The organism is Nocardioides sp., assembly GCA_037045645.1.
Lineage (GTDB): Bacteria > Actinomycetota > Actinomycetes > Propionibacteriales > Nocardioidaceae > Nocardioides.
On the sequence record JBAOIH010000006.1, the window covers coordinates 57,672 to 105,124 of the forward strand.

General features: G+C 68.3%; 45 protein-coding genes and 2 pseudogenes (1 of these 47 only partly in view). 35 read left to right on the top strand and 12 right to left on the bottom strand.

Annotation, left to right across the window (positions count from 1 at the left end):
- Positions 1-73, top strand: partial view of a ferritin-like fold-containing protein gene (locus V9G04_16430; protein ID MEI2714828.1) — the final stretch only. Its footprint begins 641 nt before the window's first position; only the last 73 of its 714 coding nucleotides appear in the window; its start codon lies beyond the left edge, outside the window; the stop codon is at positions 71-73.
- A 113-nt stretch (positions 74-186) separates the two neighbouring features.
- On the opposite strand, the gene V9G04_16435 is transcribed toward V9G04_16430, so the two are convergent.
- From V9G04_16435 to V9G04_16445, 3 genes are all read right to left on the bottom strand, one after another.
- The gene (locus V9G04_16435) at positions 187-462 is read right to left on the bottom strand and encodes a GlsB/YeaQ/YmgE family stress response membrane protein (GenBank protein MEI2714829.1); all 276 of its coding nucleotides are present in this window, start codon (positions 460-462) and stop codon (positions 187-189) included.
- 142 nt (positions 463-604) lie between these two features.
- Positions 605-829 (bottom strand): DUF3107 domain-containing protein, encoded by a 225-nt coding sequence (locus V9G04_16440; protein ID MEI2714830.1) that lies wholly within the window; start codon positions 827-829, stop codon positions 605-607.
- 9 nt (positions 830-838) lie between these two features.
- Positions 839-1,462: a TetR/AcrR family transcriptional regulator gene (locus V9G04_16445; GenBank protein ID MEI2714831.1), complete on the bottom strand. Its 624-nt coding sequence runs from the start codon at positions 1,460-1,462 to the stop codon at positions 839-841.
- Positions 1,463-1,634: 172 nt separating this feature from the next.
- Between V9G04_16445 and moeZ the strand changes: the two genes are divergently transcribed.
- Complete coding sequence (gene moeZ / locus V9G04_16450; protein ID MEI2714832.1) at positions 1,635-2,834, top strand: adenylyltransferase/sulfurtransferase MoeZ; 1,200 nt, start codon at positions 1,635-1,637, stop codon at positions 2,832-2,834.
- Here moeZ and V9G04_16455 read toward each other — a convergent pair.
- The 4 genes from V9G04_16455 to V9G04_16470 are packed head-to-tail and all read right to left on the bottom strand — an operon-like array spanning position 2,828 to position 6,426.
- The gene (locus tag V9G04_16455) at positions 2,828-3,331 is read right to left on the bottom strand and encodes a DUF1116 domain-containing protein (GenBank protein MEI2714833.1); all 504 of its coding nucleotides are present in this window, start codon (positions 3,329-3,331) and stop codon (positions 2,828-2,830) included. The genes moeZ and V9G04_16455 overlap by 7 nt on opposite strands.
- On the bottom strand, positions 3,219-4,208 hold the full coding sequence (locus V9G04_16460) for a DUF1116 domain-containing protein (GenBank protein MEI2714834.1): 990 nt from the start codon (positions 4,206-4,208) through the stop codon (positions 3,219-3,221). Before V9G04_16460 ends, V9G04_16455 begins: the two co-directional genes overlap by 113 nt.
- Positions 4,205-5,686, bottom strand: a complete 1,482-nt coding sequence (locus tag V9G04_16465) for an FdrA family protein (GenBank protein MEI2714835.1) — start codon at positions 5,684-5,686, stop codon at positions 4,205-4,207. The genes V9G04_16460 and V9G04_16465 overlap by 4 nt, the downstream gene beginning before the upstream one ends.
- Positions 5,683-6,426: a DUF2877 domain-containing protein gene (locus V9G04_16470; protein ID MEI2714836.1), complete on the bottom strand. Its 744-nt coding sequence runs from the start codon at positions 6,424-6,426 to the stop codon at positions 5,683-5,685. The genes V9G04_16465 and V9G04_16470 overlap by 4 nt, the downstream gene beginning before the upstream one ends.
- A 77-nt stretch (positions 6,427-6,503) precedes the next feature.
- Between V9G04_16470 and V9G04_16475 the strand changes: the two genes are divergently transcribed.
- The 15 genes from V9G04_16475 (at position 6,504) to V9G04_16545 (ending at position 26,923) form a co-directional block, all read left to right on the top strand.
- The gene (locus V9G04_16475; protein MEI2714837.1) at positions 6,504-7,766 is read left to right on the top strand and encodes a helix-turn-helix domain-containing protein; all 1,263 of its coding nucleotides are present in this window, start codon (positions 6,504-6,506) and stop codon (positions 7,764-7,766) included.
- Between the two features lie 153 nt (positions 7,767-7,919).
- Positions 7,920-9,377, top strand: a complete 1,458-nt coding sequence (locus V9G04_16480; GenBank protein ID MEI2714838.1) for a solute carrier family 23 protein — start codon at positions 7,920-7,922, stop codon at positions 9,375-9,377.
- On the top strand, positions 9,374-10,216 hold the full coding sequence (locus V9G04_16485; protein ID MEI2714839.1) for an FAD binding domain-containing protein: 843 nt from the start codon (positions 9,374-9,376) through the stop codon (positions 10,214-10,216). Before V9G04_16480 ends, V9G04_16485 begins: the two co-directional genes overlap by 4 nt.
- Complete coding sequence (locus V9G04_16490; protein MEI2714840.1) at positions 10,213-10,701, top strand: (2Fe-2S)-binding protein; 489 nt, start codon at positions 10,213-10,215, stop codon at positions 10,699-10,701. The genes V9G04_16485 and V9G04_16490 overlap by 4 nt, the downstream gene beginning before the upstream one ends.
- Positions 10,698-13,088: an aerobic carbon-monoxide dehydrogenase large subunit gene (gene cutA, locus V9G04_16495; protein ID MEI2714841.1), complete on the top strand. Its 2,391-nt coding sequence runs from the start codon at positions 10,698-10,700 to the stop codon at positions 13,086-13,088. Before V9G04_16490 ends, cutA begins: the two co-directional genes overlap by 4 nt.
- Positions 13,088-13,702 (top strand): carbon monoxide dehydrogenase subunit G, encoded by a 615-nt coding sequence (locus V9G04_16500; GenBank protein MEI2714842.1) that lies wholly within the window; start codon positions 13,088-13,090, stop codon positions 13,700-13,702. Before cutA ends, V9G04_16500 begins: the two co-directional genes overlap by 1 nt.
- A gap of 1 nt (position 13,703) precedes the next feature.
- Positions 13,704-15,116 (top strand): amidase, encoded by a 1,413-nt coding sequence (locus V9G04_16505; GenBank protein MEI2714843.1) that lies wholly within the window; start codon positions 13,704-13,706, stop codon positions 15,114-15,116.
- 476 nt (positions 15,117-15,592) lie between these two features.
- On the top strand, positions 15,593-16,276 hold the full coding sequence (locus V9G04_16510) for a lysophospholipid acyltransferase family protein (protein MEI2714844.1): 684 nt from the start codon (positions 15,593-15,595) through the stop codon (positions 16,274-16,276).
- 7 nt (positions 16,277-16,283) lie between these two features.
- Positions 16,284-16,616, top strand: a complete 333-nt coding sequence (locus V9G04_16515; protein ID MEI2714845.1) for a hypothetical protein — start codon at positions 16,284-16,286, stop codon at positions 16,614-16,616.
- 81 nt (positions 16,617-16,697) lie between these two features.
- A complete protein-coding gene (locus V9G04_16520; protein MEI2714846.1) occupies positions 16,698-18,788 on the top strand; it encodes a hydantoinase/oxoprolinase family protein in 2,091 nt (696 codons plus the stop codon).
- The gene (locus V9G04_16525; GenBank protein ID MEI2714847.1) at positions 18,785-20,701 is read left to right on the top strand and encodes a hydantoinase B/oxoprolinase family protein; all 1,917 of its coding nucleotides are present in this window, start codon (positions 18,785-18,787) and stop codon (positions 20,699-20,701) included. The genes V9G04_16520 and V9G04_16525 overlap by 4 nt, the downstream gene beginning before the upstream one ends.
- Positions 20,702-20,867: 166 nt before the next feature.
- On the top strand, positions 20,868-23,978 hold the full coding sequence (locus V9G04_16530; GenBank protein ID MEI2714848.1) for a M14 family zinc carboxypeptidase: 3,111 nt from the start codon (positions 20,868-20,870) through the stop codon (positions 23,976-23,978).
- Between the two features lie 128 nt (positions 23,979-24,106).
- Entirely contained in the window at positions 24,107-25,039 is a 933-nt protein-coding gene (gene arcC, locus V9G04_16535) for a carbamate kinase (GenBank protein ID MEI2714849.1), read from the top strand.
- Between the two features lie 14 nt (positions 25,040-25,053).
- Entirely contained in the window at positions 25,054-26,160 is a 1,107-nt protein-coding gene (locus V9G04_16540) for a ring-opening amidohydrolase (protein MEI2714850.1), read from the top strand.
- 97 nt (positions 26,161-26,257) lie between these two features.
- On the top strand, positions 26,258-26,923 hold the full coding sequence (locus V9G04_16545) for an Ig-like domain-containing protein (protein MEI2714851.1): 666 nt from the start codon (positions 26,258-26,260) through the stop codon (positions 26,921-26,923).
- A 51-nt stretch (positions 26,924-26,974) separates the two neighbouring features.
- Here the strand turns inward: V9G04_16545 and V9G04_16550 are convergent, their stop codons facing one another.
- The gene (locus V9G04_16550) at positions 26,975-28,156 is read right to left on the bottom strand and encodes a CoA transferase (GenBank protein MEI2714852.1); all 1,182 of its coding nucleotides are present in this window, start codon (positions 28,154-28,156) and stop codon (positions 26,975-26,977) included.
- A gap of 65 nt (positions 28,157-28,221) precedes the next feature.
- Here V9G04_16550 and V9G04_16555 point away from each other — a divergent pair, with 65 nt between their 5' ends.
- From V9G04_16555 to V9G04_16605, 11 genes and pseudogenes are all read left to right on the top strand, one after another.
- Positions 28,222-29,013 (top strand): DUF4129 domain-containing protein, encoded by a 792-nt coding sequence (locus V9G04_16555; protein ID MEI2714853.1) that lies wholly within the window; start codon positions 28,222-28,224, stop codon positions 29,011-29,013.
- On the top strand, positions 29,000-29,479 hold the full coding sequence (locus V9G04_16560) for a hypothetical protein (protein ID MEI2714854.1): 480 nt from the start codon (positions 29,000-29,002) through the stop codon (positions 29,477-29,479). The genes V9G04_16555 and V9G04_16560 overlap by 14 nt, the downstream gene beginning before the upstream one ends.
- Positions 29,476-30,456, top strand: coding sequence for a MoxR family ATPase (locus tag V9G04_16565; protein MEI2714855.1), 981 nt, complete (start codon positions 29,476-29,478; stop codon positions 30,454-30,456). Before V9G04_16560 ends, V9G04_16565 begins: the two co-directional genes overlap by 4 nt.
- A 421-nt stretch (positions 30,457-30,877) precedes the next feature.
- Positions 30,878-31,783 (top strand): DUF58 domain-containing protein, encoded by a 906-nt coding sequence (locus tag V9G04_16570; GenBank protein ID MEI2714856.1) that lies wholly within the window; start codon positions 30,878-30,880, stop codon positions 31,781-31,783.
- Positions 31,780-32,349: a hypothetical protein gene (locus V9G04_16575; protein MEI2714857.1), complete on the top strand. Its 570-nt coding sequence runs from the start codon at positions 31,780-31,782 to the stop codon at positions 32,347-32,349. Before V9G04_16570 ends, V9G04_16575 begins: the two co-directional genes overlap by 4 nt.
- 147 nt (positions 32,350-32,496) lie before the next feature.
- Positions 32,497-32,970 (top strand): helix-turn-helix transcriptional regulator, encoded by a 474-nt coding sequence (locus tag V9G04_16580; GenBank protein MEI2714858.1) that lies wholly within the window; start codon positions 32,497-32,499, stop codon positions 32,968-32,970.
- The gene (locus V9G04_16585) at positions 32,909-33,400 is read left to right on the top strand and encodes a hypothetical protein (protein MEI2714859.1); all 492 of its coding nucleotides are present in this window, start codon (positions 32,909-32,911) and stop codon (positions 33,398-33,400) included. The genes V9G04_16580 and V9G04_16585 overlap by 62 nt, the downstream gene beginning before the upstream one ends.
- Before the next feature lie 67 nt (positions 33,401-33,467).
- Positions 33,468-36,587, top strand: a complete 3,120-nt coding sequence (locus tag V9G04_16590) for an ATP-dependent DNA helicase (GenBank protein MEI2714860.1) — start codon at positions 33,468-33,470, stop codon at positions 36,585-36,587.
- Positions 36,553-36,738, top strand: a complete 186-nt coding sequence (locus tag V9G04_16595) for a PD-(D/E)XK nuclease family protein (GenBank protein MEI2714861.1) — start codon at positions 36,553-36,555, stop codon at positions 36,736-36,738. Before V9G04_16590 ends, V9G04_16595 begins: the two co-directional genes overlap by 35 nt.
- A 41-nt stretch (positions 36,739-36,779) precedes the next feature.
- Positions 36,780-37,124, top strand: a pseudogene (locus V9G04_16600) (UvrD-helicase domain-containing protein).
- Positions 37,125-37,476: 352 nt separating this feature from the next.
- Positions 37,477-39,936, top strand: a complete 2,460-nt coding sequence (locus V9G04_16605) for an ATP-dependent DNA helicase (protein MEI2714862.1) — start codon at positions 37,477-37,479, stop codon at positions 39,934-39,936.
- Between the two features lie 7 nt (positions 39,937-39,943).
- On the opposite strand, the gene deoD is transcribed toward V9G04_16605, so the two are convergent.
- Positions 39,944-40,657 (bottom strand): purine-nucleoside phosphorylase, encoded by a 714-nt coding sequence (gene deoD, locus V9G04_16610; protein ID MEI2714863.1) that lies wholly within the window; start codon positions 40,655-40,657, stop codon positions 39,944-39,946.
- Positions 40,658-40,696: 39 nt separating this feature from the next.
- On the opposite strand from deoD, the gene nudC reads away from it, so the two are divergent.
- Entirely contained in the window at positions 40,697-41,608 is a 912-nt protein-coding gene (gene nudC, locus V9G04_16615; protein ID MEI2714864.1) for an NAD(+) diphosphatase, read from the top strand.
- A 19-nt stretch (positions 41,609-41,627) separates the two neighbouring features.
- Here nudC and V9G04_16620 read toward each other — a convergent pair whose 3' ends face one another.
- Positions 41,628-41,870 (bottom strand): mycoredoxin, encoded by a 243-nt coding sequence (locus V9G04_16620; GenBank protein ID MEI2714865.1) that lies wholly within the window; start codon positions 41,868-41,870, stop codon positions 41,628-41,630.
- Between the two features lie 60 nt (positions 41,871-41,930).
- Here V9G04_16620 and V9G04_16625 point away from each other — a divergent pair, with 60 nt between their 5' ends.
- From V9G04_16625 to V9G04_16645, 5 genes are all read left to right on the top strand, one after another.
- The gene (locus V9G04_16625; protein MEI2714866.1) at positions 41,931-43,991 is read left to right on the top strand and encodes an ATP-dependent DNA helicase UvrD2; all 2,061 of its coding nucleotides are present in this window, start codon (positions 41,931-41,933) and stop codon (positions 43,989-43,991) included.
- 124 nt (positions 43,992-44,115) lie between these two features.
- Positions 44,116-44,268, top strand: coding sequence for a hypothetical protein (locus tag V9G04_16630; protein MEI2714867.1), 153 nt, complete (start codon positions 44,116-44,118; stop codon positions 44,266-44,268).
- Positions 44,269-44,376: 108 nt separating this feature from the next.
- Positions 44,377-44,715, top strand: coding sequence for a WhiB family transcriptional regulator (locus V9G04_16635; protein MEI2714868.1), 339 nt, complete (start codon positions 44,377-44,379; stop codon positions 44,713-44,715).
- Positions 44,716-44,779: 64 nt separating this feature from the next.
- On the top strand, positions 44,780-44,944 hold the full coding sequence (locus V9G04_16640) for a hypothetical protein (GenBank protein ID MEI2714869.1): 165 nt from the start codon (positions 44,780-44,782) through the stop codon (positions 44,942-44,944).
- 91 nt (positions 44,945-45,035) lie between these two features.
- Positions 45,036-45,194, top strand: coding sequence for a hypothetical protein (locus V9G04_16645; GenBank protein ID MEI2714870.1), 159 nt, complete (start codon positions 45,036-45,038; stop codon positions 45,192-45,194).
- A gap of 5 nt (positions 45,195-45,199) precedes the next feature.
- On the opposite strand, the gene V9G04_16650 is transcribed toward V9G04_16645, so the two are convergent.
- Both V9G04_16650 and V9G04_16655 read right to left on the bottom strand, forming a co-directional pair.
- The gene (locus V9G04_16650) at positions 45,200-46,081 is read right to left on the bottom strand and encodes a hypothetical protein (GenBank protein MEI2714871.1); all 882 of its coding nucleotides are present in this window, start codon (positions 46,079-46,081) and stop codon (positions 45,200-45,202) included.
- 144 nt (positions 46,082-46,225) lie between these two features.
- A pseudogene (locus V9G04_16655) lies at positions 46,226-46,385 on the bottom strand (DUF5679 domain-containing protein).
- Positions 46,386-46,893: 508 nt separating this feature from the next.
- Between V9G04_16655 and V9G04_16660 the strand changes: the two are divergent.
- Positions 46,894-47,453: PHP domain-containing protein (locus V9G04_16660; GenBank protein MEI2714872.1), on the top strand; the 560-nt coding region annotated here is incomplete at its 3' end.

Genomic DNA, 47,453 nt, shown 5'->3' on the forward strand with positions numbered 1-47,453 from the left:
GATCGGACGGATGTTCACCCGGCTCACCGAGGCGCACACCGACCGGATGGGTCGCCTCGGCCTAGACGCATGAGGACTGGGATGTCTGGGGACTGGGACGCCTAGAGACTGGGACGCCCAAAGAGAACAGCGCCCGCCCCTCGAAAGGGACGGGCGCTGAGTGCCCCATGATTCAGACGGTGGTGATCAAGCGTTGGTCTTCGCTCGGCCGGTCACAGTAGCGGCGATCATCACCAGCACCGCGGCAACCGCGATCTGCCACACGTGGCGCCACCAGTCGATTCCGTTGGTGTCGGGGTCGAAGAACTGCGAATAGAGGAACGTGCCGATCAGCACGCCGCCGATGCCGCAGATGATCGTGAGCCACAACGGGATGGAGTCGCGGTGACCAGGGGCCACGAACTTGCCGAGGAGGCCGATGATCGTGCCGCCGATGAGCGCCCACAGGATTGCACTAAGCATGGGGTTGGTCTTCCTTTCAGTGGTTGACCGGAGATCTCCCCGGTCAGCCTGGCGACGCACGCCGCCGGGCGAGATTCCAGTCTCCCACTGCTCACCGGAATGAAACCACCCGAGAGCAGGGGATTTGGCAAGCGCGTCGCGCTCAGCTGCGGAAACCGACGTGACCGGAGACCCCGCCGCCGATCTCGACGTACGCGATCTTGTCACCGGGCACGATCACGGTGCGCCCGCGGACATCCTGGAGCACCAACAACGAGCCGGGCTCGCTGACCGCCTTGGCAACCTGGTCCTCGAGGGAGTCGGGCTTGTCGTTCGAGTCCAGGACCAACTCGCGTGGGCCGTGCTGGACTCCGATCTTGATCTCCATGGGTTCCTTTCAGTGCTCGTCCGTGCGCGGATAGCCACGGATGCCTCGCCACGCTAGCCCGGCCACCAACGCGGCTGCGTCGGCCTGCGACAACTTGCCGCCGGACGAGAGCCAGAACCGCGCGGACACCTGCGCCATTCCGACCAACGACACCGCCAGCAGGCGCGAGGCCTCGGCAGGCAGTCCGGTGTCCTCGGCGATCACCTCGGCGATCAGCGCCGAGCACTCGGTGGTGACGCGCTCGATCTGGTCGCGTACGGCGGGTTCGTTGGTCAGGTCGGACTCGAAGACCAGGCGGAACGCACCCGCGTCGTGGGCGACATAGGAGAAGAACGCCTCGACGGTCGCGCCCACGCGTTGCTTGTTGTCCTGTGTCGACTCCAGCGCCATGCGGCAGTTGTCGATGATCGTGTCGCACGAGGTCTCCAGCAGCGCGAGGTACAACTCGAACTTGCCCGGGAAGTGCTGATACAGCACCGGCTTCGACACCGCGGCGGCCTCGGCGATCCCGTCCATCGCGGCTGCGTGGTAGCCCTGGGCTACGAAGACCTCGAGCGCAGCCTCGAGAAGCTGTGCCCTGCGTTGCTGGCGCGGCAGTCGTACGCCTCGCGGGCGGTCGTCGCTGATGCTCACGACCGCGCAGCCTACGTGACTCGCGAGTCACATCGTCTGCGACTCCCGCTGTCCGGATGCCGGTCGTGGCGGGGGTGATCGACATGGGCAGGAGACGATGGGAAGAACCACGACGTGTGCGTGGTTGGGCCAAGACCGTCCAAACCCACCACAACTTTTCAGAGGAGCCCTCGTGTCCTTCGCGCCGCTCGTGGAGCCCGCCGACTCGCTTTCCATCGAGGAGGTCCGCCGCTACAGCCGGCACCTGATCATTCCCGACGTCGGGATGACGGGACAGAAGCGGCTCAAGAACGCCAAGGTGCTCGTCATCGGCGCTGGCGGCCTCGGCTCGCCCGCGCTGCTCTACCTGGCCGCGGCAGGCGTGGGCACGCTGGGCATCGCGGAGTTCGACGAGGTGGACGAGTCCAACCTTCAGCGCCAGGTGATCCACGGCCAGTCCGACATCGGCAAGTCCAAGGCAGTCTCGGCCAAGGAGTCGATCCTCGAGGTCAACCCGCTCGTCAACGTGGTCTTGCACGAGGGGCGCCTGGAGAACGACAACGTCAAGCAGGTCTTCGAGGGCTATGACCTGATCATCGACGGCACCGACAACTTCGCCACGCGCTACATGGTCAACGACGCGGCGTACTTCCTGGGCATCCCCTATGTCTGGGGCTCGATCTATCGCTTCGACGGCCAGGCCAGCGTCTTCGCGCCGATGCTCGGTGAGGACCTCCCGTGCTATCGCTGCCTCTACCCCGAGCCGCCCCCGCCGGGCATGGTGCCGTCGTGCGCCGAGGGCGGCGTACTCGGCGTCCTGTGCGCCGCGATCGGCGCGATCCAGGTCAACGAGGGCATCAAGTTGCTGACCGGCATCGGTGAGCCGATCGCCGGCAAGCTGATGATCTACGACGCGCTGGAGATGGAATACCGCAAGCTGCGCGTACGCAAGGACCCCAACTGCGCGCTGTGCGGCGAGCACCCCACGGTGACCGACCTGATCGACTACGAGACCTTCTGCGGTGCCGTCTCCGACGAGGCCGCCGAGGCCGCGGTCGGCTCCACGATCTCGGTCACCCAGCTCGAGTCGATGCTCAAGGAGCGCGAGGAGGGTACGCGCGACTTCGTCCTGATCGACGTACGCGAGCCCAACGAGTTCGAGATCAACCAGATCCCCGGTGCGGTGCTGATCCCCAAGGGAGAGTTCCTCAACGGCAACGCCCTGGAGCAGTTGCCGCAGGACAAGCAGGTCGTGCTGCACTGCAAGAGCGGCGTACGGTCGGCCGAGTGCCTGGCGATTGTGAAGGGCGCCGGCTACGCCGACGCCGTCCACGTCGGCGGCGGGGTCGTGGCCTGGGTCAACCAGATCGACCCGAGCCAACCCTCCTACTGAGCAGCTGACAGTTCGGCGAGCCGGGCCAACGCCTTCGAGAAGATCTCCGCGGGCGGGGTGACGAGTCCGGCGCCGACCTGTCCGACGCCCGCGATCCGACCGGCCATGCCGGTATTGATCTGCGGCAGGATGCCGGTGCGGCAGACCAGTGACACGTCGATCCCCGTCGGCGTGCCCTGGAACTCCAACACCGGCACCGACCAGCGCGGGTTCTCGGCCAGGGTGATCTCGTGCATCCGCCGGGTGGTCGCGAGCGCATCCGGCACACTGCCGCCGACGAAACGTACGATCGCCGGCGCCGTCGCCATCGCGAACCCGCCGATGCCTGCGGTCTCGGTGATCGCCGAGTCGCCGATGTCGGGATTGGCGTCCTCGGGGCCGTAATCACCGAGAAACAGACCGTCGGCCAACTGCGCAGGTCCGGTGAACCATTCGTCGCCGGTGCCCGACACCTGGATGCCGAAGTCGGTGCCGTTGCGTGCCATCGCGACCACCATCGTCGAGCCGGGCACATCGCGACCGGCGTCGAGGGCGAAGCTTGCAGGCGGGCATCGCCAGGTTGAGGAAGAAGTGGTCGTTGCCGCCGATGAACCGCATCGCCTGTGCCACATCGGCCGCGTCGCGACCGCTGGTCACCATCGCGGGCGCGAGATCGCGCAGCAACATCAGCGTGCCCGCGCGGTTGCGGTTGTGTGCCTCGTCGCCCATCTGCAGCATCTGGGTGAGGATGCCGGTGACATCGACGGGATCCGTCGACCGCACTGCCGTCTGGAGCAGCGGGCCGAGCACCCCGCTCATCCAGCGCAACCGGTCGAGCACCTCGGGGGCGTACGCGCCGTAGCGCAGCACCTTGCCCAGGCCCTCGTTGAGCGAGCAATACGTACGCCGCCCGCTCTCTGGGTCTTCCAGGACCCACATCCACATCGACGGTGTCACCACACCGGCCATCGGGCCGACGGTGCTGTGGTGGTGGCACGGCTCGAGCGAGACGCTCGTGCCCGACTCGAAGAGGGCCTCGGCGTCCTCGGGGTCGTCGACCAGTCCCTCCAGGGCGGCACCGCCCATCAAGGCCCCACGCATGGGACCGGATGCGCGCGACCACTCCAGTGGGGGACCGGCGTGCAGGAACTGCCCAGGTTCCAGGCCGAGCACCTCACTGGCCGGCGCCACGTCCACCAGATGGGCGGTGACGGCCAGCATCGCCTCGACCGCGCGGCGGTTGGCTGCCGTACGCCGAGGGTCGGTGGCAACGGCGGCGAGGTCACTTTCGGTGCCGGGCATCGGGGGACGCCAGTCGACCCGGGTGACCTGGACGGACTGGGCGGCGACGGCGTCGGCGAACATGTCGGCCCCGACGTTGACTACCTGGGTCATCGTGCTGCTCCGATCAACTCGACCGCACGCCTGGCCGCGTACGCATTCGACAGATGAACCTCGGCGCCCGCGGCGACCAGTGCTTCGCGGGTGGCGTGGAGATCCTGCGGATCCAGGTCCGTGCCCAGCAGTGCCACGATCACGGGGATGGGTCGCGCGCTGCGAGCCGCCGCGATGGCCGGTGCCAGCCGGGAGGCAGGGTCGGGCTCCGCGCCGTGTCCCAGCACCAGGTCGAGCAGGATCACGCCGGTGTCGGGGTCCTCTGCGACCCGGGTGAGGTGCTCCAAGCGCAACGTCGGATCGATCATGGGGTGTGCGCGTCCTTGGGTGAGCGCATCGTCTCCGAAGTCGATCATCAGATGTGTCGGCGCGGTCAGATCCGGTCCCAGCGCGAGGTCGGGAGAGAGCGGGATGTTGCTGCGGATCGGGCCGAGCGTCGATGTCGCGATCAGCATCGCCTCGTCGCACAAGGTGCCGCCGACGAAGAGGCCACGCAGGTAGTGACCGGTGGCCGGTCCGGTGTTGTCGACGCCGGAGACCGGCCATTGGGGTGCCGGCGCGCCCAGCCGGGCCAGAGCCGACTCGGCTACAGCGGTCAGATCGCGCTCCCCAGGTCCGAGGAGGCCGAACTCGACCGGCGTGCCGAGGCCCTCGGCGAACGTCCGCAGGTCGCGGGCCACCTCCTCGGCAGGTGGCTTGGACACCAAGACGACGAGGTCGATCTCGGGATCGTCGTCCAGTCGGCGCAGGGCCGCGCGGGTGGAGATGCCGCCCACGTCGGCCGAGAGATCGCGACCCCCCACCCCGAGAGCCCAGGTGACCCCGACGCCGTCGTGCTCGGCCCCCGCGAGGTGCAGCAGGCACAACAGTTGTTGGCACCCGGTGCCGGAGGCGGCCACGAGCCCGATCCGCCCCGGGCGCACCACGTTCGCGAACCCGAGTCCTACCCCGTCGACGACGGCAGTGCCGCAGTCGGGGCCCATCACCAGACGATCGAGTCGCTGGGCAGCGGACTTCAGCGCGATCTCCTGCGCGACCGGGACGTTGTCACTGAAGACCATCACGTCACTGCCAGCGTCGAGAGCATCCATCGCCTCGACGACCGCGCTGGCTCCCGGCACCGAGATCAGCGCGAGGCAGTCGCGGTGGTCTCGCAGAGCGGCACCCGTCGTACGAGGTGGCGCCACCCTGACGTCGCCGGAGGCGGGGCGCGTAGGCGCGAGCGCATCGTCTACAGCGGCAAGCGCCAGGGCCAGATCGCCGTCCTCGGCCAACCGGAGGGCGACCACGAGATGGTTGCTCCCCGCCTCCTGCGGGATCTGGAAGCCCATGGCGCGCAGCACGTCGAGATTGAGTTCGGTCGCCATCGCGACCTGGGCCGCCGCGACTCCGGGTGTGGACTGCACGGTGCGGCTCACCTGCAGCAATGTCACGGAGTCGGCGTACGCACCGGCTCGAAGCTCGACATGGTCGGTCATGCCACGTTCCTTTCGGCGGTAAGTCGACGCTGCGCAAGAGCAGCGCCGACGAGGAGTCCGGCGCCGGAGGTGGCCCCGACGCGGGTCAGGCGTTCAGCGGAGTCGGCGGCTCGTGGCGAACCGACGTCGCGTAGGAAGTCGGCGAACTCGGGCACCACGTCGCCTGCGACCGCGTGGTCGAGCAGCGTCGCGGACAGTGTCGTCGTGCGCTCGCGATGTGTCCGCACGACATCGGCCACGACGCCATCAGGGCGGCCCGAAGCCGAGTGCACCGCGAGCCAGCCCGCGAGAATGTCGTCGCCCAAAGGAGTCAGCCCCGGACCACGTCCGAGCAGGTCCAAAGCCACCCGCGCGGTGATCGTGCCGGGTACGAAGGCGGCGACGAATCCGCGTACGTCCGGACCCACCTCGGTGAGGGCGCTCCAGGCGTCGCCGCGCAGAGCGTGCGGGAGGAGTGCAGGGGCCTGCTGCGAGCACAGGCGCCCGATCCGTACTTCGACTTCGCCGAATCGCAGGCGCCCGTCCGAGAGGTGGGCGGGCTCGGTGAGGCTCCGCACCGACTCCAGCAGGGTGCCGATGCCGCAGGGCACGCGTACGGCGTGCGCCGACAAGACGCCGACCGCGCTGCCGTCGACGTCGAGATACACCGCGTGCTCGCTGCGAGACAGGACGGGCAGTGTCCCGGCCGCGGCGCCGCGCAGCCGATCCACGACGGCCGGCGTAGCGACTCCGGGAATCACAAGCCTGACCGTAACGACGTCGCTTAGAGTGCTGAATGTGGGTTAGTGCCAACCCGGACACTCAGAGGGGCCAAGAGTTGATAAAGGGACGGGATGTCGCGTCGGCGATCGCGCGGGCAGATGCGTTGCACACCGCGCTGACCCGCATCGTGTTGGAGGGCGGTGACCTCGACCGGATCGCACAAGAAGCCGGCGAGGTGATCGGCTGCGAGGTGATCGTCACCTCCACCGACGGTCGCGAGCGCGCGGCTCATCTGGGCGACGAGGCTCGCGCCACGCTCGATCAGGCGGGCCTGCTCGACCCCACCGGCCGCGTCCGTGTCGAGCGGATGCTCACCAACGCCAACACCAGCACCCCCCATGGCGACGTCTTGATGGTGCGTGTCGGCGCAGCCGGCATGGACCTTGCACGCCTGATCGCCTACCAGCACGGCGGCACCCTGGCCGCGCATGATGTCCACTCGCTCGAACGCGCCGCGACGGTGGCCGCGTTGTTGATCACGAGGGAAGAGGCCATCAACGCGGTGCAGAACAAGTACCGCGGTGACTTCCTGCGGGACCTCTTCTTGGGTCGTGCGGGTCCGCGTGCGTACGTCGACGAGCATGCGGCCGCCTTCGGCTGGGACCTGGATCGCCCGATGGTCGTGGTCTCCGCCGAGCTCGACCCCTCGGGGCTGGACGGCGAGCACGCGTCGAGCGAACGTCGCCGGGAGTGGCAGGAGCGGTTCGCGGCAGCCTGGCGCCAGGTCTGTGCGGGCCTCGACGGCTCTGCGCCGAGCGTGGACTTCTCGTCCGAGGTCGTGACGCTGCTGCCAGTGGGTGACGAGCCCGGGTTGCCTCCCGGTGCCGACGTCGTGCGCAGCGCGGTCACGGGTGTCAGTGGCGACCGTGGTGGAGGGCGCCTGCCCTTCTCCGTCGGCGTCAGCCGGCTCGCCTCGTCCACCGACGATCTGCCGGCTGCCTACCAGCAAGCCCGGCGCGCGGTCGAAGTCGGACGCCGGGTGCGCGGCGGTGGCTCCACCACCTTCTTTGATCAACTCGGGCTGCACCGGCTGCTCGCGCTGGTGCCCGATCCTGCCGAACTCACGGCGTACGCCTGCGACATCTTGGGCCCGCTTGCCGAGAAGACCCCCGAGGCTCGCGACCTGCGCGAGACCCTGCGCGTCCTGCTCGACACGAATTTCAACGTGGCCGAAGCCGCGCGGGCGCAGTTCTTCCACTACAACACCATGCGCTACCGGGTGGGCAAGCTCGAACGCATCCTCGGGCCACTCTCGTCGGATCCGCACCTGCGACTCGATGTCGCCGTGGCCTTGCGTGTGCTGGAGATCGGCAACTAACGCCCCGCGAGAGTCTTCGTGGCCGAATCGTTGCCAGCGTGTCCGGTGTTCCTTCGGCATCTCCTGCCATGCAAGGTGTGTGATGGACGCCACTAGTTTGTGGCATCTCGGGCCATTGGGGCAGGGCGCTCCGCGACCGAAAGGGATGTGAACATGTCGATGTTCAAGTGGGAAGTCGTCGATCCGGCTCCCGACGAGGCCGTAGCGCCGCATCAGCGGCTGCCCTGGGGCAAGACCGTCGGGCTGGGCGCCCAACATGTTGTCGCCATGTTCGGCGCGACCTTCGTCTTCCCGCTGATCATGGGCCTCAACGCCAACCTGGCGATCATGATGAGCGGCATCGCGACGATCTGCTTCCTGCTCATCGTCAAGGGCAAGGTGCCCAGCTATCTCGGCACCTCCGCGGCGTTCGTCGGCGGAGCGGCGGCGATCTACGCCCAAAACGGCGGCCCGGAGGATGTCACCGGTGCCATCTTGATCTCCGGCGTCGTCTTGGCGCTGGTCGGCGCATTGATCCACTTCGTCGGCACCGACATGCTCAACCGGGTGCTGCCCCCGGTCGTGACCGGCGCGGTCGTGATGTTGATCGGGTTCAACCTGGCGCCGGTGGCGACCAACGTCTATATGCCTGCGGACTATTGGATCGCGCTGCTCACCATGGCCGCGGTGATCTTCATGGCGGTCGGGCTGCGCGGCTTCGCGGGCCGGATCGCGATCTTCCTCGGCCTGCTGTTCGGCTACGTCGTGTCCTTCCTCGCGGACAAGATGTTCGGCCAGATCACGTCCGTCACGCCGGACTCGGCCGGTGAGGCGGTGAAGCACTGGCGCGTGGACTGGACCATGGTCAAGGAAGCCGACTGGTTCGGTTTCCCCGTGCACACCGCAGACGGCTTGGTGGGCAGCCAGGCATTCACGGACGGCTATGCGAAGGTCGGCTGGCACGCTCCTTCGTTCAGCATCGGATTCGCGTTGTTGGTGCTCCCGGCCGTGATCGCGCTGGTCGCCGAGAACGTCGGCCACGTCAAGGCCGTGGCCGATATGACCAAGACCGACCTCGACCCGATGATGGGCCGTGCCGTGGCCGGTGACGGCGTCGGCACGGTGATTGCGACCGCCGTCGGTGGCTCGCCGACCACGACGTACGCCGAGAACATCGGGGTCATGGCCGCGACCAAGGTCTATTCGACTGCCGCCTATTTCGTGGCCGCCGGAGTCGCCATCCTGCTCGGTCTGGTGCCCAAGTTCGGGCAGATCATCAACGCGACGCCACCTGCTGTCCTGGGCGGCATCACCTTGGTGCTCTACGGCATGATCGGCTTGCTCGGCGCGAAGATCTGGAAAGAGAACAACGTCGACTTCTCCCGTCCACTCAACCTGGTCCCCGTGGCGGCTGGTCTGATCATGGGCATTGGGCTGGGCACCGACCGGTTCTTCCCGGTCACCGAGAACTTCACGCTCGGCGGCATTGCCATCGGTACGTTGATCATCGTGATCGGCTATCACCTGGCGCGCTTGATGGCACCGGCGCGGGATCGCGACGGTGGCTCGGTGATCACGATCGGACAGGCTGGCTCCCAGACCCAGCTTGGGGATGAGCCCGAGACTCGATGAAACCTGCCCCGTTCGCCTTCCTCCGTCCGGCGTCACTCGACGATGCGCTGCACGCTCTCGCGAGTGATCCGGACGCGAAGGTGCTCGCGGGCGGACAGAGTCTCGTACCTCTCTTGTCGATGCGTCTTGCAGCCCCCTCGCTGCTCATCGACATCAACGCTCTCCCGGATCTCGGTCACGTCAGCGTCGACGCGGCCGGGGTCCGAGTGGGAGCACTCGTACGCCATGCGGACCTGCTGGCGCACCAGGAGGCTCGGCGAGTCCAACCGTTGATCGCCGCGGCCTTGTCGCATGTCGCGCACGCCACGATCCGCAACCGCGGCACCACCGTCGGCTCGCTCGTACACGCCGACGCCGCCGCCGAGATGCCGATGGTGCTGAGCTTGCTGGGCGGCTCGCTCACGGTCGCTTCGGCCTCCGGCACGCGTACGATCCCGGCCGCCGAACTCTTCGCCGGACCTTTGGAGTCCACGCTGGCCCATGACGAGATCGCGCTGGAGGCGCACTTCTCGGCATTGCCGCCCGGTGGCGGTGTCGCCTTCGACGAGGTCGCGCGACGCCACGGCGATTACGCCCTGGTCGGGGTCGGGGCGCTGGTCGAGGTCGAGGGCGAGACGGTGAGATGCGCCAGGCTGGGTTTCGTCTCCGTCAGTGACGTGCCAGTGGTCGTTGACGTGACGGATGCCCTTGACGACCCAGGTGCTCGTGCCTTGACCCACGTCGAGCCGCTGGGCGATATCCACGCCAGCGCCGACTACCGTGCCCACCTCGTCTCGACCCTGAGCCGGCGAGTGCTCGCCGCCGCGATCGATGACGCCCGTGAGAGGAGCACGCGATGACCGAAGAGCGCCATCACATCCGCCTGCGGGTGAACGGCAACGCACACGAGATCAGCGTTCCGGCTCGTCGCCTGCTCTCCGACGCGTTGCGACACGAGTGCGGGCTGACCGGCACCCACGTCGGCTGCGAGCACGGTGTGTGTGGCGCCTGCACGGTCCTCATCGACGGTCGGCCGATGCGCTCGTGCCTGATGCTGGCCGTGTCCGCCGTCGACGCCGAGATCACCACCGTCGAGGGACTCGCCGACCAGGACGACACACTCTCGCCGGTGCAGCAGGCCTTCCACGAGTGTCACGGCCTGCAATGCGGATTCTGTACGCCGGGCTTCCTCACCACGATCACCGCCGGGCTGCACGAAAACCCCGACCCGAACGAGGACGAGGCGCGCGAGATGATCGCGGGCAACCTGTGTCGCTGCACGGGTTATCAGAACATCGTGAAGTCGGTGTTGCGGGCGGCCGAGATCGAGCGTGAGCGTCGATGACCACCAAACTCTTCGGCGCCAAGGTGCCCCGCGTGGAGGACCAGCGCTTCGTCCGCGGGCAGGGCCGCTATGTCGACGACGTGCTCAGCACCGACGAGCGGGTGCTGCACGCGGCCGTACTCCGATCTCCGCATGCGCACGCACGCATCCTCGACATCGATGTCAGCGGTGTGCTCGACGTCGAAGGCGTCTATGCCGTCTGGACCTACGACGACCTCGACGGTCCGATGGCCCAGCCGTTGCCCCTGCTGATCCCGCACCCGACGCTGACACACGGGCGTACCCAATATGCCCTGGCCAAGGACGAGGTGAACTACGTCGGAGAGGCGATCGCGTTCGTGGTGGCCGAGGACCGCTATGTCGCCGAAGACGCGGTCGACCGGATCCGCGTCGACTACGAGTTCCTGGAGCCGGTGGTCGGCATCGCGGCAGCGCGGTCAGCCGAGCGCCTCGTCCACGACGACGTCCCCGGCAACGTCGGGGCGCATCTGGAGCAGGAGAACGGTGATGCCCGTGCGGCCATCGCGTCCGCGCCGCACACGCTCAGCCTCGACCTCTTCGTCGAACGCTCCGCCTGCACTCCGCTGGAGGGGCGTGGCACGGTCGCGCGCTGGGATCGCGACACCTCCCGACTGACCGTCTGGTCCTCGACCCAGACCTCCACGGGCGTACGCGGCTGCGTCGCCGCCAAGTTGCAGTTGGACCTGGCCCAGGTTGACGTGATCACCCCCGATGTGGGTGGCGGTTTCGGCGTCAAGATCAACCATCCGTGGCCCGAGGAACTCCTGGTGCCGATGGCCGCGCGGCTGCTCGGTCGACCGGTGAAGTTCACCGAGGACCGCCGCGAACACTTCATCTCCTCGGCGCACGAGCGCGCCCAGGAGCACCATGTCGAGGTCGGCTTCGACGACGAGGGACGCATCCTCGGGCTCGACGTGCGCTTCTGGCACGACCACGGCGCCTACACGCCGTACGGCCTGATCGTGCCGATCATCACCTCGACCCAGTTGCTCGGCCCTTACAAGCCCGCCAACTACCGCGTCGTCTTCGACTCGCTCTACACCAACACCGTGATGGTGACGCCCTATCGCGGCGCAGGGCGCCCGCAGGGCTGCTTTGTGATGGAGCGAACGATGGACGCGATTGCGGCGACGCTGGGCAAGGACCGCACCGAGGTCCGTGAGGCCAACTTCATCCAGCCCGACGAGTTCCCCTACGACCAGGGCCTGATCTTCCAGGACGGCCGGGAGTTGGAATACGACTCCGGCGACTATCCGGCGTCCCTGGTCAAGCTCAAGGACCTGATCGGGTGGGACGAGTTCCCTGCCTTCAAAGCCGAGATGGCCGCCGAGGGACGTACGGTCGGCATCGGGCTGGCCTGCTATGTCGAGGGCACCGGCGTGGGACCGTACGAAGGCGCGCACGTCCACATCGAGACCTCCGGCAAGGTCAAGGTCGCCACCGGCCTGACCACGCAGGGCCAGGGCCATCAGACCGCGTTCGCGCAGATCGTCGCGGATACGCTGGGGGTGAAGTTCGAGGACGTGGAGATCACCACGGGCGACACCCGCAAGATGCCGTACGCCGTGGGCACCTTCGCCTCGCGCGCCGCCGTCATGAGTGGCTCCGCCATCCACCTCGCCTCGTTGCGGGCGCGCGAGAAGGCGCTCCGGATCGCCGCCGAGGCGTTAGAGGCCAGCGAGTCTGATCTGGAGATCGTCGAGGGAGTTGTGTCGGTGAAGGGCACCGACTCCTCGATCGACCTCGGGACGGTCGCGGTCCTGTCCAATCCGCTGCGCTACGCCTTCGACGAGGCGTCCAAGGCCGCCACCCAGTTCTCCGTCGGCGACCCGGGCAAGCCGCCGGTGGCCGAGGACGACGAGCCGGGACTGGAGGGGCGCGACTTCCACTCTCCCGAGCGCTCGACCTTCGCCAGCGGCATGCACGCGGTGATCGTCGAGACCGACCGCGAGACGGCCGAGATCAAGATCTTGAAGTACGCCGTGGTGCACGACTGCGGCTACCTGATCAACCCGCTGATCGTCGAGGGCCAGATCCACGGCGGGGTCGCCCAGGGCGTCGGCGGCGCGCTCTACGAGCGGATGGCGTACGACGAATCCGGACAGTTGCTGAACGCGTCCTTCATGGACTTCTTGATGCCCTACGTCACCGAGGTGCCGACCTCGCTCGACATCGACCACCTGGAGACCCCGTCGCCGCTGAACCCGTTGGGCATCAAGGGCGCCGGTGAGGCAGGTGTGATCCCCTCGGCCGCCGTCTTCGCCGCCGCGATCGAGGACGCCGAGGGGCTGGCGATCCACGCGATGCCGATCTCGCCGTCCGAACTGTTCGAGTTGCGCCGAGCCCATGCCATGAAGGAGTCCTGATGAAGATCTCCGGAGACAACATCATTCACGCACCCGTCGAGCGAGCCTGGGACGCGCTGCTCGACCCGGCGGTGCTGGTGCGCACCATCCCGGGCTGCGAACGACTGGCCGCGACCGGCGAGCACACGTACGACATGACGGTCACCGCTGGTGTGGCGTCGATCAAGGGCACCTATTCGGGCACCTGCGAGCTCAGCGACCTGCATGAGCACGAGTCCCTGGTGATGAGGCTCGCCGGTGCGGGAGCCCCCGGCACGATCGGCGCCGATGTCGACGTCACCTTCACCGACCTCGGTGACGGCACCACCCGCATCGGTTATGCGGCGGACGCGATCGTGGGCGGGATGATCGGCGGGGTCGGCCAACGGATGCTGAGCTCGGTCTCGCGCAAGATGGCCGGTGAGTTCTTCGGCAACGTGGACGCGGTGCTCCGCGGGGCCATGGGCGTCAGCACCCCCGATCAGCCGGCGAACGCGCCTGCGGCACCTGGTCAGGTCTTCACCCCGCCCGCCCCCGCACCGTCGTCGCAGCAGGACTTCCTCAAGGGGGTCGCGCTCGGCGCGGGACTGGTGCTGCTCGGCGTGGTGGCCGGCGGCGTCTTCTGGCGACGCTGACGTGGACGTCACGGTCGAGTCCACCGCGCGCGACCAGGCGGCGGCCGTACGCTCGCGCGCGATCAGTGCTCGCGAGTTGCTTGATCTTCATCTGGCCCGCATCGACGAGCGCAACCCCGAGCTCAACGCGATCGTCTCGCTCGATCCCGAACGCGCCCACGTCGCGGCAGGGGAGGCGGACGCCGCGCTGGCTCGCGGCGATGTTGTAGGGGCGCTGCATGGTCTGCCCTTCGCGGTGAAGGACACCCACGCGCTGGGCGGGTGGCGTACGACCTACGGCTCGCCGCTGTTTGCCGACCATGTCCCGCAGCGCGACGAGTTGCTGGTCGAGCGGATCCGGCGAGCGGGTGCGGTGTTCGTCGGCAAGACCAACGTGCCGGAGTTCGCGGCGGGGTCGCACACCTTCAACCGGGTCTTCGGGGTCACCCGCAACCCGGTCGATCCGACCCGGTCCGCAGGCGGTTCCAGCGGGGGAGCGGCCTGCGCGTTGGCAGCCGGGATGGTGCCGCTGGCCGATGGCTCCGACATGGGCGGCTCGCTGCGCAACCCGGCCTCGTTCTGCGGTGTCGTCGGGATGCGCCCGTCGTGGGGACGGGTGCCCGAATGGCCCCACTACAACCAATGGGAGACCACCTCGGTGGGCGGACCGATGGCGCGCAACGTCGGCGATCTGGCGTTGCTGTTGTCGGTGCTGGCCGGGCCCGACCCACGCGCGCCGCAAGCGCTCGGCGACGACGGCGCCAGCTTTGCTCCCCCTCTGGTGGGTGCCGAGGTGACAGGGCTGCGGGTAGCCGTCAGCGCCGACCTTGGTGGCGCGCTCGTCGTCGACGACCAGGTGGCGGCCGTCGTCGACCGGTTCGCCGACGACCTCGCACGTGCAGGTGCGCACGTGGAGGCGCGAGCGCCCGACCTGGCGCTCGCCGATGGCTGCTTCCGTACGCTGCGTGCCTGGCACTTCCAGGCGAAGTTCGGCCGACTGCTTGCCGAGCATCCCGACGACTTCAAGCCCTCGTTGGCCGCGAACATCAGGGCGGGGGAGTCACTCACCGGCGCTGACGTGGCGCAGGCGTACGCCCAGCGCACCGCGCTCAGTGAGACGATGCGCCGGTTCTTCGAGGAGTACGACCTGCTCGTGCTGCCCACGTCTCAGGTGCCGCCGTTCCCGGTCGACCAGGAATTCCCCCGCACCATCAACGGCCAGGAGATGCCCGACTATCTGGCGTGGATGCGCTCGGCCTACTTCATCACCGTCACCGGCTGCCCGGCGTTGTCGCTGCCGGCAGGGCGTACGCCCGAGGGACTGCCCGTCGGCGTGCAGTTGGTGGCCGCGCACGGCACGGATCGGCGACTGCTGGAGAGCGCCGCGGCATTCGAAACGATGGCGCGCGCCTGTCCGAGTGGTCTAGACCACTAATGCACATGTTGTGCACATCGTGGCAGTGGACCTGTGTGCAAGCGTCCGAAACTGTGGACAAGATCCGCTCGACTGTGGGTGAACAGCCGGAAAATGTGGACGGTCCTGGGGATGAAATTCTCCTCCCGAAACTGCTTGCGCACAGTGGCCGAACTCACGTAGAACTTCTCCTACGCAGCCCCTCCGGGGGAGGCGGGATGGCTCGGAAACGAGGATCCACACGGTGCGAACCACTTCGGTGGAACGGGCCGCGGTGACAGGCTGACGACGTCGCCGGGATCTGAGGACAAGAGCGCATCGGCCGGAGGCGTCAGCATGATCCGACCACCACGATCAACCGGACTCCGGTCCGCGAGATCACCGATCAATCCGAGCCTCGGTTCGGTGAGATCACCCCGAGAGGCCCTTGTAGCTCATACCTATGAGGGCCTCTCACCTATTTCGGGCACCGCTCCTGGCCCCGTCGCGGACACGGCATGATGGACGCCATGCTCTATGAGCGACTCAGCCGCGTCGTTCCCCCTCTGCTCAAGGCCGTCTATCGTCCTCGCGTCGAGGGGCTCGACAACATCCCCGCCACCGGTGGCGTGATCTTGGCCAGCAACCACCTGTCCTTCGCCGACAGTGTGTTGATCCCTGCGGTCGTGCCACGCAAGGTCGCCTTCCTGGCCAAGTCCGACTACTTCACCGGCACCGGCCTCACCGGCGCGCTCAGTCGCGCCTGGTTCGAGGGGCTGGGGATGCTTCCGGTCGACCGCGACGATCCACGCGCCGCCCTGACCAGCCTGGACACCGCTCTCGGTGTCCTCAACTCCGGCGGCGCGTTCGGGATCTATCCCGAGGGCACGCGTTCGCGCGACGGCCGCCTCTATCGCGGACGCACCGGAGTGGCACAACTTGCGTTGACGGCCCGGGTCCCCATCGTCCCCGTCGGCCTGATCGGCACCGACCGGCTGCAACCTGTCGGGAGTTCGTACGCGCGCCCCTGGGTCCGCGTGAGCATCAAGTTCGGCCAGCCGCTGCACGTGGCCGGCCAGTACGACGGGGTTCCTCCAGGAAAGGCCCGTCGTGAGGTCACCGATGCCATCATGGGTGGCATCGCCGAGTTGACCGGTCAGGAACTGGCCGGTGGCTACAACGAGCGGCCCACAGGTGAGTGAGGATCAGATGAGCGAGCAGGCAACCTACGTGGAGGGCCTGATCGGGCACCTCGAACCCTTCGAGAACAGGCCCCACGCGCAAAAGGTGTTGAAGACCGAGAGCGCCCACGTCGTCGTCTTCGAGTTCGGGGCAGGCCACCACCTGCGCGACCATGCGGCAGCGCACCCCGTGGTGATCCAGGTGGTGCGCGGCCACGCCCGGTTCACCTACACCGAGAACGGCGACGAGCACACCGTGGACCTGCGGCCTGGCGACCTGATCCACCTCACCGCCATGCTGCGCCACGAGGTGCTGGCGGTGGAGCCGACCACGCTCACGGTCACCATGCTGCTCGCCTGAGCATTACCTACCAACGAATCCACGCCCCGTCGGCAGATTGTGCCGTGGTCGGGCAGTTCGCGGGCTCGCTTGACTGGACCAATGGCAGGCACGCAGGCGGGTGCGCGACGCATCCGGATCGGCATCGACACCGGCGGCACTTTCACCGACGTGGTCGCCTTCGACGAGGGCTCCGGCAGAGCCGTCACCACCAAGACTCCGAGCACGCCGAGCAACCCGGCGGACGGCTTCCTGGCAGGCATCGACAAGATCCTGGACCTGATCGAGGGCGCGTCGTACGACGACATCGCCGCGGTCTCACATGGCACCACCGTCGCGACCAACCAGTTGTTGGAAGGCAAGGTGGACGCCCTCGGGTTCATCACCACCGCCGGCTATGAGGCGATGCTGGAGATCGCCCGCCAAAGCGTGCCGGACGGGTACGGCAACTCGTACTTCTGGGTCAAACCGGACCGGATCGTGCCCCGCCACCTGGTCAGGGGGGTCGAGGGCCGCCTCGACTTCACCGGCGCCGAGGTGCGCCCCTTCGACGACGAAGCAGCACGTGCCACGGCCCGGTGGTTCAAGGACCAGGGCATCGACACGATCGGCGTGTGCTTCCTGCATGCGTACGCCAACTCGGACCACGAGGATCGGATGCGCGCGATCCTGGCCGAGGAGCACCCCGAGGCGGTCGTGAGCGTGAGCAGCGAGGTGTTGCGCGAATATCGCGAGTACGAGCGGGCGATGACCACGCTCGTCGACGCGGCCGTCAAGCCTCGGCTGAGCAGCTATGTCAACAACATCAAGGCCCGGCTGGAGGAGAAGGCCGGCCGACCCGTCCCGTTCTATGTGATGAAGTCCAACGGCGGCGTGTTGTCGGCCGACGAGGTCGTGGGGCAGCCGATCACGACCGTGCTGTCCGGTCCGGCGGCCGGCGCCCTCGGGGCCGCGCTGATCGGCCAGGTCGCGGGTTTCGACAAGGTGCTGACCAGTGACGGCGGCGGCACGTCGACCGACGTGAGTGTGGTGATCGGAGGTGAGCCGACGCTGACTACCGAGGGTTCGGTGGGCGTCTACCCCAGCAAGATCCCGATGATCGACGTGGTCACAGTCGGGGCGGGCGGTGGCTCCATCGCCCACCTCAGCCCGGAGGGCACGCTCAAGGTCGGTCCACAAAGCGCCGGTGCCGACCCGGGCCCCATCTGTTATGGCAAGGGCGGCACCGAGGTCACGATCACCGACGCCCACGTGTTCCTGGGCCGCATCCCACCCCACCTTCTGGGCGGTGAGATCCCGCTCGACACCGCCTCGGCAACGGCTGGCATCGAAGCACTCGCCGAGCGGCTGGCCCTGCGCCCCGAGGCATGTGCCGCCGGCATCTTGGAAATCTCCGCGTGGAACCAGGCCAACGCCCTGCGCCAGGTCACCGTCAAGCGTGGGTTGGACGTACGCGACTTCGCCCTCACCACGTTCGGCGGCTCCGGGAGCCTGCTGTTGTGCCGGCTGATGGACATCCTCGGCATCCCGACGGTCCTCGTACCCCCGAACCCCGGCAACGTCAGCGCGTTCGGGCTGCTGACCGTCGACGTGAAGAACGACTACGTGCAGACCCACGTGGTCTTGCACGACCGACTCGACGCGCCCGCGCTCGCCCAGGTGTACGACGACCTGGCCGGCCATGCCGCGCAGGCGCTGACCAAGGAGGGCTTCGCCGAAGCCGAGCATGTCTTCGCCCGCACCGCCGACCTGCGCTATTTCGGCCAGGCCTTCGAGGTCCGGGTGGCGGTGCCCGAGGGTGCGTTGGACCAGGCTGCCCTGGACTCGGTCGCGGACGCCTTCCACGCCGAACACAAGACGCTGTACGGCTACGACTTCTCCGGCGATCCGACGCAACAGGTCGAGTGGGTCAACCTGCGGGTCTCGGGGATCGGCCCGATCCAGCGTCCCGAGATCGCCCGCGTTGCCGCGACCGGCGAGCCGCGTGCGAGGGGCGTACGCCAGGTCTGCTTCGACCCCGACGAGGGCTACGTGGAGACGCCCCTGCTGTGGCGACCCGCACTCGCCCCTGGAGAGCAGATCAGCGGTCCCGCGATCATCGAGGAGTTCGGCTCCACCGTGCCGTTGCACCCCGGGTTCGTCGCCCGCATCGACGACTTCGGCAACATCATCGTGACCAAGGAGCAGCCGTGAGCCGCCGCGCCCCTACCGACTTCCCCTACGCTTTCCTCACCGACGACGCCGGCGCGAGCGTCGACCCCGTGTTGGTCGAGATCGTCCAAGGCTCGCTGGCGAGTGTGGAGATGGAGGTCGAGACCGCGATCGCGCGCACCAGCCGCAGCCCGATGATCCGCGACGCGCACGACTTCCGTGCGGGCATCCACGATCGGCTGATGCGCAAGCTGACCGGGCGCTCCTACTCCGCGCTGGTGCATCCGGTCGCCCGCGACTTCCCGCTCGACGAGATGCGCGAGGGCGACGTGTTCTTCCACAACGACGTCTATCGCTCCGAGGGCGGCATCGGGCACCTGCCCGATCTGTGCGTCACCGTGCCGGTGTTCAGCGGCGGGAAGGTCGTGGCATTCGTGCAGGCCTTCGGTCACCACGACGACATCGGGGGAGCGGTGCCGGGTTCGATGCCCAGCGCCGCCACCAGTGTCTTCGAAGAGGGGCTGATGGTCCCGCCGATCAAGCTGTGGGATGCGGGCGTACCCAACCGCAGCGCACTGGCGATCATGACGCGCAACTCCCGGATGCCGGAGTCCCTGGCAGCGGATCTGGACGCCGAGTGCAGTGCCTGTCTGATGGGTGCGCGCCGCCTCGGCGAACTCTTCGACCGTTACGGCGTCGAGACCGTGGAGTCCTGCTTCGACGCGATCCTGCAACGCACCACCGACACCTATAAGCGCGAGATCCTGGCCAAGATCCCGGTCGGATCGTGGGTGTGGGAGGACTACGCCGAGCACGACGGAGTCGACGACCCCAAGCTGCACGCGCAGCGGATCACCCTGACGCGCACGGCGGCTGACGACCCTGAGGGCGAACGCCTGATCCTCGACTTCGAGGGCACCAGTCCGCAGGCCAAGGGACCGATCAACCACTGCGGCGACTACGCCGACGGCGTCTTCTTGAAGAAGTGGCTCGCGCCGATCCTGCGCAACCTTGCCGACACGCCCGAGCGGATGGCCGAACTCGACGTCAACGAAGGCATCGTCCCGCTGATCGAGATGCGGTTCCCCGAGCCGGGCACCTTGCTGACGCCGATCTTCCCGGCCCCGACCAACGCGCGTACGTTCGTGATCTTGCGGCTGCTCGGGGTGCTCGCCGGCGTCGTGGCCAAGGCGGTCGACGGCAACATGCCGGCCGATCAGGAGACCATCCGCTACACCGGCGTCTACGGAGAGGACCGAGACGGGCGCTCCTATCTGATGCGCGAAGTGCTCGGCGGTGGCTCGGGCGGGCGCTACTACGCCGACGGTGAGGACACCATCCACGTCGTGCCCGACAGTCGCAACCTGCCCAGCGAGTTCACCGAGTCGCGCTTCCCGTTCCTGGTCGAGTCGCTCAGCCTGGCGGTGGACTCGGGCGGCGCCGGCAAGTACCGCGGCGGCCTGGGCTACGAGAAGCACATCCGGATGCTCAAGGACGCCCACTTCATGTCCATCGCCGACCGGTCGATCCTGGCCTGCTGGGGGGTCAAGGGCGGCAAGGCCGGGTCACCCTTCCAGGTCACGATCGACCCCGGAGGGCCGAACGAACGCGAGGCCGACGCGCTCGCCGACGCCGATCCGGTCAAGGCCGGTGAGGTGATCCGGATCCGTACGACCGGTGGCGGCGGCTGGGGCGACCCGCTGACGCGTGATCCCGAGTTGGTCGTGCGCGACGTGGTCTGGCACAAGGTGTCACCCGAGGCTGCCTTGCGTGACTATGGAGTGGTGCTCGTCGGATCGCTCGACGAGTTGTCGTACGACCAGGCCGCCACCTCGGCCGAAAGAAGCAGTCGGCACTCCTGGAGCCAGGGTGATGACGCCTTCTTCGACCGCGGGCCGGGCTATGCCGCGCTGGCCGGCGGAGCAGCGTCCGCGACCGTCGACCATTTGAGCTGAAGAACCCCGTGGAGAGTTAAGTTTCAACCGCTGTGGGTCCCTTCGGCTCAGATTCTTCGACCAAAGTCCTAAATTGCCTCGCATATTTCGGAACGGCCTTCCGGGACTGGCGAGTAATAAGCAGTCTGGCGAGTCAAGACCTTGACCCCCATCGAAAAGACTGTCCATGAAGCCCAAGAAGACCCTCGCGAGTCTGTGCGGACTCGCGTTGGCGGCCACCGGGTCGCTCGCCCTCGTCCACTCCGCCACCGCCGTCCCTGGTGCGGCCGAGCCGCCGTTAGCCCGCGAACAGGATCGTCGAGTCGACCAGCAGACTCTCGACCGGGCCAGCAGGGCTCGCGACGCGCAGATCGCCCAGCCTGGAGCGAGCGCTGCCACGTCCGCTCGTGACGACGTGGTGCTGCCGACCTCCTATCCCAGCCAGCCCGCGCTCAACTTCTATCGCGACAACGTCACCGGCCCCAACGGCGAGCCGGACTTCAATACCGAGGTCCCCAACCTCATCAGCCATCCCGACATCGCCCCGTTCCTGACCGACCTGATGCAGCGCAGCAACCGGATCTCGGTGCAGACGGTCGGCCAGTCCACGCAAGGACGCGATCTCTACCTGGTGACCCTGACGGCGCCGGAGACCGAGGCCTTCACGGCGCAGCAGACGGCATGGCGCGACAAGATCCGCAACAGCCCGGCCGAGGCCGCCGCGGACGATGCGCTGCTCGCCGGGTACAAGACCCCCATCTGGATCACCAACAACATCCATGGCAACGAGTGGGAGGGCACCGACGCGGCACTGCGCTTCATCGAGCACCTGGCCACGGCACCGTGGACCGAGGTGGGCTCGATCCTGCGCAACAACCGGATCTACTTCTCGCCGTCGTTGAACCCTGACGGGCGTACGTTGGCCACGCGCGCCACGGCCCTGGGCTTCGACCCCAACCGGGACATGATCACGCTCACCAACCCCGAGCCCGAGTCGTTCGTGGAGACCGCCGATGCCCTCCAGGCGATCTATGCCGCCGACTTCCACGGCTACACCGGTGTACTCCAGATGGAGCCCACCGGCCCGCCGCACGGTTCCAACTACGAGTACGACCTCTACATCCCGCACAACTACGCGTTGGCGCGGGCGGTCGAGGATCACATCGTGGCCGAGGACATCCCGGGCAACACCTACTTCAGCGTCGCCACCCGGCGCGTCGTACCGGAGAACATCGACGCCGACACCGCGCACATCAAGATTCCCTACCGCGACACCCCGTCCGGCTGGGACGACTTCCCGCCGATCTTCACCGCGCAGTACGCCGCGTTCTACGGCGCCATCACGGCCACGGTCGAACTTCCGCTCTCGCGCAACCGGAACGCGTCCAACACCGGCTCCGGTGGTGTGTTGATCAGCCCCGAGCGAGCAGCCGTCAACAGCGAGGTGGCGTACGAGACGATGGAGGCGATCGTCGACTACCTCAACAAGCCCACGACCGCGCGTGATCTGCTCAAGAACCAGATCGAGACCTTCCGTCGTGGTGATGCGGGTGAGAAGAAGACCGCGTTGACCGCGGCCAACATCGCCGACGTCGCCGGGCCTGATGAGTGGAAGTCGCAGTGGGACGTCGCCGACGACCAGGAGGCCGTCACCATGCCGCGCGCCTACGTCATCCCGGTGGGATCGACGCAGCGCTCCCTGACCGACGCCACCCGCCTGGTCGACCGGCTGATCGACGTAGGCATCGAGGTCAAGCGCCTCGACGCCGAGGCGAGCATCGCGGGCACGACCTACCCAGCCGGCTCGTACGTCGTGGACATGCACCAGCCGTTGCGTGGCCTGGCCAACGCGCTGCTCGACCTTGGTGAGGACATCTCGCAGAAGTTGCCGTCGATGTACGACATCTCGGCCTGGAGCCTGTCCTATCTCTGGGGTGCCACGGTCGACAAGGTCGGGCTTACCGAGGACGGCTCCGCCGTTCCCGGCACCCGGGTCAGTCACACGGCGAAGGTAGCCACCATGCCGGCCGGCGGCCACACCACGTTCGACCTGGCCGGTATTGCCGACTATCAGGCGCTCAACGCGCTCCTGGAGGACGATGTCACGGTCTCGATGATCCCGGACGGCTCGGTCGTGATCGGTCCGGAGGATCATGGCGCGGTCGCGGCGGTGTCGCAGAAGTTCGACATCCCGGTCACCGAAGCCTCGGCCGCCGACCTCGCGGCGCTGGCAGACGACGCGACGAAGGGTCTGGCGGACCTCACTGTCGCCTATGCAGGCACCCAGGACGACCGCACCTCGTTGGCTGAGCTCGGGTTCGACGACCTCGTGCAGGTAACCGCGGCGAGCGTGTCCGCTGACCGCCTGGCCGACGCCGACCTGCTCTGGGTCGGCAGCAACTTCAACCCGACGGGTGAGGCGCGAGACGCGGTCACGCAGTGGCTCGCAGCGGGCGGTTCGTTGTTGGGACGAGGATCGGCTGGTTTCAACGCGGCGTCGAGCTTCTCGCTGCTCTCGGCCACGATGGTCGCGGGCAACGGGTCGGGCAACGGCATCGTCGCGCTCGACACGCCGCAGGGTTCTGTGCTGGAGCCGTACGCCCAGGACTACGGCTTCGTCTATCCGGCCGTCTCGTTCACCGAGCTCGCCGACGGGACAGTCGCGGAGCAGTCCTACGACGACTCGTCGGTGTTGCTCGCCGGGCACTGGCGGGAAACGTCCGCGACCAACGGTCCGGCCCAGGCGCGCGGCAACGCCGCGGTGATCTCGCGGGTCAACACCACCACGGGGTCGAAGAGCTTGGTCTTCGGCACCCAGCCGGTCTACCGCAACCACCCGAAGGGGTCTATCAGCCAAGTAGCGCGTGCGCTGCTGTGGGCGTCGGCACCCGGCGAGGAGGTGGTCGCGCCGACGGTGACGCCGACGCCGACCGTGACCCCGACGCCGACGGTGTCCCCGACCCCCACGGTGTCTCCCACGGTGTCTCCCACGGGCACCCCGACGCCCGTGGTCAAGGTCGCGTCGAAGACCAAGCTCAAGGCCAAGGTGATCAAGAAGACCCGCAAGGGCAAGTTGATCATCAAGGTGAAGGCTGCCGGTGAGGTGCCGACGGGCAAGCTGCGAATCAAGCGCAATGGCAAGGTGCTCAAGACGGTCAGGCTGGGCGCGAAGCACCAAGGCAAGCGCGTGGTCAAGGTGAAGTTGCGCAAGGGCAAGAACGCCTTCAAGGTGCGCTACCTCGGCAGCGCCACCGTGAAGCGCAGTTCGTCGCCGGTACGCACGCTGCGCTGGCCCTGACGGGCGCGGTGCCTGACGCCGAGGGGTGAAGGGTGTGCTCTGCTGGCAAGTATTGCCAGCAGAGCACACCCCCACCCGTCGAACTTGTCTGTGGGGCCCGACCTCGGCCGCTCACTAGGTTCGTCTGCATGCGAGTGCTGTTGGCCCTCGGCGGCAATGCGATGACGAACGCCGATGGTCGCGCGCGTCCCGAGGACCAGATCGCGGCTGCCGAGACCGCGATGGCCGCCGTGGCTGATCTGCTGCGGCACGACCACGAGGTTGTGATCACCCACGGCAACGGACCTCAGGTAGGCAATCTGCTGGTCAAGAACGAGTTGGCCGCGACGGTCGTCCCGCCGGTGCCGCTGGACTGGTGCGGCGCCCAGACGCAGGCCACCTTGGGGTTCGTCCTCATGGACGCCCTGGAAGCCGCCCTCGCGCGTGGTGGCACGCAGCGCCGCACGGCCGCGCTGGTCACCCGGGCGCTCGTGGACGCTGACGACGAGGGCTTCCGCCGCCCGACCAAGCCGATCGGACGCTATCTGAACGCCGAGGAGGCTCAGGTGCTGATCGACCACGGCCAGACCTGGGAGGATCGCGGAGACAGAGGGTGGCGTCGCGTGGTCGCCTCGCCGGAGCCGCTGGAGATCCTGGACGCCCCCGCCGTGCTCGCGCTTATCGAGGCCGGCTTCGTGGTGATCGCCAACGGCGGCGGCGGCATCCCGGTCGTACGCCGTCCTGACGGCTCCCTGAGCGGCGTCGAGGCCGTCATCGACAAGGACCTCGGCGCCGCGCTCCTGGCGGACAAGGTCCGGGCCGATGTCTTGATCATCGCCACCGACGTCTCGCAGGCCGTACTGTCGTACGGCACCCCGGACGCGGCACCGCTCGGCGAGGTCAGCGCCGTCCAGATGCGGTCGTACGCGCGCGAAGGTCACTTCGCCTCCGGCTCGATGGGGCCGAAGGTCGACGCAGTGTGTCGTTTCGTGGAGCGCACCGGTCATCGTGGCGTCATCACCAGTCTCGACCAGATCGTCCCCGCGGTCGCCGGGTCCGCCGGCACCGTCGTCCTGCCCTAAGAGAGGAAACACAGATGCCTTCTGCTATCGAGGTACGCAAGGTCCCCATCCACTCCGTCTCCGACGCCTCGGAACTCACCACTCTGATCGACGACGGGGTGATCGCCGCCGACCGGGTCTTCGCGATCATCGGCAAGACCGAGGGCAACGGCGGTGTCAACGACTACACCAGGATCATCGCCGACCGTGCGTTTCGTGAGGCCCTGATCGCCAAGGGCGCCGACCCGGCGTACGTCAAGGGAGTCCCGATCGTGTGGTCAGGAGGCACCGACGGCGTGATCAGCCCACACGCCACGATCTTCGCCACCACCGACGTGCCCGACGACGACCCCTCCAAGCAGGAACTCCGCCTCACGGCCGGCTTCGCGATGAGCGAGGCGATCCTGCCCGAGGAGATCGGCTATCGGCCGATGATCGAGAAGGTTGCTGCCGGGGTGAAGGTGGCCATGGAGAAGGCCGGGATCACCGATCCCAAGGACGTGCACTATGTGCAGACCAAGACCCCGCTGCTGACCATCCACACCATCAGGGACGCGAAGGCGCGCGGCAAGAAGGTGTGGACCGAGCACACTCACGAGTCGATGGACCTGTCCAACGGCACCACGGGCCTGGGCATCGCCGTCGCACTCGGAGAGATCGAGATGCCCACCGACGACGAGATCATGGAGAACCGCGATCTCTACTCTTCGGTCGCCTCCTGCTCCAGCGGGGTCGAGCTTGATCAGGCCCAGATCGTCGTGGTCGGCAACGCCACCGGAGTCGGTGGCCGCTACCGGATCGGGCACAGCGTGATGAAGGATGCGCTGGATGCGGACGGCATCTGGGAGGCCATCCGCGACGCGGGACTGGACCTGCCCGAACGCCCCCACACCCACGACCTCGATGGACGGCTGGTCAACGTCTTCCTCAAGTGCGAGGCCTCGCTCAGCGGAGAGGTGCGAGGTCGACGCAACGCGATGCTCGACGACTCCGACGTGCACTGGCACCGCCAGATCAAGTCGTGTGTGGGCGGCGTGACGGCGGCTGTCACCGGCGACCCGGCGGTGTTCGTCAGCGTGTCCGCGGCCCATCAAGGACCCGAGGGTGGCGGTCCGGTCGCGGCGATCGTGGACCTCGGGTGAGGACCCGGTGACGCGAGGTTAAGAGGGCGGCTGATTGGGTAGAGGGCGAGAGCCGCTCTCCCTGTGGCGGCTCAGCTTTGATGAAAGGACCCATCCCATGCGGATCTCCCGTCTTGTCGCTGGCACGGTCAGCGCCGGCCTTCTCGGCCTCGTTCCCGTCGCTGTTTCTGCCCCCGCGCAGGCCGCGACCGTCGCCACGGCGACCTCGCTCGAGTCCTACAGCAACGCCGTCGAGTTCGGCAACACCGTCACCTTGTCGGGCAACGTGACCGACGCGGCCGGCGGCGGCGTCTACACCGGCACCGTGACCCTGTATGCCATGTCGAGCAAGAACCCGACCTGGGCCGCGGTCGGCACCGACGCGGACGGCGGCTACTTCTCGTTCACGGTCAAGCCGCGCAGCAACACCGCCTACAAGGCCGTGTACGCGGGCGGTGCCTCCACGACCGATCAGTACACCGGCTCGGAGTCTGCTCCCGTCGCCGTCGGTGTCGCACGCAAGGTCACGGTCTCGCTGCTCAGCAAGAGCCTCACCGTGAAGTTGAAGGTCAAGCCCGAGTTCAAGAAGGGCGTCGTCAAGGCCTTCATCAAGAAGGGCGGCAAGTACCGCTTCCTCAAGAAGGTGCGCGCCAACAAGAAGGGCGTGGCGTACGTGAAGCTGCCCGCGCCGCGTCGCGGCAAGAAGCTCTACTTCAAGCTCAAGATCGCCAAGAACAAGCACTACCTCGGCTGGCAGGACGCCTACTACACGTCGGCGTACTGAGTCGACTGAGCCGTGAGCACGAGCCCCGCGCCGGAAGGTGCGGGGCTCGTGTCATTTCTGCGCGTCGGCTTCCAGCCACGCCCGGATCTCGTCGTTGTGCTGCCCCAGCGTGGGCGGCGCCTGGTGATGCGTACGCCCCCCCGAGTGCGCGTTGTCGTCATAACGCAGCGGGGACCCGGGCAGTTGCAGCGGCCCGAGAGTCGGGTGTTCCACGTCGAGCAGCAGACCCTGGGACAGGGCCTGATCCCAGGAATAGACGTCATCGAGGGTGCGTACCTTGCCCGACGGCACCCCGGCCGCCGCGAGCACGTCGAGCCAATGCTCGGCAGGTGCGGCGGCGAAGAGTCCCTCGAGTTTGGCGATCAGGGCATCGCGGTTGGCCACGCGTTCGGAATTGCTCGACAGCCCCGGCTCGGTCGGATCCCAGCCGAAGGCCGTGCACATCGTGCGCCAGAGGTTCTCCGAACCACAGGCGATCTGGATCGGCGCCGTCTGTGTGGTGAAGAGTCCGTACGGCGCGATCGCCGGGTGGTGATCACCCGCGAGTCCCGGCACTTCGCCGGCCACGGTCCACCGGGTGCCCTGGAAGGCGTGCACGCCGATCATCCCGGCCAGCAGTGAGGTGTGGACGACCTTCCCGACGCCCGTCGTCTCGCGTTCGTGCAGCGCGGCCAGCACGCCGAAGGCACCGTTCATGCCCGCGACCAGATCGGCGATCGGTACGCCCACCTTGGTCGGGTGGTCGCTTCCGGTCAGGGACATCAGGCCGCCCTCGCCCTGCGCGATCTGGTCGTACCCCGCGCGCGTGGCCTGCGGTCCGTCGTGACCGAATCCGGTGATCTGCAAGATGATCAAGCGCGGATTGAGTTCGTGCATCCGCTGCTCGGAGAACCCGAGTCGAGCCAGCACCCCGACGCGGAAGTTCTCCATCAGCACGTCGGCGCGTGCGATCAGACGAGCCAGCACGTCGGAGTCCGGAGGGTCCTTCAGGTCCAGCACCAGCGACTCCTTGTTGCGGTTGGCACACAGGAAGTACGTCGACTCGCGCGCGTCGTCAGGACCGACGAAGGGCGGCCCCCAGCCACGGGTGTCGTCACCGGCGGGCGCCTCGATCTTGATCACCCTGGCCCCCTGATCGGCCAACATCATCGCGGCCTGCGGGCCGGCCAGGGCGCGGGTGAGGTCGAGAACGAGCAGATCGGCCAGGGGGCCATCCCGGTCAGGTGTGGGCATGAGCCCAACGTAACCGTTTCCTGTCCCGGCCCGTCGGACCTCTCGCAGCGGGTAGGTTTCGCCCCATGCGCCACGAGCGGGAGTTGCCCCAAGGCGCTCCGCGGCGGGGGCGCGCGGACGTACGAGCGAGTGTCACGGCCGTGTTCGCCGTGGCGTGCGTGACGGTGTGCGGAGTCCTGATCGGATGGGCCGCGCTCGCGGGCCCCTCGGCAGTGCTCACCGGCGACGGGATCGAGCGGGCCAGCCACCAGGTGCAGACGCCCACGACGACGACGACCGCCACCACCACGGCAACCGCATCGCCCGCAGAGTCGGCCGTGTCCGGGGCCTCCTCCAGCGCGCCCTGGCTGGTCGACGTCCTGGCGTACGCCCTCTCGGCGCTGGTGCTGGGACTGATGCTGGTGGCCGCCGTCGCCGCCTTGCGCTGGTTCTGGTCCCAGCGCGGGCGATCGCTGCTCCTGCCGGGTGATCAGATCGACTTCGAGACCCTGGACGTGCCTGCGGCGGCTGCCGTGATTCTCGAAGATGAGGACGTCCAGGCTCTGCTGCTCGCCTCCGGGGAGTCGCGCAACGCGATCGTCGAATGTTGGGATCGCTTCCAGCGGCAGGCCGAGGCCGTGGGCGTCCGCGCGCGAGGGTGGGAGACCTCCTCGGAATTCACCGTGCGCCTGCTGGGCCAGGTGCACGCCGATCCTCGGGCCGTGTCCGAGTTGGCCGAGAGATTCCGGGAGGCTCGGTTCAGCCCACACCCGATCACCGAGGCCGACCGGGCGTCGGCACTCCAGGCGCTGGCGGCGATCCACGCGAGCCTGCGCCGGGTGGCGGCGCAGCGACGGGAGCAGCATGTCGACCCGTGAACTGTGGGTGCGTCGCCTGGTGTTGACCGGCGTGCTGTGGGCGGTGGCATACGTCGCGCTCAGGCTCTTGGAGTTCGCCCCACTGCCGATCCCGCTGGCGCTGGTGGTGCTGGCAGGCATGGCGGTGTGGTGGTTGATCACCGACGTCGTCGCCGATGACGTGGGCGACTGGTCCATCCCCGTCGAGGGCATGTCAGGGGGTGTCGAAGCCCGGGACGACAGGCTGGGCCTCTACTGTCGCCGGATCGAGAGCAACCTGACCGCGCGTACGCCCGACGCAGGCGTGCAAGACCTCCTGCGCACCGTCACCCAGAGCCGCCTGGCGTTGCGTCACGGACTGACCCTGGCGGATCCCGGGGTCGAGGAGATGCTCGGCGCCCGACTCGCGAAGACGCTCGTGGAGCCCCCGCGCCGCATCCCGCTCGCCGAACTCCACGATCACCTCAACAGAATCGAGTCACTATGACCGACGCGATCAGCGTGGCCGAAACCTCCCGGCTCGCCGGTGAGGTCCTCGACGAGGTTGCGAGTGCCGTGCTCGGCAAGCGCGACGCTCTCGAACTGGTCCTGGCCGCGATCCTGGCCAAGGGCCACGTTCTGCTGGAGGACCTGCCCGGCCTGGGCAAGACGCTGGCGGCACGCTCGTTCGCCCACGTGCTCGGACTGGACTTCACGCGCGCCCAGTTCACCCCCGATCTGTTGCCCGCCGATCTCACCGGTTCGTTCGTCTACGACCAGTCCCAGGGCAGTTTCGAGTTCCGCCGCGGGCCGTTGTTCACCGGCCTGCTGTTGGCCGACGAGATCAACCGGACCCCACCCAAGACGCAGTCGGCGTTGCTCGAAGCGATGCAGGAACGTCAGGTCACCGTGGAGGGGGAGACCTTTCCCCTGGCGGATCCGTTCCACGTGCTCGCGACCGCGAACCCGATCGAGTACGAAGGCACGTTCCCGCTCCCGGAGGCTCAACTCGATCGGTTCTTGATGCGGGTCTCGTTCGGCTACCCGACCGCACAGGAGGAGTACGACGTGGTGGCCGCACGAGTGTCCCGAGGTCGCGAGGAGATCCAACTGTCACCTCTGGTCGATGCGGACACCGTACGAGCCATGCAGGCGGCCGTCGAGACGGTCGCGGTCGACGAGTCGGTCGGACGGTATTGCGTCGCGCTCGCCGTGGCGACCCGCTCCCATGGCGACGTCATCACCGGCGCGTCCCCGCGTGGCTCGCTGGGCCTGGTGCTCGCCGCCCGAGCGTTGGCCGTGTTGCGCGGTCGCGACTACGTGGTTCCCGAGGACGTGAAGCGGGTGGCGCCCGCCGTGTTGGGTCACCGGATCACGGTGAAGCCGGAATTGTGGATGACCGAGGCATCGGGGCCTCGGGTCGTACGCGCGGTCCTCGATTCTGTGCCCACCCCTACGCCGCTCGAAGCGGTCGGACGGGATTAGGGCGACCTGCTGATGCAACGCTGGCTGCCCACCGCCGCACTCGGTCGTGCCCTTGCCGTGGGTGCGTTGGGGCTCGTGGGGGCGGTGCTTCTGGGGGACCCGGTGATCGTGGTGCTCGTCACCCCCTTCGCCCTGCACGCATGCCTGGCGATGATCGGCCGCCCGCACTCGCGACCCTCCGTACGCTTCCGGCTCGATCACGCCACGCTGCACGAGGGACAGGGCACGGTGTCCCGGTGCGTCGTGACGGATGCCCGGGGCGTCGAGCGCGCCACTCGCCTGAGTGGTCAGAACGCCCGGCTGGCGCTGCGGCCCGTGCACGGTCTGGTGTCGGCACCGGTGGTGCGCGCGTCGGCAGCCGAGAGCGAACTGGCCGAGCTTCGCCCTGGAGGTGTCGCCCCGGCGCTGGGGTCGTCACCTGATGGGCGGCCAGCGCCTGGGGTTGTGGAGTTCGTGGGCCGGATTTCGCTGGGAGTCCGGTGTGACGGTCGGGCAGTATCTGCGCGCCCTGCCGGTCGCCGCGCCGTTCGACAGCCGGGCACCGATGCCGCCGCCGGAGGGGCTCGTGGGGGCCCATCGGGCGCGTCGCTCGGGCACCGGCACCGAATTGGCGGGCGTACGACCGTTCGCGCCCGGCGATCGGTTGCGGCGGATCAACTGGCCGGTGACCCTGCGCACCGGTGACCTGCACGTGGTCGACACGCTCGCCGAGCAGGATGCCGGGGTGTTGCTGGTGCTGGACGCTCTGGGTGATCACGGCGTGAGTCGGGGAGTCGACGGCTCGGCCAGCACCCTCGACGTCAGCGTCCGGGCCGCCGCCGCGATCGCCGAGCACCTGATCCGTCAGGGTGACCGGGTCGGGCTGCGCATCCTGGGTCGGGTGGGCACGCGCATTCCGGTGTCGAGCGGATATCGCCAACTCACCCGAGTGCGCGAGGCACTCGTCCGGGCGGTGCCCGGCGTGCCGGCCGAGATGCGCGAGGGGGTGCCGCCGATCCAGGTGCCCGACGGGACGATCGTGATCGTGTTGTCCCCGATGCTCGACAACCTCGCCGTCGGCGTCGCGGTCACCTTGATGCGGCGCGGGCTGCCCACGATGGTCGTGGACACGATGTCGGGCCAGGTGTCCCCGGAGGTGGCGCGGGCCACGAGTCCCGAGGTCGCGCGCGCGGCCTGGCGGTTGCGCCTGCTGGAGCGCGAGTCGACGCTCGATCGGTTGGGGCGTTCGGGGTGCCCGGTCGTGGTGTGGCGGGGGCCGGGAACGCTCGATGAGGTGCTGCGCCGGCTCGCCCGGCGGGCGCGGGTGCCCAGGGTCGGTGTGCGATGAGTCAGGTGCTCGAAGGTTCGGTGCAACGATGGTCAGCGTGGGCGTGGGGATGTCGAGCCCTGATCCTGCTCGGACCCCAGGTGGCGCTGTGGAGCACCGGGTTCGCGGGGCAGCGGCCGGCGCCGTGGCTCGCGGTGCTGGTGCTCGGCACCTGCCTGGTGTGGGCGGTGCTGCCCGAGTCCGTGCTGGGTGTCGTCACGCTGGGTCTGGCGATCACCTGGTGGGGAGTGGGTCTGCGTGAGGGCCTCTCCTGGTGGGCACTGGTCGCGACTGCCGGCCTGGTAGCCGCGCACCTCGGGGCGGTGTGCGCGTCGTACGGCCCCCCCGAACTCGCGCCCGATTCGGCTCTGCTGCGGCACTGGGCTTGGCGTGCGCTGGTCCTGCTGAGCCCGGCAGTGGCCGTGTTCGTGGTGTTGGCCGCGATCGGGCGCAGGCCTCCACCGAACGGCTTGTGGCTGCTCGGGCTCGCCACGACGTGTGTGGTGACGACCGGAGCGTTGGTGGCCTACTCGCTCGTACGACAGGCGCCGAAGGCCACCGTGGCGCGCCACGATGTGCGAAAATGAGAACACGTTGCAAAATAGCGAGGTGGCGCTGAGTTCCCCCCGGTCCCCAGCGCCACCGGTTGAAGAATATCGGCAGGATTTTCACAGGTTGCCCTCGGGTGTGAAAGAAGGGATCGGGAGTGCACAAGAACCACCTCGAGTCGCTGGGTGAGGTCGGACGTGCGTGAGCGCGAACTACCCGAGCCGACGCCGTTCTCCAGTGCGTTTGCTGCGGCGGTCGACGCCCGGGGGCTGAGCCTGGAGAAGTTGTATCGGCGCCTCCAGGATGTGGGGTCGCCGGTGTCGATCGCCACCTTGAGCTATTGGCGCGCCGGGCACCGTCGCCCCGAGCAGCCGGCCTCGTTGGAGGCATTGGACGCCCTGGAGGAGATCCTGGGCGTCCCTGCGGGCCACCTGCGTACCAAACTCGAGATGACGCGACGATCTCCTGGGTCGGGAACTCGCAAATCGCTGGACGAGGTGATGCCGCAGGGAGACCGTGTTCGCGAGTTGTTGACCGACCTCGGCTTCCCTCAGACCGTCGAGCTTCCTGGAACTCGCCACGCAGGTCACCGTCGACATGGACGAGCGCGGACATGGCTCGTCCTACACCGCTCGCGGCGTGTTCCGGGGCGTGCGTGACGGCGTGGATCGACTCCCGTTCGTCTTCTGGATGGAGGGCCCCGACGCCGAGTTGCCGAAATTCGAGCCGATGCACGGATGTGAGATGGGCCGCTCGGTCGTCGACGCCGAAGCCGGGATCTATGCGCTGGAGTTGCTGCTCGAAGCTTCCCTCGGGGCGGGGGAGAGCACGGTCCTGGAGCACCGGGTGCACATCCCACGCCAGGCGATGGCCGGGACGTCGTACGAACACGCGCTGGTGCGTCGGATGAACGAGATCTTGTTGTGGGTCCGGTTCCACCCGGACAAGGTTCCCGAACGCGGCGAGGCCTACATCAGGACCGAGGACTCGGAGGAGACCTTCCCTCTCGAGACTGCGGGGCGCCTGTCCATGCACTTCCAGGGCCAGAACGTCGGCCCGGGCCAGGTGGGGATCCGCTGGTTCTGGTGACCGTGTGTGTCGGCTCCTGGCGATCCGCATGGTGTCGACTGTCGGCGCTGGCTGATTGGGTGCTCACATGACCTCCCCGACACCGGCCGCGACCGCGCGCCTGGTCCGTCCTGCGCAGACGGCGACCAGCGTCGTGACGCTCGACGAGCACCAGCAGCGGGTCGTCGAACATCCCGGCGGACCGCTGCTGGTGCTGGCGGGTCCCGGCACCGGCAAGACGACCACCCTGGTCGAGGCGATCGCTCACCAGATCGAGCACAGGGGAGTGCACCCCGATCGCATCCTCGCCCTCACCTTCTCCCGCAAGGCTGCCGAGCAACTTCGGGATCGGGTCACGACGCGGGTCGGACGGACGATGTCGACCACCCTTGCCTCGACCTTCCACTCGTTCGCGTACGCGTTGATCCGGGCGTACAGCCCGACGGAGTTGTACGACGCGCAGCTGCGGCTGTTGTCGGCTCCCGAGGCCGACGTGGTGTTGCGCGAGTTGTTGCGCGATCACGAGGAGTCGGTGACCTGGCCCGACCGCTTCCGCGAGGCCACCCGCACCCGCGGTTTCGCCCGAGAGGTGCAGGCCGTCTTGGGCCGCGCCCGAGAGAAGGGGCTCGACGGTGCTGAGTTGTTGGCGCTGGGTCGGCGCGAGGGTGTGCCCGAGTTCGTGGCGGCCGGCATCTTCTTGGATCAGTACCTCACGATCCTCGACAACCTCGGCGCCACCGACTATCCGGATCTGATCAGGCGTGCCGTCATCGAGGCCGAGATGCACCGCTCGGAGTTGCGTGAGCGTTTCTCGCACGTCTTCGTCGACGAATACCAAGACACCGACCCCGGCCAGGTGGCTTTGTTGCGGGCCCTCGCCGGCGACGGCCGCAACCTCGTGGTGGTCGGGGACCCGCACCAGTCCATCTATGCGTTCCGAGGCGCCGAGGTGCGCGGCATCCTCGACTTCCCCCGGCAGTTCCCGACGGTCAGCGGGGCGCCGGCGCCGACCGTGGTGTTGCGACACACCCGACGGTTCGGTTCGCGACTCCTGCGCGCAGCCGGGGCGGTGTCATCCAGACTGTCGCTCGCGGGCAGCATCTCCGCCGATTCCCTGGCGGACTTTCTCCGCCCCGAAGCCGACCCGCAGGCTGCTCCCGGCACCGTGGACGTGCTCACCTTCGACACCGACCGCGCCGAGGCCGAGCACCTTGCCGACCTGCTGCGCCGCGCGCATCTGGAGGACGGCATCGCCTGGGATCGGATGGCGGTGCTCGTACGGTCGGGACGCGCCACGCTGCCGGCCCTGCGACGAGCGTTGGCGGCGTCCGGGGTGCCGGTCGAGGTGGCGGCCGACGAGTTGCCGCTGGTTCGAGACCCGGCCGTGTTGACGCTGCTCGACGCGCTCCACGCGGTCGTCAATCTCGACAACGAGGATGCCGATTCGCCCGGATTCCTCGACCCGGGGCGCGTCGAGGCCTTGCTGACGTCGCCGTTGGGGGGCCTCGATGCCAGCGACATCCGGGTGCTGGTCCGAAAGCTGCGGGCACGCGCCAAGCAGGAGTCGACTCTTGACTCTGGGACCCCCGCTGTTCCTGGGACCGACGCTCCCACGACGTCGCGAGCACTGCTGCGCGCCAGTCTGGTCACCTCGGGCTTCCTGGAGGGGCTGGAAGGCGTCGAGGTCGAGAAGGCGGCGGCACTGGCCGCCTTGTTGCGCGCCGGGACCGAGCTGCTCGTCGCGCGCGCCACCGCTGAGGAGGTGCTGTGGCAGTTGTGGTCCGAGACGTCGTGGCCGAGTCGATTGCGGCGTCGCGTCGACCAGGGTGGCGCCACCGCACGACGCGCGCATCGCGACCTGGACGCGATCTGCGCGCTCTTCGAGAGTGCCGCGCGTGCCGAGGGCCAGCGTGGCCACAGCGGAGTTGCGCCGTTCTTGGACAGCTTGGCGGCTCAGCAGATCCCGGCCGACACGCTCGCCGAGCGCGGGGTCCGAGGCGGAGCGGTGCGGTTGCTCACGGCGCACCGTTCCAAGGGTCTGGAGTGGGATCTGGTGGTCGTCGCCCACGTCCAGCAAGACGCCTGGCCCGATCTGCGCAGGAGGTCCAGCCTGCTCGGTGCCGATCGGTTGTCCCTGGAGAGTGACGGCTCGGCCGTCGTCGCCGAGCCGCCCAGCGCTCGCACCCTGCTGATGGACGAGCGCCGGCTGTTCTACGTCGCGTGTACGCGTGCCCGGCGCCGCTTGGTGGTGACAGCGGTGCGTTCGGCCGAGGACGACGGTGCGCAACCGTCGCGCTTCCTGCACGAGCTCGACGCGTCGATCGTGCACATCGACGGACGTCCCTCGCGGCCACTTTCGCTGGGTGGGATCGTCGCCGAACTGCGGCGCTGTGTCGCCGATCCTGACGCTTCACCCGCGCTGCGTGATGCGGCCGCCAGGCGGCTGGCGGCCCTGGCGCGAGAACGGTTGGAGGGCCATGCGCTGGCACCCGCCGCCGATCCGGACCAGTGGTGGGGGACCCGGCGGGCCAGCCGCGCCGAGGTTCCCGTACGTCCGACGGACTCGCCCGTGCCGATCTCGGCCAGCATGCTCGACAAATTGCGTCAGTGTCCGGCCGCGTGGTTCTTCGAGCGTGAGGCCGGGGGGTCCTCGGGCGTACATCAGTCGGCCAACCTGGGCCGGATCCTGCACGCGCTGGCCGAACGCGTGGCAACCGGTGATCTGGCCGCGGATCCGGTCGCGTTGATGACCGAGGTGGACAAGGTGTGGGACCGCCTGGCTTTCCGCACGCCCTGGTCACGCAAGCGTGAGCGAGATCGCATGCAGGCCGCTGTCGCGCGGCTGGTCTCGTGGCTGAATTCGAATCCGCGCGGGCTCGTCGGCACCGAGGTCGACTTCAAGGTCGTGGCCGGGACCGGCGCCGACGAGGTGGAGTTGGTGGGCCGAGCCGACCGCATCGAGTTGGACGAGACCGGCACCGCGATCGTCGTGGACTTCAAGAGCGGACGACGCCCACCCACCGGCCCGGAGGTGGTCGGCAATCTGCAGTTGGCGCTCTATCAGTACGCCGTGGATGCGGGTGCGCTCGACCGGCTGGTGGGTCACCAGGTCAGCTTCCGGGGGCGCCGAGCTGGTCCAGTTGGCGTTGCTCGACGGTGGCCCGGACGCGGTGGTGCAAGCACAGCCGGCCCATCAGGAGCATGGTGACGAGCGGGCGGTCCTGCGCGACGAACTCGCCAAGGCGGCTGCCCTGGTTCGCGCGGAAAACTTCCCCGCGCGCGTGGGCCAGCACTGCCGCGACTGCGCGTTCGTGGCGATCTGCCCCGCCAAGAGTGCCGGGTCGGTGACCGTCGGATGACTCGGGCGGGGTTCGACAGTGCCGAAGCGTTGGCGGCTCGGATGCGCAGTCATGTGCCGAGCCCGGAACAGTGGGCCGCGATCACTGCTCCGCTGCGGCCCGCGGTGGTGGTGGCGGGCGCCGGATCCGGCAAGACCACCTTGATGGCCCAACGGGTGGTCTGGCTGGTCGGGACCGGGCAGGTGCGCGCCGACGAGGTGCTCGGCTTGACCTTCACCACCAAGGCCGCCGCCGAGTTGCGGCACCGGGTGTTGCAGGCCCTCACAGCCGCGGAGTTGCTGCACCGCAGCGACGACGACGAAGACGCGTTGGAGCCCACGGTCGCGACCTACCACGCGTACGCCTCCTCGTTGCTGCTCGATCACGGGCTCCGGATCGGGCACGAGCCCGACACGCGGGTGATCTCCGATGCCTCGCGATACCAACTGGGTGCGCGGGTGGTCGAGCGGTTCACCGGCGCGATCGAGTTGCTGACCGACCATCCGCCGACGGCGATCCAGAACCTCCTCGCGCTCGACGGTGCGATGAGCGAGCACCTGGTCGAGCCGGAGCAGGTGCGCGCCTTCGACGCCGAGGCGCTCGCCGGTTTCGAGCGGGCGTACGCCGAGGAGGCGGTCGGCAAGGCTCGCAAGACCCACTTGAAAGCTTCTCGGCGCCACGCTCAACGCGCTCGAACGCCGTGGCGAACTCCTGAGTCTGGTGGGGGACTACCGCCGCCTCAAAGACGAGTTGGGACTGATGGACTTCGCCGATCAGATCGCCTTGGCCGCTCGCCTGGTGCAAGAACAGCCGGTGGTGGGTCAGACCGAGCGTGGTCGTTTCAAGGTCGTGCTGCTCGACGAATACCAAGACACCTCGGTCGCGCAGGCGCTGATGCTCGCGCGGCTCTTCTCAGGACCCGACGCGCAGTCCGGTCTCGGGCATCCGGTGATGGCGGTCGGTGACCCCAACCAGGCCATCTATGGCTGGCGCGGTGCCTCGGTGTCCAACATTCTCAAGTTCGAGGAGACGTTCCCCTCCCAAGACGGGAGGTCGCTGCGGCTCCCGTTGACGGTCAACCGCCGCAGTGACGGCCGGATCCTCGACACCGCCAACCTGCTGGCCGAGCCGCTGCTCGCCGCGTACGGCGACAAGGTGGCCCGCCTCGCGGCGCCTGAGGGCGCTGAGCCGGGGCACGTGGACACGGTCGTGTTCCGGACCGCTGCCGACGAACTCGGCTGGCTCGTGGACGAGGTCAAGGCGACCTGTCCCGACGGCATCGGCTGGTCGTCGATCGGTGTGCTCAGCCGCGACAACGCCCAGGCGGAGGAGGTGTACGACGCGCTCACCTCCGGTGGAGTGCCCGTGGAGATCGTCGGTCTGTCCGGTTTGCTGCGGCTGCCCGAGGTCGCGGAGATCGTCGCCACCTTGAGTCTGATGCAAGACGTCACCGACAACGCGTCGCTGCTCACCCTGCTCACGGGTCCACGCTGGGCGATCGGCCCTCGCGACCTGCGCCTGCTGGCGCGGCGGGCGGTGGAGATCTCCGGAGCGAGCATCGGGAAGAAGGCCGACTCCATCGTCAGCCAGTTGCTGCAGATCACCGACGGTGTCGACCCCAGCGAGATGCCCGCACTCAGCGATGCGCTCGAGTCTCCGGGAGAGGCTGCCTACTCGGCCGCAGCACTGGAACGCTTCGACCTGTTGGCAGCAGAACTACGTCGCCTGCGTACCCATGTCGCAGACCCGCTGCTCGACCTGGTCCGGCGCATCATCGACACCACCGGCGTCGACGTCGAACTCGCCGCCGTCACTAATCCGGCCGGTCAGGCACGCCGAGACAACGTCGACCTCTTCGTCAAGGCGGTCGCCGAGTTCCAGTCCCTCGACGGCGACGTCTCGCTGCCCGCCCTGATGGCGTTCCTGACCGCGGAGGACGAGCACGGCAACGGCCTCGACGTGGCCACGCCGACCGCCGCCGACTCGGTCAAGTTGCTCACCGTCCACCGCGCCAAGGGACTGGAGTGGGACCACGTCTTCTGTGTCGGGGTGGGCGAGACCCGCTTCCCCAGCAACCGGTCTCGCACCTTGTGGACCAGTTCGCCGGCCGTACTTCCCGCGCCGCTGCGTGGCGATGCCGTCGACCAACCGCAACTCACCGGTTTTGATCACGCTGCTCTCGACCGTTATCGCCAAGACACCCGAGCACACGACGCCCAGGAGGAGTTGCGGTTGGGGTACGTCGCGTTCACGCGCGCAGCCAGACGGCTGATGGTGACCTCCTATCTCTGGTCGACACGGGCGACGTCGTACGGCCCGTCCGCCTATCAGCAGGTGGTGAAGGACGCGATGAAAGCGTGGGGGGCCGAGCCGCTGCAGTGGCTGGAGAAACCGCCACGCGGGACTCCCAACCCGGTCCTGGCCCAGGACCGTTCGGTGCCGTGGCCGGTGCTGGGTCCCGGGCTGGAGGCGCAGCGTCGACTCGACGCAGCCACGCGTGTGCGCAGTGTCGACCCGACGGCTGCCGACGAGGATCTCGACCTGCAGGAGTTGTCGCTCGTACGAGAGTGGGACGACGAGATCCATCGCCTGCTCACCGAGGCGCGGCGCACCCAGGCGCAGAAGACCGACGTGCCGTTGCCTTCCAGTCTCTCCGCGACGGCACTCACGCGCCTGGCGCACGATCCGGAGGGGCTGGCCGAGGACCTCGTCCGCCCGATGCCGCGACCGCCTTCGCCGCAGGCCAGATTCGGCAGCGACTTCCACGGCTGGGTGGAGGCGAGGTTCGAGCAGTTGCCGCTGCTCGATCCCGACGACTTGCCCGGCCGAGCCGACGCCGGGATCGACGACGACTCCGACCTGGCGGAGGTCATCTCGCGTTTCGAAGCCGGCCCCTTCGCCGACCGGGTGCCGTTCGCGGTCGAGGCGCCCTTTGCCCTGGTGTTGGCCGGCCAGGTCGTGCGCGGTCGCATCGACGCGGTCTATGCCGACGACGACGAGGACGGGCCGGGGTTCTTGCTGATCGACTGGAAGACCAGCCGTTCGGAGTCGGCCGATCCGCTGCAGTTGGCGGTCTATCGGGTGGCATGGGCCGAGTTGGCCGAGGTGCCGTTGGAGCGCGTACGCGCGGCCTTCCACTACGTGCGCACCGGACGCACCGTGGCCCCGGCAGACCTGCCTGACCGCGAAGGTCTCGAAGCCCTCGTACGAGGAGAGTGAGCCTCGCTCAGCGCGCGAACGCGGCCGAGAGGGCGACCTCGACCATGGCGCCGAAGGTCTCCTGACGCTCCTGAGCGGTCGTCTCCTCGCCGGTGACGATGTGGTCCGAGACGGTGCACACCGCGAGCGCGCGGGCGCCGTGCTTGGCCGCGAGGGTGTAGAGCGCGCTGGCCTCCATCTCGACCGCGAGTACGCCGTAGTCGACCATCCGCGAGGCGAGTTCGGGACGCGAGGCGTAGAACGAGTCGCTGGAGAAGATCAGGCCCACGTGCACAGCCGCGCTCTCGGCGCGTGCAGTCGCGGCGTCGTACGCACGGCGGAGCAGGCCGAAGTCGGCCACCGGCGCGTAGTCGAGCCCCTCGAAGGTGATCCGATTCATCGAGGAGTCCGTGCAGGCACCCGAGGCGATCACGAGGTCGCGCAGCGCCACATTCTCAGTGAGGGCACCACACGATCCGACCCGGATGATGGTGGTGACGTCGTAGTCGCGCATCAGCTCGTTGACATAGATCGCCATCGAGGGTTGCCCCATCCCCGACCCTTGGACCGAGACCGCGTGACCTTGCCAGGTGCCCGTGAACCCATACATGCCGCGCACGTCGCTGTAGCAGCGAACGTCGTCGAGGAATGTCTCGGCGATCCACTTGGCGCGCAGCGGATCGCCCGGCAGGAGGACGACGGGGGCGATGTCGCCGGGCGCGGCGCCGATGTGCGTACTCATGCAGGGCAACCTAACGGACGCGACAGCTAGCGTGGGCACGTGAGCGATCGCGACCTCCCGCATGTGGCCTTGTCAATCCATGCCCACAATCGTGAGGGCCTGCATCGCACCGACGAGGCATGGCTCGCCGGGCGCTGGAACGACCCGGCCACCCAGGTGCTGGTCCTGTCGGGCACTCGGGTGCGTCCCGTCGACGGGAGGATCGCCTGGGTGCCGCCTCATGAGGCGCCGCCTGGTCGGCGGATCCTGTTGGGGCAGCGTGACGACGTGACCCGCTTCGCCGTCGTCGTCGAGAGAGCCCAAGCCCCTGGCTCTGCTGAGGAGTGGGTGCCGTTGCGCGCAATGCTGCCCGCGATCGCATCGGCTGCGGCCGATCAGGCTCCTTGGCTCTTCCACGCCGTGGGTCTGGCCGAGTGGCACCACACCACCCGGCACTGTCCACGGTGCGCCGGGTCGCTGATCTCCGCCGCGGCCGGGCACGAGTTGCGCTGCACCGAGTGCGGCCGTTCTCAGTTCCCACGGACGGACCCCGCCGTGATCATGGCGATCACACATCCCGACGACGACGCGCTGCTGCTGGGGCGCCAGCGCGTGTGGCCGCCCGGAAGATGGTCGACCCTGGCTGGCTTCTGTGAGCCCGGCGAGACTCTGGAGGACGCTGTCCGGCGTGAGGTTGCCGAAGAGACCGACGTACGTGTCGGGGATGCTCGCTACTTCGGGAGCCAGCCGTGGCCGTTCCCGTGCAGCCTGATGCTGGGGTTCACCGGTGTGGCGACTAGTCGCGAGATCGAGGTCGACGGGGCCGAGATCGAACAGGCGCAGTGGTGGACGCGGGAGGCGTTCATAGCCGCCGCCGAGGCGGGGAGAGCTGGAGGTTCCCCGCGGGGTCTCGATCAGTTCGTCACTGATCGAGGACTGGCTCGGCGAGCCGATCCGTCACGGATGGGGTGAGCGCAAGTCGCGCTGACGTTCAGGCCAGCTCGGCCAGCTTGTTCTTGACCTGAGCCAGACTCGGATTGGTCATGGCGGCGCCGTCGCTGAAGACCAGAGTCGGCACCGTCAGGTTGCCCTTGTTGACCTTGGCGACGATGTCGGCGGCCTCCGGCACCTGCTCGATGTCGACGACCTCGCACTCGATGCCCTCGCGGTTGAGTTGGGCCTTGAGACGGTGGCAATAGCCGCACCAGGGCGTCGAATACATCGTGAACGTCATGACGACAGCCTACGAGCGGGCTCGTGCGTGAGTGTCCCCGGTCGCGTCTAGGGTCGGAGCATGCCCGATCCCGCCGCACTGCTCGCTCCGCTCGATCCCGAGCAGCGTCAGGTCGCGGAGGCGTTGCGTGGTCCCGTACGCGTGTTGGCCGGTGCCGGCACCGGCAAGACCCGGGCGATCACGCACCGCATCGCCTACGGCGTCGCGACCGGGGTGTATGCGCCTACCGAAGTGCTGGCCGTGACGTTCACGACCCGAGCCGCAGGTGAGATGCGCGAGCGACTGCGGGCGTTGGGTGTCTCGGGCGTTCAGGCCAGGACCTTCCATTCCGCCGCCCTGCGTCAGCTCAGGTATTTCTGGCCGCGATTGCGCGGTGGTGCGGATCTGCCGCAGCTGACCGAGTCCAAACTGGCGATGCTCGCGCTGGCTGCACGTCGGCTGCGCGAGACGGTCGAGCAGGCGGACCTGCGCGACCTGGCCTCCGAGATCGAGTGGGCCAAGGTGTCCAATGTGGTCCCCTCGGACTACCCGGTCCGCGCCGACAAGGCCGGACGCGAGGTGGCGCGATTCGACCCGGACACCATCGGCCGGCTCTTCGAGGCGTACGAGCAGGTCAAGGCCGAGCAGGGCCGGATGGATATGGAGGATGTGCTCCTCCTCGACGCCGGGATGCTGAGCGAGGACGAGCGGGTCGCGGCCACGATCCGCCAGCAGTACAAATGGTTCGTCGTCGACGAGTTCCAAGACGTCAGCCCGCTGCAGTCGGCGCTGTTGGATCTGTGGCTGGGTGGGCGCGACGAGATCTGCGTCGTGGGTGATCCGGCGCAGACCATCTATTCGTTCGCCGGAGCTGACGCCGACTATTTGCGTCGTTTCCCGGTGAAGTTTCCGAGCGCGACCTCCCTGGAGTTGGTGCGCAACTACCGCTCCACACCCGAGATCGTCGCGGGTGCCAACGCGCTGCTGGCCGGCACGACCAGCGCCGGGGTGACCTTGAGTGCGCAGCGTCCGTCGGGAGCGGCGGTGGCCCACCGGGCGTACGCCGACGAGCCGGCCGAGGCCGCTGGTGTCGCGGACGAGATCACGCGACTGGTCTCGTCAGGTGTCCCCGCGCACGAGATCGCGGTGCTGTTCCGGATCAACGCGCAGTCGGAGTCGTTCGAGGAGGCCTTGGCTGAGCGTGGGGTGTCTTATGTCGTGCGAGGTGCGGCCAGATTCTTCGAGCGTCCCGAGGTGCGGCAAGCGGTGACCCTGCTCCGCGGCGCCGCGCACGGCGGTGGCCCCGACGACGTCGCGGAGACAGTTCGCGCCACCCTTGCCGGACTGGGGTGGACCACAGAGGCGCCGACGGCGCGAGGGCAGGTGCGTGATCGCTGGGAGTCCTGGCAGGCGCTCGCGGAACTCGCGACCGACTTCGTCACCGCCCACCCTGACGGCGGTCTGGGTGACCTGGTGGGCGATCTCGACCGGCGCGCTGCCGAACAACACGCCCCCACCGCCGGGGGAGTCACTCTCGCGACGCTGCACGCCGCCAAGGGTCTGGAGTGGGACGCGGTGTTCGTCACCGGCCTCCAGGACGGCACCTTGCCGATCACCTACGCCGAGACCCCGACCGAGATCGAGGAGGAGCGGCGGCTGCTCTACGTCGGGGTGACGCGAGCCAGGCTGCACCTGTCGTTGTCGTGGGCCAGGGCACGACAGCCGGGCGGGCGTCAGTCGCGCAAGCCCACGCGGTTCCTGCCCGTGCTCGACACCGCGGGCGGGCGCGCGGGCGTACGCAAGGGTGCGGCGGCCAGATCCAAGGGGGCGGTGACCTGCCGGGAGTGTGGAGCGCGACTGGCCACCGGTCAGGAGAAGAAGCTCGGGCGTTGTGGTGACTGCCCTGCAGCCTATGACGAGGCCCTATTCGAACGGCTGCGGGCCTGGCGGCTGGCCACGGCGACGGCTGAGAAGGTGCCCGCGTACGTCGTCTTCACCGATGCCACGTTGCAGTTGGTGGCCGAGCACCTGCCTCGCACCGAGCCCGAGCTGCTGAAGATCAGCGGGATCGGTCGGGCCAAGCTGGACAAGTACGGAGACGACCTCCTGGAGGTCCTTGCCGGCCCCCAGACAGACCTCTGAAAAAGATCCGCAATAAATGAGTTGCGCCGTTCGCGCGGGTGTCCGCTACTGTTCTCGAACGCACTGACCTGCGCATCAGGAGCCTGACAAGCTCCGCGCCCGACCCACTGAGGAGGTGGACCACATGATGACGAACACGATCTCTCGCAACCGGGGCATCGCCATGTCCACGCTGGCCACCTTCGGTGTTGCGGCGCGTCTTCGCAAGGACGCGAACGCCACCGTCCCGGCCACGGGTTGCTTCCCGGGGGCTTCTGCCTGGAGCCCGCCGATCTAGGTCCACACCACCACGATCGGCACCTCCAGGCCGCGAACCCTCACCACGGGATTCGCGGCCTTGTTGTATTTCCAGTCCTCGATCAGGTCAGAAAAGGAGGTGACACACATGACCATCAGCGTTCTCGACCGCCCCGAATGCGCTCAGACCACCGAACACTCTCTCGGCGGACTGCACCAAGCGGCCGGTCGGGCCGACGACCAGGATCTGCCGTGCCGGAGCAACAACCCGGAGCTGTGGTTCGCCGAGTCGCCGTCCGACGTGGAGTTCGCCAAGGCGTTGTGCCAGGAATGCCCGGTGCGCTCGCTCTGTCTCGACGGCGCCCTCGACCGAGGGGAGCCGTGGGGTGTGTGGGGCGGCGAACTGTTCTTGCAAGGCGTCGTGATCCCGCGCAAGCGCCCTCGCGGTCGTCCTCGCAAGGACGACCCCTATCGCAGCGTCGCGTGATCTCCTGCGGCCGGTTGCCCTCTCAAGTCCTGAAGTTCCTCTTTCTCATCGAACGGATATCGACATGTCCTACTACCTCGCCCAAGAGCAGGCGCGAGCCGAGATGCGTGAGCGTCTCGGCTCGGCACGCCACCGGCGTCGTGGCCACCAACTGGTCATGGCCCGGCGGCTGGGTCGCAAGGCCGAAGAGGCCGCACAACAGGCCCGGCTGGCGCTGGCCCGGCTGTGACGCCGAGTCGGCGCCCCACGCCTGCACCTGACGATCGGGGCCGGTTCACTGTTTCGGGCAGTGGCCGGCCCCGATTGCTTATGCTGACCCGGTGGTCACCTGCGACTTCTGCGGCCGGCAGGCCGAACCCGAGCGGACCCTGACCTGGACCCTCTCGGTCGAGAACGGCCGTACCAAGCGTTTCTGCGACACCTGCTCGCGCGAGAATCTGCGCGCGATGGAGGGAAAACTCGACAGTGAGCATTGGTGAGCGGGTCAGCCCGCCTCCAGGTCGGCCCAGGTGCAACCACAAGCAGGGTGTCGAGGCCACGGCCGCGGGCTGAGATCGAGGTCGTGATCCACCCGGATCGTCGCTGACCAGGTCGGCACCGGTGCCCCCTCGACCCACGCCGTCACCTGGGCGACCGCCAATGCCACCGCCAACTGGGTCAACGTCGGATCGGCTGGACTCGGCAGGTCGCGCGGGTCGTGACAACGCGCCGACTGCTCGACCAGCAGCGGCCATCGCGGGTCGCGGTCAGCGACGCTGTGATCCACGCACCGCTGGCACGCAGTCACGCCCGGATCGACGAAGGGACCGAGCAGCCAGGCCCCTTGATGCAAGACCACCGGCAGGTGAGGGATGTCCTCGCGCATCAGGCGATCGGTGCGGGTGCGACTGAACTGACCATCGCTGACCAGGACGACCACACTCGGTCGAGGGCGGGTGGGTTTGGCGCACATCCCGGCGCGCGACAGCGCAGCGCGAAGTGCGTCGGCGTGGAACAGTGCGTCTCGCCCGTGCGTACGCACCTCGACCTGGGCTTCCTCCCGGGCCCATGCGAAGGCGGCGGCGTTCCCGCCGGCGCGCGCAGCCAACGCCGCCGCCTGCTGTTGTCCGGGGCGGTCGGACGGCAACAGATCCTCCAAGACGCTGCGACGGATGAGCAGTCCGGCGTCGACCAGACGCGAAAGTGCCTCGGACGGGGGCACCGGCTCGCCGAGAGCCAACGCCTGCAAGAGCGTGCGGACCGCGGCGGAATCCGGGAGTGCCAGGCGTGCGCCCGGTGGCAGGCCGACCTGCCACTGCGTGGGTGAGCGGCGTACGACTCGCACACCCGGTCGCAGCAACCAACTGTTCGACGCTGGTGAGGTCATGGCGCGAGAGCATGCCACCCAGGCACCCTGCCCGGACGGGTTCTCCACAGGTGGCTCGCCGCCCGCGGGGAAATGGCCGACGGCGGCGCCTCTTGCGAGACGCCGCCGTCGTTGGTCGCTTCGCGACCGAGCCTAGGGTGTTGCTCAGGCCTTGCCGAGGATGCGGTTCAGGTTGGTGCCGCACTCGGGGCAGACAGCCTTGGCCATCTTGGTGCCCTTGTCGTTCACGCGCGACCTCGCCCTCAGCCTCGCGCTTGGCCTTGCACTTCACGCAGTAGAACTCGCCGCTCCAGGTCTCCGCCATGACGGCCTCCTTGCTATCGATCTTTGTGGTCGTCGCGACGGGGTTTCATTGGGGGAAGCCCGCCGGGTTCCGGCGATCGACACGGCGTGTCGACCACGAGGGAACACAGAAACCCTACGGCACGGCTGAGCGTGAATCACGCAGGCGCCCCGCTCACGGGCGCGTCGTGCCGACCGGGCGAGCGCCTTCGGAGACGGTGAAGGGGCCTGCCCGACCCGGTTGACGTTTGCCTTCCCCTTGCGAACGTCTCGTGGTCGAGCTGGCCCCGACGGATCCCACGCTAGGAGGGGGTGCCGCCGCCGGTCAACGCGAGCGACGCGGTGCCTGTGGAAAACGTGTGGAGAAGGCTGGGGACCACGCGGCCGAACGTCGCGAGCGCTGTGGAGAACCAACCGTCAGGATCTGATTCTCCTGTGGAGTCGACGCGCTCACGGACCGCGCGGACGGCCGCTGACCTGCCTTGATGGTCGTCACCAGGCTGTGGACGGGAAAAACGTAGGCTGTGCCGGTGAGTTCTGATCCGTACGACGCCACGCCGGTCGCCGCGTTGCGGCGGATCGCCTTCTTGATGGAGCGCCAACGCGAGGAATCTCGCCGGATCGAGGCCTTCCGCAACGCCGCGCGGGTGATCTTGCCGCTGGACACGGACGAAGTGGCCGCGCGCGCCGCGGGCGGCACCCTGACCCAGTTGGCCGGGATCGGGCCGAGCACGGCAGCCGTCATTGCCGATGTCGTAGCCGGTCGAGTGCCTGATCGGCTCTCCAAACTGGAGCAGACCGCCGGGCCGTTGGCTCCCGGAGGGCGAGAGTTGCGCGCGAAACTGCGCGGAGATCTGCACTCCCACTCGGACTGGTCCGATGGTGGCTCGCCGATCGAGGAGATGGCGTTCACGGCGCTGGAACTGGGTCACGAATACCTCGTACTGACCGACCACTCGCCGCGGCTCAAGGTCGCCCGCGGACTCAGCGCCGAGCGTCTGGCCCGACAACTCGACGTCATCGAGGCCGTCAACGACCATCTGGACGGAGGCTTCACGTTGCTCAAGGGCATCGAGGTCGACATCCTCGA

Bases quoted from the DNA above. Each gene is read 5' to 3' on its own strand.
- V9G04_16510 (MEI2714844.1), top strand. From the start codon at position 15,593: ATGATGGACGCCATGCTCTATGAGCGACTCAGCCGCGTCGTTCCCCCT.
- deoD (MEI2714863.1), bottom strand. From the start codon at position 40,657: ATGAGTACGCACATCGGCGCCGCGCCCGGCGACATCGCCCCCGTCGTC.
- V9G04_16440 (MEI2714830.1), bottom strand. From the start codon at position 829: ATGGAGATCAAGATCGGAGTCCAGCACGGCCCACGCGAGTTGGTCCTG.
- cutA (MEI2714841.1), top strand. From the start codon at position 10,698: ATGACCACCAAACTCTTCGGCGCCAAGGTGCCCCGCGTGGAGGACCAG.
- V9G04_16630 (MEI2714867.1), top strand. From the start codon at position 44,116: ATGATGACGAACACGATCTCTCGCAACCGGGGCATCGCCATGTCCACG.
- V9G04_16625 (MEI2714866.1), top strand. From the start codon at position 41,931: ATGCCCGATCCCGCCGCACTGCTCGCTCCGCTCGATCCCGAGCAGCGT.
- V9G04_16480 (MEI2714838.1), top strand. From the start codon at position 7,920: ATGTCGATGTTCAAGTGGGAAGTCGTCGATCCGGCTCCCGACGAGGCC.
- V9G04_16530 (MEI2714848.1), top strand. From the start codon at position 20,868: ATGAAGCCCAAGAAGACCCTCGCGAGTCTGTGCGGACTCGCGTTGGCG.
- V9G04_16650 (MEI2714871.1), bottom strand. From the start codon at position 46,081: ATGACCTCACCAGCGTCGAACAGTTGGTTGCTGCGACCGGGTGTGCGA.
- V9G04_16635 (MEI2714868.1), top strand. From the start codon at position 44,377: ATGACCATCAGCGTTCTCGACCGCCCCGAATGCGCTCAGACCACCGAA.
- V9G04_16640 (MEI2714869.1), top strand. From the start codon at position 44,780: ATGTCCTACTACCTCGCCCAAGAGCAGGCGCGAGCCGAGATGCGTGAG.
- V9G04_16575 (MEI2714857.1), top strand. From the start codon at position 31,780: ATGAGTCAGGTGCTCGAAGGTTCGGTGCAACGATGGTCAGCGTGGGCG.
- V9G04_16545 (MEI2714851.1), top strand. From the start codon at position 26,258: ATGCGGATCTCCCGTCTTGTCGCTGGCACGGTCAGCGCCGGCCTTCTC.
- V9G04_16435 (MEI2714829.1), bottom strand. From the start codon at position 462: ATGCTTAGTGCAATCCTGTGGGCGCTCATCGGCGGCACGATCATCGGC.
- V9G04_16560 (MEI2714854.1), top strand. From the start codon at position 29,000: ATGTCGACCCGTGAACTGTGGGTGCGTCGCCTGGTGTTGACCGGCGTG.
- V9G04_16465 (MEI2714835.1), bottom strand. From the start codon at position 5,686: ATGACCGACCATGTCGAGCTTCGAGCCGGTGCGTACGCCGACTCCGTG.
- V9G04_16605 (MEI2714862.1), top strand. From the start codon at position 37,477: ATGGACTTCGCCGATCAGATCGCCTTGGCCGCTCGCCTGGTGCAAGAA.
- V9G04_16500 (MEI2714842.1), top strand. From the start codon at position 13,088: ATGAAGATCTCCGGAGACAACATCATTCACGCACCCGTCGAGCGAGCC.
- V9G04_16540 (MEI2714850.1), top strand. From the start codon at position 25,054: ATGCCTTCTGCTATCGAGGTACGCAAGGTCCCCATCCACTCCGTCTCC.
- V9G04_16515 (MEI2714845.1), top strand. From the start codon at position 16,284: ATGAGCGAGCAGGCAACCTACGTGGAGGGCCTGATCGGGCACCTCGAA.
- V9G04_16570 (MEI2714856.1), top strand. From the start codon at position 30,878: ATGGGCGGCCAGCGCCTGGGGTTGTGGAGTTCGTGGGCCGGATTTCGC.
- V9G04_16555 (MEI2714853.1), top strand. From the start codon at position 28,222: ATGCGCCACGAGCGGGAGTTGCCCCAAGGCGCTCCGCGGCGGGGGCGC.
- arcC (MEI2714849.1), top strand. From the start codon at position 24,107: ATGCGAGTGCTGTTGGCCCTCGGCGGCAATGCGATGACGAACGCCGAT.
- V9G04_16585 (MEI2714859.1), top strand. From the start codon at position 32,909: ATGGACGAGCGCGGACATGGCTCGTCCTACACCGCTCGCGGCGTGTTC.
- V9G04_16590 (MEI2714860.1), top strand. From the start codon at position 33,468: ATGACCTCCCCGACACCGGCCGCGACCGCGCGCCTGGTCCGTCCTGCG.
- V9G04_16455 (MEI2714833.1), bottom strand. From the start codon at position 3,331: ATGGTGGTCGCGATGGCACGCAACGGCACCGACTTCGGCATCCAGGTG.
- V9G04_16490 (MEI2714840.1), top strand. From the start codon at position 10,213: ATGACCGAAGAGCGCCATCACATCCGCCTGCGGGTGAACGGCAACGCA.
- V9G04_16565 (MEI2714855.1), top strand. From the start codon at position 29,476: ATGACCGACGCGATCAGCGTGGCCGAAACCTCCCGGCTCGCCGGTGAG.
- V9G04_16485 (MEI2714839.1), top strand. From the start codon at position 9,374: ATGAAACCTGCCCCGTTCGCCTTCCTCCGTCCGGCGTCACTCGACGAT.
- V9G04_16550 (MEI2714852.1), bottom strand. From the start codon at position 28,156: ATGCCCACACCTGACCGGGATGGCCCCCTGGCCGATCTGCTCGTTCTC.
- V9G04_16620 (MEI2714865.1), bottom strand. From the start codon at position 41,870: ATGACGTTCACGATGTATTCGACGCCCTGGTGCGGCTATTGCCACCGT.
- V9G04_16520 (MEI2714846.1), top strand. From the start codon at position 16,698: ATGGCAGGCACGCAGGCGGGTGCGCGACGCATCCGGATCGGCATCGAC.
- V9G04_16460 (MEI2714834.1), bottom strand. From the start codon at position 4,208: ATGACCCAGGTAGTCAACGTCGGGGCCGACATGTTCGCCGACGCCGTC.